The organism is Cupriavidus sp. 01L45 (assembly GCF_056399885.1).
In genome coordinates, this window is record NZ_JBFTSG010000067.1 from 1 (window position 1) to 46601 (window position 46601).

At 64.5% G+C, this 46601-nt stretch carries 45 protein-coding genes and 3 pseudogenes; 32 read left to right on the forward strand and 16 right to left on the reverse strand.

Going from position 1 to position 46601, the window contains the following annotated elements; genetic code table 11:
- The 8 genes and pseudogenes from AC1DT6_RS34360 to AC1DT6_RS34395 all read left to right on the forward strand — a co-directional run.
- Window positions 1-110 (forward strand): annotated as a pseudogene (locus AC1DT6_RS34360) (alpha/beta fold hydrolase); the annotation flags it as partial.
- A gap of 69 nt (window positions 111-179) precedes the next feature.
- The gene (locus tag AC1DT6_RS34365; RefSeq protein WP_441632426.1) at window positions 180-905 is read left to right on the forward strand and encodes a cysteine hydrolase family protein; all 726 of its coding nucleotides are present in this window, start codon (window positions 180-182) and stop codon (window positions 903-905) included.
- 91 nt (window positions 906-996) lie between these two features.
- Window positions 997-1227: a DUF2798 domain-containing protein gene (locus AC1DT6_RS34370; protein ID WP_276290656.1), complete on the forward strand. Its 231-nt coding sequence runs from the start codon at window positions 997-999 to the stop codon at window positions 1225-1227.
- 111 nt (window positions 1228-1338) lie between these two features.
- On the forward strand, window positions 1339-1776 hold the full coding sequence (locus AC1DT6_RS34375; protein WP_441632428.1) for a GNAT family N-acetyltransferase: 438 nt from the start codon (window positions 1339-1341) through the stop codon (window positions 1774-1776).
- The gene (locus AC1DT6_RS34380; protein WP_441632430.1) at window positions 1773-2396 is read left to right on the forward strand and encodes an FMN-dependent NADH-azoreductase; all 624 of its coding nucleotides are present in this window, start codon (window positions 1773-1775) and stop codon (window positions 2394-2396) included. The genes AC1DT6_RS34375 and AC1DT6_RS34380 overlap by 4 nt, the downstream gene beginning before the upstream one ends.
- A gap of 174 nt (window positions 2397-2570) precedes the next feature.
- Window positions 2571-3323: an SDR family oxidoreductase gene (locus AC1DT6_RS34385; RefSeq protein ID WP_276290653.1), complete on the forward strand. Its 753-nt coding sequence runs from the start codon at window positions 2571-2573 to the stop codon at window positions 3321-3323.
- A gap of 73 nt (window positions 3324-3396) precedes the next feature.
- Entirely contained in the window at window positions 3397-3876 is a 480-nt protein-coding gene (locus tag AC1DT6_RS34390; RefSeq protein WP_441632433.1) for a carboxymuconolactone decarboxylase family protein, read from the forward strand.
- 4 nt (window positions 3877-3880) lie between these two features.
- A complete protein-coding gene (locus tag AC1DT6_RS34395; RefSeq protein WP_441632435.1) occupies window positions 3881-4285 on the forward strand; it encodes a cupin domain-containing protein in 405 nt (134 codons plus the stop codon).
- Window positions 4286-4537: 252 nt separating this feature from the next.
- On the opposite strand, the gene AC1DT6_RS34400 is transcribed toward AC1DT6_RS34395, so the two are convergent.
- On the reverse strand, window positions 4538-5503 hold the full coding sequence (locus tag AC1DT6_RS34400; protein WP_441632437.1) for a GlxA family transcriptional regulator: 966 nt from the start codon (window positions 5501-5503) through the stop codon (window positions 4538-4540).
- A gap of 89 nt (window positions 5504-5592) precedes the next feature.
- Here AC1DT6_RS34400 and AC1DT6_RS34405 point away from each other — a divergent pair, with 89 nt between their 5' ends.
- Complete coding sequence (locus tag AC1DT6_RS34405) at window positions 5593-6405, forward strand: MBL fold metallo-hydrolase (RefSeq protein WP_441632439.1); 813 nt, start codon at window positions 5593-5595, stop codon at window positions 6403-6405.
- A 159-nt stretch (window positions 6406-6564) separates the two neighbouring features.
- Here AC1DT6_RS34405 and AC1DT6_RS34410 read toward each other — a convergent pair whose 3' ends face one another.
- From AC1DT6_RS34410 to AC1DT6_RS34450, 9 genes are all read right to left on the reverse strand, one after another.
- The gene (locus AC1DT6_RS34410; protein WP_441632441.1) at window positions 6565-7803 is read right to left on the reverse strand and encodes an MFS transporter; all 1239 of its coding nucleotides are present in this window, start codon (window positions 7801-7803) and stop codon (window positions 6565-6567) included.
- A gap of 104 nt (window positions 7804-7907) precedes the next feature.
- Entirely contained in the window at window positions 7908-8699 is a 792-nt protein-coding gene (locus tag AC1DT6_RS34415) for a 2,3-dihydro-2,3-dihydroxybenzoate dehydrogenase (protein WP_441632443.1), read from the reverse strand.
- Window positions 8700-8754: 55 nt separating this feature from the next.
- Window positions 8755-12630, reverse strand: a complete 3876-nt coding sequence (locus AC1DT6_RS34420; protein ID WP_441632445.1) for an amino acid adenylation domain-containing protein — start codon at window positions 12628-12630, stop codon at window positions 8755-8757.
- A 54-nt stretch (window positions 12631-12684) separates the two neighbouring features.
- Entirely contained in the window at window positions 12685-12969 is a 285-nt protein-coding gene (locus AC1DT6_RS34425) for a DUF2218 domain-containing protein (protein WP_441632447.1), read from the reverse strand.
- A 53-nt stretch (window positions 12970-13022) separates the two neighbouring features.
- Complete coding sequence (locus AC1DT6_RS34430) at window positions 13023-13964, reverse strand: isochorismatase (protein WP_441632449.1); 942 nt, start codon at window positions 13962-13964, stop codon at window positions 13023-13025.
- Between the two features lie 6 nt (window positions 13965-13970).
- Entirely contained in the window at window positions 13971-15602 is a 1632-nt protein-coding gene (locus tag AC1DT6_RS34435) for a (2,3-dihydroxybenzoyl)adenylate synthase (RefSeq protein ID WP_441632451.1), read from the reverse strand.
- Window positions 15599-16864 carry an isochorismate synthase gene (locus AC1DT6_RS34440; protein WP_441632453.1) on the reverse strand — a complete coding sequence of 422 codons (1266 nt, stop codon included), beginning with the start codon at window positions 16862-16864 and terminating at the stop codon, window positions 15599-15601. The genes AC1DT6_RS34435 and AC1DT6_RS34440 overlap by 4 nt, the downstream gene beginning before the upstream one ends.
- Before the next feature lie 137 nt (window positions 16865-17001).
- Window positions 17002-19110, reverse strand: coding sequence for a TonB-dependent receptor domain-containing protein (locus AC1DT6_RS34445; RefSeq protein ID WP_441632455.1), 2109 nt, complete (start codon window positions 19108-19110; stop codon window positions 17002-17004).
- A gap of 100 nt (window positions 19111-19210) precedes the next feature.
- Window positions 19211-20137: a helix-turn-helix transcriptional regulator gene (locus AC1DT6_RS34450; protein ID WP_477111956.1), complete on the reverse strand. Its 927-nt coding sequence runs from the start codon at window positions 20135-20137 to the stop codon at window positions 19211-19213.
- Here AC1DT6_RS34450 and AC1DT6_RS34455 point away from each other — a divergent pair, their 5' ends adjacent.
- From AC1DT6_RS34455 to AC1DT6_RS34485, 7 genes are all read left to right on the forward strand, one after another.
- A complete protein-coding gene (locus AC1DT6_RS34455) occupies window positions 20138-20530 on the forward strand; it encodes a hypothetical protein (protein WP_441632458.1) in 393 nt (130 codons plus the stop codon). It begins immediately after the preceding gene.
- A gap of 82 nt (window positions 20531-20612) precedes the next feature.
- Window positions 20613-21476: an alpha/beta hydrolase gene (locus tag AC1DT6_RS34460; protein ID WP_477115336.1), complete on the forward strand. Its 864-nt coding sequence runs from the start codon at window positions 20613-20615 to the stop codon at window positions 21474-21476.
- A 244-nt stretch (window positions 21477-21720) separates the two neighbouring features.
- On the forward strand, window positions 21721-22380 hold the full coding sequence (locus tag AC1DT6_RS34465; protein WP_441632462.1) for a 4'-phosphopantetheinyl transferase family protein: 660 nt from the start codon (window positions 21721-21723) through the stop codon (window positions 22378-22380).
- A 213-nt stretch (window positions 22381-22593) separates the two neighbouring features.
- Window positions 22594-23637, forward strand: a complete 1044-nt coding sequence (locus tag AC1DT6_RS34470; RefSeq protein WP_441632464.1) for a sigma-54 interaction domain-containing protein — start codon at window positions 22594-22596, stop codon at window positions 23635-23637.
- Between the two features lie 173 nt (window positions 23638-23810).
- Entirely contained in the window at window positions 23811-25172 is a 1362-nt protein-coding gene (locus AC1DT6_RS34475; RefSeq protein WP_441632466.1) for an acyclic terpene utilization AtuA family protein, read from the forward strand.
- Between the two features lie 14 nt (window positions 25173-25186).
- Complete coding sequence (locus tag AC1DT6_RS34480; RefSeq protein ID WP_441632468.1) at window positions 25187-25525, forward strand: DUF4387 domain-containing protein; 339 nt, start codon at window positions 25187-25189, stop codon at window positions 25523-25525.
- A 152-nt stretch (window positions 25526-25677) separates the two neighbouring features.
- The gene (locus tag AC1DT6_RS34485; RefSeq protein ID WP_441632470.1) at window positions 25678-26592 is read left to right on the forward strand and encodes a tripartite tricarboxylate transporter substrate binding protein; all 915 of its coding nucleotides are present in this window, start codon (window positions 25678-25680) and stop codon (window positions 26590-26592) included.
- 16 nt (window positions 26593-26608) lie between these two features.
- Here AC1DT6_RS34485 and AC1DT6_RS34490 read toward each other — a convergent pair whose 3' ends face one another.
- Complete coding sequence (locus AC1DT6_RS34490; RefSeq protein WP_477104206.1) at window positions 26609-27010, reverse strand: hypothetical protein; 402 nt, start codon at window positions 27008-27010, stop codon at window positions 26609-26611.
- Window positions 27011-27184: 174 nt separating this feature from the next.
- On the opposite strand from AC1DT6_RS34490, the gene AC1DT6_RS34495 reads away from it, so the two are divergent.
- Window positions 27185-28099, forward strand: a complete 915-nt coding sequence (locus tag AC1DT6_RS34495; RefSeq protein WP_441632474.1) for a sensor histidine kinase — start codon at window positions 27185-27187, stop codon at window positions 28097-28099.
- 13 nt (window positions 28100-28112) lie between these two features.
- Complete coding sequence (locus AC1DT6_RS34500) at window positions 28113-28874, forward strand: LytR/AlgR family response regulator transcription factor (RefSeq protein ID WP_441632476.1); 762 nt, start codon at window positions 28113-28115, stop codon at window positions 28872-28874.
- A gap of 27 nt (window positions 28875-28901) precedes the next feature.
- Here AC1DT6_RS34500 and AC1DT6_RS34505 read toward each other — a convergent pair whose 3' ends face one another.
- On the reverse strand, window positions 28902-29240 hold the full coding sequence (locus AC1DT6_RS34505; protein ID WP_441632478.1) for a 2TM domain-containing protein: 339 nt from the start codon (window positions 29238-29240) through the stop codon (window positions 28902-28904).
- Between the two features lie 336 nt (window positions 29241-29576).
- On the opposite strand from AC1DT6_RS34505, the gene AC1DT6_RS34510 reads away from it, so the two are divergent.
- Window positions 29577-30083 (forward strand): DUF1993 domain-containing protein, encoded by a 507-nt coding sequence (locus tag AC1DT6_RS34510; RefSeq protein WP_441632480.1) that lies wholly within the window; start codon window positions 29577-29579, stop codon window positions 30081-30083.
- 102 nt (window positions 30084-30185) lie between these two features.
- On the opposite strand, the gene AC1DT6_RS34515 is transcribed toward AC1DT6_RS34510, so the two are convergent.
- Entirely contained in the window at window positions 30186-31388 is a 1203-nt protein-coding gene (locus AC1DT6_RS34515) for an MFS transporter (protein WP_441632482.1), read from the reverse strand.
- A 106-nt stretch (window positions 31389-31494) separates the two neighbouring features.
- On the opposite strand from AC1DT6_RS34515, the gene AC1DT6_RS34520 reads away from it, so the two are divergent.
- From AC1DT6_RS34520 to AC1DT6_RS34545, 6 genes are all read left to right on the forward strand, one after another.
- A complete protein-coding gene (locus tag AC1DT6_RS34520; protein WP_441632484.1) occupies window positions 31495-32400 on the forward strand; it encodes a LysR substrate-binding domain-containing protein in 906 nt (301 codons plus the stop codon).
- Window positions 32401-32723: 323 nt separating this feature from the next.
- On the forward strand, window positions 32724-33371 hold the full coding sequence (gene queE / locus AC1DT6_RS34525) for a 7-carboxy-7-deazaguanine synthase (RefSeq protein WP_276290641.1): 648 nt from the start codon (window positions 32724-32726) through the stop codon (window positions 33369-33371).
- A gap of 46 nt (window positions 33372-33417) precedes the next feature.
- A complete protein-coding gene (gene queD, locus AC1DT6_RS34530; RefSeq protein WP_045238451.1) occupies window positions 33418-33894 on the forward strand; it encodes a 6-carboxytetrahydropterin synthase QueD in 477 nt (158 codons plus the stop codon).
- 29 nt (window positions 33895-33923) lie between these two features.
- Window positions 33924-34592: a tRNA adenosine(34) deaminase TadA gene (gene tadA / locus AC1DT6_RS34535; protein ID WP_441632499.1), complete on the forward strand. Its 669-nt coding sequence runs from the start codon at window positions 33924-33926 to the stop codon at window positions 34590-34592.
- Window positions 34589-35563 (forward strand): muramoyltetrapeptide carboxypeptidase, encoded by a 975-nt coding sequence (gene ldcA / locus AC1DT6_RS34540; protein ID WP_477104212.1) that lies wholly within the window; start codon window positions 34589-34591, stop codon window positions 35561-35563. Before tadA ends, ldcA begins: the two co-directional genes overlap by 4 nt.
- 218 nt (window positions 35564-35781) lie before the next feature.
- Window positions 35782-37392, forward strand: coding sequence for an ABC-F family ATPase (locus AC1DT6_RS34545; protein ID WP_441632488.1), 1611 nt, complete (start codon window positions 35782-35784; stop codon window positions 37390-37392).
- A 108-nt stretch (window positions 37393-37500) separates the two neighbouring features.
- Here AC1DT6_RS34545 and AC1DT6_RS34550 read toward each other — a convergent pair whose 3' ends face one another.
- The gene (locus AC1DT6_RS34550) at window positions 37501-38133 is read right to left on the reverse strand and encodes a hypothetical protein (RefSeq protein WP_441632490.1); all 633 of its coding nucleotides are present in this window, start codon (window positions 38131-38133) and stop codon (window positions 37501-37503) included.
- Window positions 38134-38331: 198 nt separating this feature from the next.
- Between AC1DT6_RS34550 and AC1DT6_RS34555 the strand changes: the two genes are divergently transcribed.
- The 4 genes and pseudogenes from AC1DT6_RS34555 to AC1DT6_RS34570 all read left to right on the forward strand — a co-directional run bounded on the left by AC1DT6_RS34555 (window position 38332) and on the right by AC1DT6_RS34570 (window position 44120).
- Window positions 38332-39765 (forward strand): aldehyde dehydrogenase family protein, encoded by a 1434-nt coding sequence (locus tag AC1DT6_RS34555; protein WP_441632491.1) that lies wholly within the window; start codon window positions 38332-38334, stop codon window positions 39763-39765.
- Between the two features lie 247 nt (window positions 39766-40012).
- The gene (locus tag AC1DT6_RS34560) at window positions 40013-42478 is read left to right on the forward strand and encodes a penicillin acylase family protein (protein ID WP_441632493.1); all 2466 of its coding nucleotides are present in this window, start codon (window positions 40013-40015) and stop codon (window positions 42476-42478) included.
- A 171-nt stretch (window positions 42479-42649) separates the two neighbouring features.
- Complete coding sequence (locus AC1DT6_RS34565) at window positions 42650-43369, forward strand: glutamine amidotransferase (RefSeq protein ID WP_441632495.1); 720 nt, start codon at window positions 42650-42652, stop codon at window positions 43367-43369.
- A 44-nt stretch (window positions 43370-43413) separates the two neighbouring features.
- Window positions 43414-44120, forward strand: a pseudogene (locus AC1DT6_RS34570) (MOSC domain-containing protein).
- A gap of 36 nt (window positions 44121-44156) precedes the next feature.
- Here the strand turns inward: AC1DT6_RS34570 and AC1DT6_RS34575 are convergent.
- Complete coding sequence (locus AC1DT6_RS34575; protein ID WP_045238471.1) at window positions 44157-44342, reverse strand: DUF1289 domain-containing protein; 186 nt, start codon at window positions 44340-44342, stop codon at window positions 44157-44159.
- 286 nt (window positions 44343-44628) lie between these two features.
- Between AC1DT6_RS34575 and AC1DT6_RS34580 the strand changes: the two genes are divergently transcribed.
- The 3 genes from AC1DT6_RS34580 to AC1DT6_RS34590 all read left to right on the forward strand — a co-directional run bounded on the left by AC1DT6_RS34580 (window position 44629) and on the right by AC1DT6_RS34590 (window position 46056).
- On the forward strand, window positions 44629-45105 hold the full coding sequence (locus tag AC1DT6_RS34580; protein WP_441632501.1) for a PaaI family thioesterase: 477 nt from the start codon (window positions 44629-44631) through the stop codon (window positions 45103-45105).
- A 48-nt stretch (window positions 45106-45153) separates the two neighbouring features.
- Window positions 45154-45540, forward strand: coding sequence for a PaaI family thioesterase (locus tag AC1DT6_RS34585; protein ID WP_441632503.1), 387 nt, complete (start codon window positions 45154-45156; stop codon window positions 45538-45540).
- A 69-nt stretch (window positions 45541-45609) separates the two neighbouring features.
- Window positions 45610-46056, forward strand: coding sequence for a PaaI family thioesterase (locus AC1DT6_RS34590; protein WP_441632497.1), 447 nt, complete (start codon window positions 45610-45612; stop codon window positions 46054-46056).
- Between the two features lie 245 nt (window positions 46057-46301).
- Here AC1DT6_RS34590 and AC1DT6_RS34595 read toward each other — a convergent pair.
- Window positions 46302-46601: pseudogene (locus AC1DT6_RS34595) on the reverse strand (L-asparaginase); the annotation flags it as partial.

Sequence of the window (46601 nt, forward strand, 5' to 3'; positions counted from 1 at the left end):
AGCTCGTCAGGAACGCGAAGCTGATCGTCTACCCCGGTGCGCCGCATGGGCTCACCGACACGCACAAGGACAGGTTCAACGCCGACCTGTTGGCATTCATCCGTAGTTGAAACGACGCCGAATCTGCCGGACCCCACAATGGCGCCGGCGGACTGGGCTCACCATAAGAGGTACTTCCCATGTGCAACCACCACGCCACCTATGCAGATCCCGTTGATCCGGCTCTGCCGAAGGCCAGCATCACGCTAGACCTGCCACGCACCGCGCTCGTCGTGATTGACCCGCAGATCGACTTCATGAGCCCCGAAGGTCGTAGCTGGGGCGTCGTAGGAGAAAGCGTGACGGAGCAGAACCTCGTGCCCAACCTGGTCCGTCTGTTCGAGGCCGCAAAGCAGGCTGGCATCACGGTCGCCATCTCTCCCCACTATTACTTTCCCCATGATCACACATGGAAAGTGCAGGGTCCCGCCGAAATGTTCCAGCATGCCATCGGCATGTTCGACCGTCCTGGCGCGCTGAACCTGGACGGTTTCCGTGACTCGGGCGCGGACTTCATGCCGGAGCTCAAGCCGTATATCGAGGATGGCAAGACCATCATCTGCTCCACGCACAAGCTGTACGGCCCGCAGGCCAACGACCTTGTCCTGCAGTTGCGCAAGCAGCGCGTCGACCAGGTGATCCTTGCGGGCATGGCCGCCAATCTGTGCGTCGAATCCCATCTGCGGGATCTGCTGGAGCAAGGTTTCGAGGTTGCTGTCGTGCGCGACGCCGTAGCAGGGCCGAAGCTACCGGAAGGCGACGGGTATCACGCGGCGCTGGTCAACTTCCGTTTCATCGCAAACGCGCTGTGGGATACCAACGAAACCGTGCAGCGGCTGGCAGGGAAGGTTGGCGCAGCCGCATAGCGCCTGTCATGCGCCAGGGGCGACAGCCCTTGGCGCGGCAATGGCGGGGTGCATGAGTGTCCGGTTCAAAGAATGCATAGGGGCGACTCACATGCCTAAGATTCCTTCGCGCTACAGCTATTTCGCCTACGGCGTAATCCAGGCCGGCTTGACCTGTTCCATCGCTGCTGCCATCGCAAGCATTCCATTTGCAGACGAAGGCCTGTTTCTTCAGCACTGGCTAAGGTCCTGGAGCGTCTCCTGGCTGACCATGCTGCCGGTTGTCGTGTCGGCCACACCCCTCATTCGCCGCCTGGTCGATCGAATGACAAACCACCCATAGGTCATACAACCTCAAGCCGATGGCCTAGTTGAAAACGACAAACATGTGCCTGTTGACTGTGTCATCGCTCAACTACATTGAAGCCTACACAAACCAGCACGCATCGGCACCATGACAAACAATCTGACTCTCGGACATGCGGAGACGGAGGCTGACATCCTCGCGTGTTTCCCTGTCATGCGGCAACTGCGCCCCAAGCTGCAAATGCCGGAAGACTTTCTGGCCAACGTCACGCTGCAAAGCGGGCAAGGCTACCGGCTGCTCGCGCTCTGGGACGCTGGCAAACCTGTTGCGCTGGCCGGATATCGTCGTCTTGACAACCTGATCCACGGGCGCTTCCTGTACGTAGACGATCTGATCACCGATGCGGGAGGCCGGGGGCAGGGCCACGGCGAGTGTCTGCTGCAAGCGCTGCGCGAGCTTGGACGCACAGAAGGCTGCCAGCGACTTGTCCTGGATACCGGACTTGCCAACGCGAAGGCCCAGCGCTTCTATTTCCGTTCGGGGCTGCTCGCCGAGGGCCTGCACTTCTGCATGGTGCTGCAATGAAGTCCCTCAACCTGCTGCTGCTTGATTGCAGCCCGCGCCGTGACTATTCCACCAGCCGGCACCTGACCGGGCAATTGCTGCCCGCGCTGTCCGCGCAATTCGGGCGGGAGATTCATGTGACGCGACGCAACCTTGGCGCCGAGCCGCTGCCAGCCATCACCGCGGAGTACGCGGAGTCGCTGCTGCTGCCCGCCGCCGAGGCAAAGGAACGCTATGGCGCGGCGCTTGCCGTGTCGGATGCGCTGATCAGGGAGATCGAACAGGCCGATCTGCTCTGGATCTCCACTCCGGTGCACAACTTCACGGTGCCGGCTGTGCTTAAGAACTGGATCGATCTCGTGGTTCGACGCGATGTGACCTTTACCGCCACGCCTGAAGGGAAAATCGGATTGCTGCGCGATCGCCCAACGTTCGTGGCGGTGACATCCGGCGGCGCCATGTTCCGGGATCCACCCGTCCAGCCCGATTTCTTTCGTCCGTATCTCTCTGCGGTGCTTGGCATCATCGGACTCAAGGATGTCAGGTTCACGCATGCGACGGGCCTGGCTTTTGCGGAAGTGCCTCAAATTGTGATCGAAGCGCAGGCCGCGCAATCGCTACGCAGCGGCGCGCTGATGTAACGCAGGGTATCGCAAGCTCATATTTTCGATAAACGAAAAGCAGCAGGTAACCCGCATCAGGATTGATGCCGGACAGGAAATGCCGCGCGCTTCGAGGCGATCTGGCGTGGGGGCCAGGCGTTACCTAACATAGTTTCGTGGATCACTCCACCTTCCTTAGTACGGAGAAGCATCATGAAGATTGTCATCATTGGCGGGACCGGCCTGATCGGCTCGAAGACCGTTCCCATTCTGCGCCTGGGCGGCCACGAGGTCGTCGCCGCCTCGCCGAAGAGCGGTGTCAACAGCATCACTGGCGCGGGGCTCAAGGAGGCCCTGGCCGGCGCTCAGGTCGTGATCGACCTCGCCAATTCCCCTTCGTTTGAAGATAAAGCAGTGCTGGAGTTCTTCGAGACTTCCGGCCGCAACCTTCACGCGGCGGAGGCCGCAGCGGGCGTCCAGCACCATGTCGCGCTTTCCATCGTCGGTACCGACCGGACCCCCGACAATGGCTATTTCCGCGCCAAGGTCGCACAAGAGAAACTGGTCGAGGCGTCCGGCATCCCGTACACCATCATCCGCTCGACCCAGTTCATGGAATTCAGTGGTGGCATCGCCGATTCCAGTACGAAAGGAAACATTGTCAGCGTTTCTCCCGGCCTGTTCCAGCCCATTGCGGCGGATGACGTTGCAGCCATCGTTGCCGACGTCGCGCTCGCGCCACCGCGAAACGGCATCGTCGAGATCGCGGGCCCGGAACGCGCACCGTTCAACGAAATCATCGCCCGCTATTTGAAGGCGGTTGGTGACCCGCGTGAAGTCGTGCGCGACCCCGAGGCACGCTACTTCGGCGGCCTGGTCGAGGAATACTCGCTCGTGCCGTTGGGCGAGGCACGCCTCGGGCGCATCGGCTTCGAGGAATGGATGCGTCAATCGCAACAAAAATAGTCCGAAGGGCACATGTCCAAGTAGGCAGCGCAGGTTCGTGAGTAAGAACTTGATCAAATCACCAGGAGTCAACATGTCCCAACGCACGAATTACTTCCAGCAATCGCCGGAACTGTCCAAGAAGCTCATGGAGCTCAGCGCGCTGTTCCAGAACACCACGATCGAACAACCCATTCGCGAGCTCGTCGAGATTCGCGCATCGCAGCTCAACGGCTGCGCGTTCTGTGTCGACATGCATATCAAGATGGCGAAGATCCATGGCGAACGCGAATTGCGCCTGCATCACGTGGCGATCTGGCGCGAGTCGACGCTGTTCTCGCCGCGCGAACGCGCCGCGCTGGCCTGGACCGAGGAACTGACCAACATTCCCGCCCAGGGCGTGTCAGACGAAATCTATGAACGCGTGCGCACCCAGTACAGCGAGAAGGAACTGTCGGATCTCACGTTCCTCGTGGGGGCGATCAATACCTGGAACCGCCTGAACGTGGCGTTCCGCATGGTGCCCGGCTCATCGGACAAGGCGTTCGGGCTCGACAAAGCCAATCTGGAGTGATGCCATGAAGACGGTCGCATCCATTGCGGCAACCCTGATGGTGTCGGGCCTCATGGTTGCACAGCCGGCCGCCGCCGCGCCGGAGGCAAGTGTCACGCCCTTGCTCACGGAGGCGTTGCCCGAATATCCGGGGAAGGAGGCCACGATGATCGTGGTGGAGTATCCGCCGGGTGCCGTCGATCCCGTGCATCGCCATGACGCGCACGCGTTCGTCTATGTGCTCGAGGGCAGCATCGTCATGGGCGTCAGGGGCGGAAAGGAGGTGACGCTCAAGGCGGGCGAAACCTTCCACGAACGTCCCAACGATATTCACACTGTCGGACGCAATGCCAGCACTACGCAGCCAGCAAAGTTCGTCGTCTTCCTGATCAAGAACAAGGGGGCGCCGATCCTGACGCCAGTGAAGTAGCCGCAGACCATCCACGCACCGGCTATGCCGGTGCGGCTGGATAGGCTGGCACGATGAATTGAACGGCGACGCCGTGGGTGACTGCATGCCGCGACCCATAGGATGACAAGTTTCTCCATGTCGTGCTCAATGGCGAGGCCGAAGCCATCGTTGCGGGGATGCGGATTTGCAGGTTCCACATTCTTTCCGTGATGTCGATATCGTGAGTCCGGCAGTTTTTCCCGCACGACCGTAGCAATGCCGAATGCCTCGTCATCTCGCAAACCGTTGCCTGTATTCCAGGGGCGTCAGCGAAGTCAGCTCCTTGAACATGCGGCGCATATTGGAATCGCTACTGAATCCTAGCTCCGCGCTGAGGACGCTGACTGGCGATGTCGTATGGATAAGGCGGTCACTGACCTGGTTCAGTTTGATACAGCGGGCATACGCCGCGATGGCGACCCCGGTCTCGCTTCTCACCTTGCGCGCGAGCGTGCGTTCCGACATGCAGAGTTGCTCGGCCAATTGCTGCACCGTGATCTGTTCGGCAGGCAATTGCTCAACCAGCGTGTGCAATTGGCGCAGCAAGCGGCTGGATTGCTCGATCAGGCTCATGGCCTGGAAGGCTCGGTGAGGCTGAACGGCACGGGGAAGTACCATCAGATTGACCAGGTCACGCAATACATCGGGACTGACATGCCGCTCTATCAGCGCCTCGGCAATAGGTAGGTAGCCATTCACGCCAGAAGCGGTGGCCGTACGCGCGGTGACGACACAATTCCGCTCGCTTTGCCATTTCACCTTCCTGTAGCGCTGCGCCATTGCCTCCGCCAACCACCAGGTAACGGTCGCGGCCTGGTCATTCAGTTGCCCGCTTTCCGCCAGCAAACAGACGCCGCTGCAATAGCTCCACAGCAGCAAGTTCTTGCGACGGGCCGCCAGCAGTGATACGAGGCCAGCGTTGGCCACAATCATGTCTTCCACCTGCCGCACTGACTCCGCCCAAAAGCCTGGCACCAGGAGGGCGTCAAGACTGGCGAGATCCAGCGGCCTGGAAACATGCAGTGACAAGCCGTGGGCGCATTCGACAGTCCCGGCGCGTAGCGCAACGTAATGCGTTTCGAACAGCATGCCGTTCGCGCGGCGATTGGCAGCGTGGAGCATATCGGAAAACGCGAATAACCCTGCCGGCATACAGCCCGGAAATAGAAGCAAACCAATGCGTAGTGGTTTTGGCATGGCAGAAACCGAATCAATTATGTCCAATCTCGCCATTCTCAACGGGTTTCCGCGTCGAGACAATAAGGTTTCTTCCCGGAGGCTTCGTCATGAAAATTCACCACCTTCGCAACGCGACCATCATTGTGGAGTTCGGGCCGAATCGAATCCTGATCGACCCGATGTTTGCCCCTAAAAATGCGCTTCCGCCTTTGCGGGTATTCGGCGCAAGGCAACGTAACCCATTGGTCGATTTACCCGAATCGGCTGCGACAGCGCTTGAGTCGGTCACCCATTGCCTGATAACGCATTGCCAGAAAGGTCATTTCGATCATCTGGACCGCGCGGCAAAAAGTTGGCTGTGCGATCGGCAGCTTCCGATCATCTGCACACCGCACGATGGGCGCCATCTGGCCGAACGCGGATTGAATGTCCAGCCGTTGCCGGAAGCGCACGGGCAGCCCAACCCCTTCATGGGCGGTCGGATTCGCACGGTTCGCTGCACGCACGGCCGTGGCTTGGTCGGCAAGCTGATGGAGCATGGGGTCGGCTATCTGATCGAGGTGCCGGATGAGCCCAGCCTCTACCTGAGCGGCGATACGGTACTCACGCCAACGGTCCGGGAGTTCGTTGCGCACCATCGCCCGCAAGTCTGCGTCGTACCCGCCGGAGGTGCGCGATTCGATATGGGTAGCGACATCATCATGGGCATCGACGAGGTCGTCGAATTCACCCGCCTGGCGCCTGGCACGGTGGTTGCGAATCATCTGGAAGCGCTCAGCCACTGTCCGGTGACGCGGTCCGCGCTAGCGCTCGCCGCAAGGCAGGCAGGTGTCGAAGCGCGGTTGCGCATTCCAAGAGACGGCGAGGTGTTGCATATGGCGGCCCCGGTCGGGGCGCGAAAGCAGTGCTCTCTGCCATAGGCACGGCGCGTGCAGCTCACGGGCCGTGCAACCCGGAGCAGCCAACTGATCCCCGCGCAGGTGGAACTCAAGGCTGCGCAGGCGGCCTTCCAGCTGGTGGCTCTTCGGTACCGTGAAGGTGGCACGAGTTACCGGGAAATGAACCAGGATGCCACACCGTCATGCTGCGACATGTCCCCTTGTGCCTCGCCAGGTCGCGCCGAACAGCACCAGCAACAGGATGCTGATCAATGCAAAGGTTGCGGGCGGCAGCAGGTCATAGAGCGCCGTGCCGAGCAGCGGCGCCACCACCATGCTTAGCCCTTGCGCGGCGGACATCGCGCCGGCGCTAGCGCCTTGCTCGGAAGCGGAGACAGCATTGCTGGCAAGCGCGGCAACTGCCGGGAACGCCGCGCCCATGCCCAGGGCGGCCACGGAATAGCTCAGGCACACGGCCATCGGCTGCGTTGGTCCGACCAGCAAGACGGATGCAAAGCCCGCGGCACCTGCCAATGCACCCCATCGCAGCCATTGCCGGGGCGCGACATGCGGCAGCCTGCTAACGATCGTTTGCATCAGGATCAAGCCGAGCCCGGCGCTGCCCAGGGCATAGCCTACAACGGCGGCCGCTTGGTGGGCCGCTACGTCCAAGCGGTCGATGACATAAAAGCCTAGCGAGCTGTTGGCCATCATGACGACGCTGAACAGCGTAAAGGAACTCAGCCACGGCAGGCGGATGCGGATGTCGGTGATCTTCAGGCGTTGCGGGGCGCGCGGAGCTTGTGGTTTGCGCGTGTCATGCAGACGCCCCAGCCATGGTAGTCCGACGAGCGGCAGCAGCGCAAAGACGAGCAGCGCGACGGATAGGTCGTATTGACCAAGCCAACCCGCCACGGGCGGAGCGAATACCATGCCAATGGCGCCAGCCGCGCCAAATCGTGCCAGGGCGGCAGCCCGTGACTGGGCCTCGGTGTGGTCGGCAATCCAGGCGGTGGCCGCCACGGGCAGGCCGGCAAAGAAGCCACCCATCGCCGCGCGCGTGAGCAGTAGCGCTGCGATATTCAAGCCCATGGCAGGGACGTGATGCGTACCACCTTGCAGCGCCCACCAGACGTAGCACGCCAACAGTACGTAGGAGACGGTGAAGCCGACGATCGCCATGCGGAGCACTGGCACACGGCCCCGGGCATCCACGGCTCGCCCCCAGACGCGGGCGGTTACGATCCAAACCAGCCCGACCATTCCGATGATGGCGCCGACATGCCAGGCCTGCAGATGCATCAGGCGGGCCATCGGCCCCGCCACGGCGATAAAGGCGTAGCTGCCTCCCATGGTCGTGAGATTGGCGATCAATAGCGGCATCAGCTCGGCGACGGGTAGCGTGACTGCAGACGTTGTCTGGATGGACTTGGTGGACATGGCGGTCCTGAAGGCAGAGGTACTGGTGGGTGGGCGATAGCAAGCGAAGGCAGTCGGTACGTTTTTGATTGAGTGACCGGGGCGCTGACGAAATTCGGCTGGATTCACACGCCCAGCGTGGCGCCGCCGTCTACGCACAAGCTGTGCAGCGTGACGTGCCGAGACGCGTTCGACAGCAGGAACAGCACGGCTGATGCGATGTCTTCGGGATCTGCAATGCGGCCCAACGGGATGCCCGTGCGATATGCGGGCAACGAACCCGCAATGACGCCTTTCTTGGTTCTCCTATTCGTCCATAGTTGGCGCTGCATCCGGGTGTCGGTCGAACCGGGGGCGACGATGTTGCAGCGGATGCCGTGCTCGGCGAGCTCCAGGCCGAGGCATTTGGTGAATTGATGCGCAGCCGCCTTGGATGCCGCATAGGCCGCCATCTGCATGCGTGGCACGAACGCCGCGTTCGAGCCAACCGTGACGATGCTGCCTCCTCGGCGCGGCATCATCCGTTGCGCCACTGCACGCGACAAGTGGAACACGCCGTGCATGTTGACGGCAAAGCTGCGGTCCCAGTCTTCGTCGCGCAGGGCATCGACGCTCGCGACGCGCAAAATGCCCGCGACGTTGGCCAGCATGCCGATCGGGCCGATCTGCGTGTCGATGCGATCCACTACGGCGCGCACGGCGGCGCCATCGGCGATATCTACCGTTACAGGATGAATCCGGTACCCGGCTGCCGCACCGTCGGTCGCCAGTTGTTCCAGCCCTTCCGCCTGGATGTCGAGCGCGGCGACGGCCACGCCGCGCGCGCAGAGCGCGCGAACCACGGCCGCGCCTATGCCTTGGGCCGCGCCGCTCACCACGGCAATGGATTCCGGAAAATCGGTAATGGTGCTGTCCATGCGATAAGACTCCTGTAAAAGAAGGGGATGCGGCGGCTGTTGCCGGCCGGCCCGGCTATGCCAGTCGCGCAGCCAGCGTTGCGCCGATGACAGCAATGGGCGCTGGGTCGGACATGCTGTCGTGCGAGCAGTCGAGCATGCTGCATTGCAAGCGGCCTGGCCGCAGATGCGGCCTCCAGCTATCGAGGCCAGGTAAGTGGCCGGGCTTGCGCGAGGCCCGGAAGAGCAGCAGTTCGCCGTCATACGACGGCGTCTGGCTCGCGCGGAACAACTGCATCTGGCGCAGCGTTTGCCGCGCGAACGCGTCGAGCCCGGACCGGCCCAGCGCGGCGAACGGGCTATTCGTGCGCAACAGCCGCTGACGCAGCGCTTCGTCCGCCAGTCCGGCCGTATCGAAATCGCCGTTGACGGTCAGCAGTATCTGCAACGCGTCGCGCAGGATGGGCTGCGGGTGCGCCACCCAGGCCGAGACAGGATAGCTGTCCATTAGCGCCAGCAAGCCAATCGCGTGGCCCTGCAGCGCTAGCCTTGCGGCGACGGCATGGGCCAGCGCGCCGCCCAGAGACCATCCCAGCAGGTGGTACGGCCCGTCAGACTGCAACGCACGCACGCGCTGCACGTAGCCCTCGACTAACGCGTCGAAGTCTTGCGCCGCCAGCGTTTGCTCCACCGACATCTGCAGGCCGTGCACGGTCATATCGGGCAGATGGCGTGCCAAACGCAGATAGCTCCAGGCGAGCCCGTCGGCCGGGTGCAGGCAGAAGAGCGCCGGGGCGCCGGACGAGCCAGTCTGGATGGGAAGCAACGGCGCAAAGGCATCGTGCAAGGCCTGTGGCCGGTAGGCCAGCGGCGCCGCCAGCGCATGGGCAAGCGCCTGCACCGTGCCGTGGCGGAAGAGCATGGACACAGGCACGTCCCGGCCCAATTCCAGCGCGAGCTGACTGGCCGTCTGCATCGCCTGCAAGGATTTTCCGCCTAGATCGAAGAAGTTCGATGTCGTCGTCAACGGCACGTCGCCCAGCACCTGGCGCCAGATCCGCATCACCTGCCGCTCGAGCGCACCTGCACCGTCCACATTGAGATCCGCGGCCGCGATCCGGCTCGCGGCATGTGCCAGCAGGGCCTTGCGATCCGTCTTGCCGTTGGGGCTGCGCGGCAATTGCTCGAGCACATGCCAGGCATCCGGAACAGCGGGCGCGGGCAATGACTGAGCCAGCATCGCCCGCAGCGCCTGCACGTCCCCCGTGCCCGCCACGAACGCGGCCAACGCGCAGATGCCAGGCCCGCGCTGCACCGGAACCACGGCCGCTTCGCGCACAGCGGGTGCGCCGAGCAGCAGGTTTTCGATTTCCAGCGGATCGATGCGCAGCCCGCTGATCTTGATCTGATGATCGATGCGTCCGAGAAAGCGCAGCTGCCCGCCTTGCAGTTGTGCCAGATCGCCGGTGCGATAGGCGCGCTGGCCGGAATCGGGCAAGCGGACAAAGCGCGCGGCCGTGAGCTGTGGGTCGTGCAGATAATGCAGCGCCAGTGCGTCGCCGCTCAACACTAGCTCGCCCGCGACGCCTGCCGCGACGGGATACAGGCGATCGTCCACGATGCGCGCTTCGATGCCGGGACGAGGCAAACCGATAGGCACGGCGTCGCCGGCCTCCCATGCGGCTCTCGGACCGCACAGCCGCGCGGTGGTCGCGATGATGGTGCTTTCGGTCGGGCCGTAGGTGTTCAGCAACACCTGTCCGGGCAACAGCTCTCGCCAGCGTGCTACCCGCTCGGGGAGGGCGGCTTCGCCGCCAATGATGGTCAGGCGCAGGCGATCAAGCTTGCGTGCGGTGTCCGGATCCAGGGCATGTGCGAGCACATGCCAGTAAGCGGTGGGCAGGTCGAGCACGGTGATGCCGAGGCGCTTCACCGACGTGGCGAACACCGTCGCCGAATCGAGCATCGCATCGTCGCGCACGACGAGCGTAGCGCCGTGGCAAAGCGTGATGAAGATCTCTTCCAGACTGGTATCGAAATGCAGCGGAGCGAACTGCAACACCCGGTCCGCCGGCTCGATGCCGTACGCCGCACGAGTGCTGGCCACAAAATGCGCGAGCGCCCCACGCCCGACCAGCACGCCGTTGGGCTCGCCGGTGGAGCCCGCCGTGTACAGCAGATACGCCGGGTGTTGCGGCTGCGGCGAACAGCAACGCGCGGGGCCCTCGATCATGGCGCCGGGCTGATCCAGATCCAGCACGGGCAGCGATCCGGCCAGCCCTCGCCACGGCATGCGCGTCAGCACCAAGTCGGGAGCCGCGTCGGTCAAGATGCTCGCGGTGCGCCGCGCGGGCCCCTCGGGATCCAACGGCACGAATACCGCCCCCACCCACAGGACGGCCAGCGTCGCGACGATGGCAGCCGGCGAGCGCGATGCCAGTACCGCGATCCGGCTGTGCTCGTTCATGCCGCGCCGCGCCAACGCGGCAGCCAAGGCCTCGACCTGTTTCAGGAGGCTTTGATAGTCCAGGCGAGCGCCGTTCGACTCGATGGCGATGTGGTCGGGGTAGCGCGCCGCCATCCGCCGCAGCAACGCGATCACGTCGAGTGCCGGTTCGTCCAGCGGCTTGCTCCGGCAGATCGACAGCGACGGCATATCGCCCAGCAACGGCGCCAGGGGCGCAGCGGGCGCATGGCCGGCCAGCGCGAAGAGCCACTTGGACAGACTGCCGGCCAGCGCCGTCAGCCGCGTCACGTCATAGGCGTTGGGATTGGCTTCCAGTGTCAAGTGCCATGCGCCGTTGCGTACGGCCAGCGTCAAGTTCAAGTCCTTGACGGGCCCGCCGCTCGCGGGGCGCGTTTCGCTGGACAGATGAGCGAAAGCCACCTGCCGATCGAATGGCATCAGGTTGACGGCCTGGTTGAACAGAAACTTGTTGCTCTCCAGCAGTCCCAGGTCGCCCCGTATCCAGCCGTAGCGATAGTACAGATGGGGCTTGATCGCGCGCAGCCTGCCGACAGTTTCGGCCACCAACGCCTGCAGTGACGCATCGGCGCGCACATGCGCGCTCAGCGGCACGATGTTCATCGCCATGCATGGCACACTGAGCGCAGGCGTGCCTAGCCGGTTCAGTACCGGCAGACCGAACGTCAGCTGCCGCTGGCCTGCCTGCTTGCCGAGCCACAAGCCGATGGCCGTGAGTATCCATGCGGCCCAATCCGCCCGAGCGGCTTCGGCGGCGGCGCGCAAGACCCTGACGTGCGCCGGATCCAGCAACAACGTATGGCGGATCGCCGTGTTGCCGAAGTCTTGCTCTGGTGCCAATCGTGCGGCAGAGGGCACCTCACGCAGGTGTTCACGCCAAAATGCCCGGTCGATGTCGAACTTGCCTGTTTGCCTGTAATGGGCTTCCGCGGCCACGACGTTGTCCAGCTTCCAATCGGGCAACGGCGGCAGGGGCGCGTGCGCCACGCGGGCGTTGTAGCGGGCGGCCACGGCCTGCTGGATCAGGCTGTAGCCGAAACCGTCGAGCGCAATGTGATGCACCTGCAAATACCACCAATGACATTGCGCCGAGAGCCTGAACAGCGCCGTGCGATACAAGGCGTCCGACGTCACGTCGCAACAGATGGACAGGGAGGTCTGCATCCAGTCCTGTGCAGCCCGCACCGGATCGGCCTGCGCGCCGAAATCCACCAGCGGCACTTGCGTGCAGGCCGGCTGGCGGCGTTGCCACAGGATGTCGTCATCCCACTCGAAACGCATGTGCAGCGCATCGCAGTGGTCAAGGACCTCTTGCACGCTGGCCATGAACGCAGCCATGTCCAGGGCGCCGCCGAGTTCGATCGTTTCCGCCGTTAGATACCCAGGATCGTGGGTATCGACTTGTTGTGCTACCCAGATGCCGTATTGCGCGGAGGTAGTGTGCATGCGTTGAGTTGTTTGCGGCATGAGGTGGCGTCCCACGGGAGGAATGCATAGACGGAGAAGAGAGCGGGCAGGGGATCAAGCCCGCTGCCAGTCGATCACGAGTTCCTTGTTGCGTGCCATGAGCGCCAGATGTTCGTCCATGACGTACTGAATTTTCTCCAGCTTTTCCGCTGACTCGGCTTCGCAACGCATGCGCAGTACGTCATCCGTGCGCGTGATCTGGCATCTGCCATATGGAAAATCGATGGCTGCAGTCTCCGCGTCAAACACGACTCTCACCTTGAGGGCATAGTGCTTGCACATCTTGAACAGGATTCTGTCTGCTTGCGCCAAGGCGACTGCGGCGGTACTGACAAGCATGGCATTCTCGTTCGCTCGTGAGATCGGGCGTTGCATGCGCAGGAACGCCCCATTCATGCGCGCGTGTTGGCGGCGCCCTGCAGCAATCGCCACCATGCGGCGAGCGTCGGCTCTTGCGCCAATTGCACGAAGCTGACGTCCGCGCCGGCCTGGCGCAGTTCCTCGACCCAGGCCATGATGCGCACCGAGTCCAGTCCCCAGTCCATCAGGTTGTGGTGCGACTGCAAATCCGTTTCCACTATCTGCAGGCTGCGCGCGACCTGCGCCGTCAGCGCGGAGAGCGACCGCGGCCTGACGAAGCCGCGCGCGGCAATTCCGGCGGCCAGTTCTTCCGTGCACACGACCTTGCCGCAGCGCTGCGCCACGTAATCGAGCGCCATGCTGTGCGCCTCCCGGGAAAAATCGGCCAGTGCATCGGCCACGAAGAATGGCTGGATGTCTCTCATGAACGCCTCGCACGCTGTCATCAGGCAGCCGATGTGCGCGTAGATGCCGCAAATGGCAAGCTGGTCCCTTTGTTGCTGGCGCAGCATGGTTTCGAGTTCTGAGCGCTGAAACGCGCTGTAGCGCCATTTGTCGAGAATATGATCGCCAGGCGAGGGGGACAGGCTCGCGCAAATGGCGCCGCGCGTTGGCTGCGCCGTCAATCCGGGGCCCCACATGTCCGTCAGCAGGCCTCGTTCGGTCGCTGTCTGCCGAGGTAGTTGCGCGGTGTAATACACCGGCATGCCGGTAGCGTGCGCGATATCGATCAGGCGCCGCGTATGTGCCAGCAGATCAGGAATGGGAGCTGCCCGACGGTCATAGAAATCCAGGAAATAGTCCTGCATGTCGTGCACCAGCAAAGCCCCGCGACTGACATCGAAACACCATGCCACCCGATTGGCAGGCAAGTCCGCGGGCATGGTGTAAGAGGTGATCTTTTGGATTGCCATATCAACGATACGAATATTCAGTGGATGTGATGGATGACGCGGGGCGGGCTGTTCATTCACCGTGATTTATCCGGCGGCCGCCTCGGCGGCTGCCAGCCGATTCGCGATGTCCCTGCGCAATGCCAGCTTGTTGGTCTTGCCGACGGCCGTCTTCGGGAGTACGTCGACGAACTCGACGCGGTCAGGAATCTTGTAGGCGGCAATGCCTTGCGTGCGCAGAAAGCGCAAAAGGCCTACCGCGTGCAGCGCCGGATTGCCGCGGATCACATAGGCGCAGATTTTCTCGCCCAGATAGGCGTCGGGCATCGGCACTAGCGCCGCATCGACGACCTCGGGATGCGCCATCAGCAAGTGCTCCACTTCTTCAGCCGAGACCTTCTCGCCGCCGCGATTGATCTGATCCTTCGCACGGCCTTCCACCACCAGATTGCCCGCTTCCGTCATGCGCACACGGTCGCCGGTGCGGTAGAAGCCATCCGGCGTGAAAGCGCGCGCGTTATGCGCATCGGCCTTGTAATAGCCGCGAATGGTGTAGGGGCCGCGGGTCAGCAGATGGCCCACCTCGCCCGGCGCGACGGGCTGATCCTCGTCATCCACGATGCGGATCTCATCGTCCGGCGAGAGCGGGCGGCCTTGCGAGCGCACCACCACGTCGACAGGGTCGTCGAGCCGCGTATAGTTGACGAGTCCCTCAGCCATCCCGAACACCTGCTGCAGTTTCGCGCCCAAACCGATCTCCAGCCGCTGCGCCAGCCTGTCGCCGAACCGGGCGCCCCCGACCTGCACCACCTGCAAACTGGCCAACGCATCCCGCCGCTCCCGGGCGGCGGAAAGCCAGACCTGTACGAGCGGCGGCACCAGCGCGGTGATGGTCACCCGTTCCCGCGCAATCAACGGAAAGGCCGCATCAGGGTTGCCGCTGTCGCTCAACACGACGGTCCCGCCCGCATGCAGCGTGCCCAGCGTGCCGGGCGAACTCATTGCGTAGTTGTGCGCGACGGGCAAAACGCACAGGTAGACGCTGTCCTCGGTCAGGCCGCAGATGCGCGCGCTTTCGCGAATGCTGTAGAGATAGTCGTCATGCGTGCGGGGGATCAGCTTCGGCGTGCCGGTGCTGCCGCCGGACAACTGCAGAAGCGCGACGTCGCTGGCGGCGGGAGCCGCGGGCAATTCGGCCACGCCTGCAGGCAAGCTGTCCAGCGCGATGTGACCTCCCGCATCGCCGGCTATCAGTACATGCTTGAGCGTCGGCGCTTCCGCTTGCACGCTCTTCGCCAATTCGCGGTAGTCGAATCCGGCATGACGGTCCACCGCGATATAGGCCACCGCTTCGGCATGCCGGCAAAAATGGCCGATCTCCTGCTTGCGGTGGGCCGGCAGTGCGAAGACCGGCAGCGCACCGATTCTGAACAGCGCGAAGACAACGATGAAGAATGCGGCGCAATTCGGCAACTGCAGCACAACGCGATCGCGCGGGAGAATCCCCAGTTCGACGAAGCCGCTGGCCAGACGCTGTGCCTCATCCGCGAGCTGGCGGTATGTCCATCGCGTTTCGCCCTGCACCAACGCGATACGCCTGCCATATTGCTCGGCCAGTCGAGCCAACCACTGTGGAAAGGACTGACCCTGCCAATATCCCTTCCCGCGATAGTCGTTGGCGACCGCATCCGGCCAGGGCGTGCAATGGGCCTGTATCATGCCGCCACCTCCGGCGCCGCACCGCTCGCGGCATCATGAGCCACGCCCATTGCGTCGAGCATCGTGCGGAACTTGGCCGTCGTTTCCGCCAGCTCCCCATCCGGCTGCGAATCCCTCACCACGCCCGCTCCGGCAAACAGGCGCAAGGTATTGGCGGCGATTTCCGCGCAGCGGATGGCGACAATCCACTCGCCGTCGCCGCGCGCGTCCACCCAGCCCAGCATGCCGGTGTAAAAGCCGCGATCGAACGGTTCGGTCTGCAGAATCAGTTCCCTCGCGACACTGCGCGGATAGCCGCACACCGCGGGTGTGGGATGCAAGGCCAGTGCCAGCGTCAATGCATCGGCCCGCGTCGTGCCACTGATTTCAGTCGACAGATGCCACATCGTCTCTGTGTGCATCAGCGCGGGCCGTCTGGGCACATTCAGCATCTTGCACAGCGGAGCCAGGCTCTCTTTCACGGCATCGACAACCACGCGGTGCTCTTCCAGATCTTTTGCGGACTCCATCAGCGCTTCAGCGCGGCGACGGTCCTCAAGCGGGTTGCTGCTGCGGGGGGCCGATCCAGCCAGCGGATTGGCCCGCACTACGCCCTGGTAGCGGCTGACCAGCAATTCGGGGCTGGCTCCGAGCAGCGTGCGTCCTTCGCCCACCTCCACCGAGAAGGTGTAGCCGCGGGGATTGCGCGCCGCGAGACGGGTGAGCAGCGCGCGCGCATCTACCGGGTGCCTGCCGGCCAATTCCAGCACTCGCGCCAGCACGACCTTGTCCAGATAGCCGGCGTGAATGTTCGCTATGGCCTGCGCTACCCCGGCCGCATAATTTTCACCAGAGGGAACTGCACGCGTCGCGTAGCGTTCGGCGGCAGGCAGCGGCGGTGGCGAAACGGTCAGGGGCCCGGCACGCAGCAACGCGCGGACGACACCAAGCGCCGCGCGCTGGCCAACGTCGAACGGGATCGCGCCGGCCGCCACCGCGTTCGGATGCCCCTTGGCGCTGGCTTGGTTCAGCGCAAGCTGTACACGCTGGCCTAGCGGGTCGTCGGAATGAGGCACTTCGTCGATGACATCCTGCGCCAGCAACGTATGACTGGGGCTGGAGAGAAAGAGCCGTGAATCTGCTCGGTACAGGTCCAGGAGGAGATGTGCCGTGAGTGAAGATTCCGCACGAGGAATAGCATTCATTCTTTTTGCCCCCAACTTAGGTTGACGTGAAAGGATTCGCATACCGGTCCCACGTTTCTTCTCACCTGCAACGGTCATGCGTCATTGCTTGCTTTTCATTGCACTGGCCATGGCCGAGCAGTAACGAACGAGTCAATCGGCATGTGAACAATCCGAATGGATAGCATCACTAATAAATACATGGGACGTCGGGTCGTGAGTGCGATTGAAGATCTTTACATCTGAGCTGTCAGGCTCAGCGCGAAGCGGCGGCCTTGGTCCACCATCCAGTTGCCGCTCAAGCCGTTGGCGCGACTACGGTCGTCCACGGGCACCATCTTGTTGGTCAGGTTCAGCACGGCAAAATTGATCGCGAGATTCTTGGATATGCGATACATGCCGCCCAGATCGAACGTGGTGGTGGAGGGTCTTTCGCGTACGCCCTGGGCGCCATTCCGGAATGCTGCCCATTGCTCGCTGCCGATGTAGTTGATGTCGGTGTAGAGATTCAACTGGGGCAGGGGTGTCCAATCCACCTGCATATTGAGCTTGTGTTTTGGTGTCTTATCCAATGGGTAACCGTTCAGCGAGCTGCCATTGAATGCTCTTTCCGATTTGCCCTCGCGTCGCGATTGGGTCATCGTGTACGACCCGGAGATCTTCCATTGCGTGGCCAGATGTGTGCCGACGCCAAGTTCGAGGCCGTACAGTTTGACCTTGTCGATGTTGTTGTACGCATAGATATTGCGGCCAGGGGAGTTGGGGTCGGCGACCCCCGTGTCGTAGCTGGATACCTTGTTTTTGAGCAGGTTGTTGAATAGGGTGAGGCTGACTTGACTCTTGCCCTGGTCGTAACGCACGCCCAGTTCCTGCGTGAGGCTGGTTTCGGGCTTGAGGTTCGCGTTCCCGCACAAGGTACCGGGGACGGCGCCCGCCACGCCGCCGGTTGTCATGCAATATCCAGCGGTGCTCTGACGCAGAGTAGGGGGTTTGAAGCCGGAGGACACGCCGCCGCGCATCGTCCATGTCGGGCTGAGTTTGTATACGCCGTAAACGCGCGGGCTGACATGGCTGCCATACCGATCGTCATGGTCGAGCCGCACGCCTGTGGTCAGCGTGAATCTGCTGTTGACGAAATAGTCGTTCTCGCCGAACAGGGCCCAGGCATCGCGCTTGATGCTGTCCGAATTCGGGGCATGGCCCTTCGGCACCGCATCCTGCCTTCCCACGCCGGACAGCTGGGCCCAGATATGCTGACCACCCGCGGTCAGGATATTGCGCTCTCCCGCCCATGGCACCTCCAGTTTCCCTTCGAGCACCGTGTCGGTAATCGCCGGCTTGATCGGAGTCCGGTCCGATGCCGTCCACTGGTCCTGCGTGCCACGCTCTCCATAGAGGGACAAGGTGGAGTTGCCGAAGTCCCATCGTCCACTGTGCGTGACGCCCCAGTACTCGCGCGCATGGCGAGTCTCGACGATGGTCGTTGGCACATTGCGTGGGGTCGGGACCGCGATACTCTGTCCGGGCGTGCTGAGATAGGTCAGTTGCTCTCGTCCCGCATTCAGGCTGAAATCCTGATTGCGCGCCGGCTTGACCGCCAGCTTGACGTCAAAGCTGAGGTCGCGTTGACCGTTTGCGCCGCTGGTGCCATTGAGCGGGTAATAGATATTGTCTTCGCCGCGATGCAACGCCTTGCCCGACACCTGCAAGCCGACCACATCTTTCTTGATCGGGCCGCCGACCCAGAAATCGACGCTTTGGGTGTCGCCCTGGTTTTTCTCCTGCTGCAGCACGCCGCCGACGGTGACCGTGCCGCCCCATTTCTCGGGAACCTTGCGCGTGATGACGTTGATCACGCCGCCCATCGCATCCGCGCCGTACAACGACGACATCGGGCCCCGCACCACCTCGATGCGCTCGATCGCGCTCAACGGAGGTAGCAGATTGGCTTGAACGCCAGCCGTGCTTCGATTCATCGTCTCCCTGGTGTTCTGACGTTTGCCGTCCACCAGCATCAGCGTGTATTCGCCCGGCATTCCGCGGATCGAGATGTCTTGGTCGTTAGGGCCGGCGCCGACCACGCTGACACCTTCCACGGAACGCATGATGTCGGCCAGCGAGTTGTATGGTCTGGCCTCGATATCCTTGCGAGTGATCACGGAAATGCTGGCCGGGGCCTCCTTGATGGCCTGCTCGCGCTGACTGGCAGTCACAACCACGGTCCCCAGCGTTGCCTCGCCATCTGGTGGCTGCCCCGGTTGTATCTGCGCCAAGGCACCGGATGCCCCCAGGACACCGGCAGCCACTGCGGACTTGAGGGCAAAACAGGGTAAGGAATGTGACATGATTTCAACTTAGTTAATGAGAGGCATTCGCGTTTCATTATCTAGGTTGAAAGCATGCGAAGTGTTTGCGCAAGAAACGAACTTGTTTGCGCGACTGTCTTCAGCGCTGGCCGCTGCGTCGGGCAAGCTTCGGTGTCACCCCGAAACGCCGTTTGTAGGCAGTTGCGAAATTTGCAGGGCTGGTATAGCCGGCTAGTGCCGCCGCTTGCTTGATGCTGAGGGCATCGTGCTCCAGCGCCAGCCGGGCTCGCTGAAGCGAGCTCTCGCGCAAAAAATCGAATATGGTCGTGCCGTAGGCGCTCCGGAATTGCCGCTGCATGGTGTTGGCGTTCATGCCCATTTGGCGCGCCATATCCTCGAGCGAAAGCTGGTTGGCTGCCGCACCGCTAAGGAATGCCCGCAGCTCCGCCATGCGGCAATACCCTCTTGCGCTAAGGCCCGTCGCACTTGGCTGCGCGAAATTGTGGATGATGCTCTGGCTGCCCCGGGGTGGCGCCAATGCCTCCGCCAGCAGGTCCAGCATGCGGCTTTCCAGGTAAATGGCCTGCAAGATCGGTTCATAGGCAGGCGGTCGGACGATCTGCTCGGCCAGGGCTATCGCGCGTGGCGTAGGCTGCCAGGGCTGCGTTAGCAGGTGAGAGGACAGCAGAGAACGCAAGCGCGCCGGCATCTCCGCGCAACTGGCCTCCTGGAGGTGCTGCAGCCATTGGTCGGAGATGACGAAGCTAAGTCGTCGCGCATAGTTTCCTTTGCTGATTCGACGGCTGAAGGCTTCGGGCTCGATGGCATTCATCAGGAATGACTGAGCGCAGCCCGGTCGCCCATGGGAAAGCTCGCGTGCGCTGCGTGGGCAGGCAGTCGTCAGTACCACGCGCCGGTTGCCATACGACAGGTCCAGCTTTCCCTCGAGCAGCAGCACCAGGTGCAGGCCGGGGGCGCAGCGTCCGAAGACGGTGCCATTGAATTCGTCCGTCGCGTCATCGGCGTGCACTTGCAGGCCCGGTCGCACTTCACGGATCTTGGCCATGTGTTCAGCCAATCCTGGCTTGCTGGGATCAAGAAGACGGTCTTCGAGCGCATCCATGCTGCCTGCCCCTCTGAGCTTGGCGGTGCCGACCGCTTATCCGGCGGGGCGGCGCAAACCATTTCGTTGCTTCGCCAAACAAACGGCGCTACAACGCACATCCCTTTCAGGATAAAATTAAATGAGAATCATTATCATCACCGGATCGACGTGAGAAAGACAAGTAAATTTTTGTTGCGGCTCTGCGCGCAGGTGCTGTGTTGCACGGTGAGCGCAGCGCAGGCACAGGAGACCGTTATCGAGCTGGCGGGCTGCAGCGCCCGCATTCCCGCCAACACCGCGCGCATCCAGCCGGTCGCGCTGCAGGGCGAATGCTGGACGAGCCTCGGGCCTTGACATGCCGGTATCCGCATCCATCACACGCCGCACGCTGTTGTTGGCGAGCCTGGGGGGCGCGCTCTCCGGCTGCGTCACGTCCATGAGATCCGGCTTGCCGAGCCTTGCCGCTTCGGCGCCCGTTCAGGTCCCTGCGAGCCGGCAGATCGACGTGACGATCGCCGGGCAACGCCGGCGCATTTTCGTCGCATTGCCGCCCGAGCCCGCGCCGCAGCAGGGATATCCCGTCTTGTACGCGCTGGACGGTAACGCGTTGTTTCCCCTGATCGCGCAGTTGGCGCGCAACCGCGCGGCGCGCCCCGATGGAGCGCGGGCCAGTACGCCGGTAGTGGTCGGGCTGGGATATGCCACGGATGCCCCTTACGACATGCAGAGGCGCACCGACGACTACACTTTGGCCGCGATACCGGGCTCAACACCCGAAGCGAGCCGCAACGGTGCAGATCGCTTCCTGGCCTTTCTCGAGCATGACGTGCAGCCGTGGCTGGCGCGGCAGCTACCCATCGATCCACAGCGGCAGATCCTGTTCGGCCATTCCTATGGCGGATTGCTGACCTTGTACGCCTTGTTCACCCGCAGCCGCATGTTTCAGAACTACATCGCGGCCAGCCCCTCGATCTGGTGGGGCGATCGCGCCATCCTGCGATTCCGGGACCAGTTCGTGCGGCAGGCGTCGCTGCTTCAGCCGCCCATCGGCTTGCTGATCACGGCAGGCAGCCTTGAAGAAGGCGTGCCGAACGCGGATCCGGAACGCGCGCGCCGCCAGCAGGCGCGCAAGCAGGTCGGCTCTGCCCGCGCTCTCACGCAGAGCCTGCAGGGCGTGCAGGGATTGCGGGCCGAGTTCCGTCTGCTGGAGGGCGAGGACCACGGCAGCCTGGTTCTCCCCAGCGCTGCCTTGGCCGTCAGCATAGCCTGCGCCCCGCCGTCAACCGGAGCTCCGGCATGAGCACCTCAAACTGCAGCAAGGCTTTCACACGCTGTTCGGCAACAGTGTCCAGGCTATTCGAACGTCAACCATTTCAGCGCCGCCTTTCGCAAGGAGTTCGGCGTACTTCCCAGCGAATTCCGACGACGTGTCAATAAGCCCGGTGCCGCTCGTTTACCGCCTGAGGCTGCTCGGGGTCCTTGTGGAATGCGCCTGCTGGTCGGGCTTGCATGATGACGCGGCGCGCGATGCCGAGGATTGGCTCTTGCTGGACAGCGACGAACGTATGCGCTGGGTGGCGTTTCCCCGTGAGAGAGAGCGGCGGCGCTTTCTGCGCAGCCACGCAGGCTTGCGGCGGCGGCTTGGCTTGTGGCTTGGGGCGGCGCCGCAGTCGCTGCACTTCGAGATTGCGGCTGGCGGCAAGCCCTGGCTACCGGCTTGGCCGGACGTTGACTTCAGCCTGAGCCATAGCGCCGAGTGGTCGGCCTTGGCACTCGTCCGGTCGAGCACGGTACGCGTGGGCAATGACATCGAGGCCGTTCGGCAACTTGACGCCCCCCCGGCATTGGTGCGCCACGCCCTGCGCCGCGAATCAACGGCACTGGCCGCACTGCCGCCCGCCTGCCAGGCCCAAGGCGTGCTGCGGGCTTGGACGGGCAAGGAGGCGGTGCTCAAGGCCCTCGGCACTGGGCTCGCGGGGCCAATGGACGCCTTCTGCTTGAAACTGGACGCGTGCGGGCGGCCTCTCGGCCTCGATTGGGATCCGTCTTGCGAGCATTCGGGCGAACCGTTCGTGAGGCAGCGCGCTTTGCCGCAGGATGCCGCCCGCCATGGAGGTGCGGGGAATCGGATCACCGTGCGGGGGCTACCGGAACCCCCAGGGCTGGCCGCATGGAGTGTCGCGGCCGTCTCCGGTAGGTGGTGAACCCGGACAACGTCCAGGTCCCATGGCAACGCCCACGCCATCATTCCCGGCTGGACCAGCGCTTGCCGCCGCGGTGTTTGTCCCCGTGGCGCATGCACCCATCCGCTCGATCCCCGTCACCGCGCCGGAATAGGTTAATCTTCCGCGCAGATGACCGACCTCAACTTGCCGGCGCCGGGACGTCCTCCGCCCCGGCGCCGGCTCTCGTATCCCATGATGAACGAACCTTCTCGCCCGCAGCTCGTTGGGGACCATCCCTCCATCGTCGCTCTGCGTGAACTGGTCGCCCGCGTTGGGCGCAGCCAGGCTAGCACCGTGCTGATCTATGGCGAGACCGGGACGGGGAAGAGCCTGGTGGCGCGCATGCTCCACGCGCAGTCCAATCGGGCTGGGCGCGAGTTCATCGATATCAATTGCGCTGCGATTCCCGCCCAGTTGCTCGAATCCGAGTTGTTTGGCCATGAGCGCGGTTCGTTTACCGGCGCGGTCAGCAGGAAGGAGGGACTGATCGAGGCGGCGAATGGCGGCACGGTCTTCCTGGACGAAGTCCGCGAGCTGGATCCTGTCATGCAGTCCAAGATCCTGACCCTGCTGGACACGCGGCGATTCCGGCGGGTCGGCGCGGTGCGTCCCATCAGCGTGGATGCCCGCTTTATCGCAGCGACCAACAAGATCCTGTTGAGCGAGGTCAAGGCCGGCAAGTTTCGCGAGGATCTGTATTACCGGCTGCAGGTGATCGCCATCAATATCCCGCCGCTGCGCGAGCGTGGCGACGACATTTTCCTGCTCGCGAGCAACGCGCTGGCGAAGTACAACGCGCAGTACGGCAGCCACTTCCGGCGGCTGGATCCGGAGGTGGAGCGCATTTTCCGCGCGTACCAGTGGCCGGGGAACGTGCGTGAACTTGAAAACCTGCTGGAACGCATCTGCGTGCTGGAGGAAGGCGATTGCATCCGGCCGTATCACTTGCCGGCGCGCATCCTGCGGGACGTGGCGCGCCCCGCGGGCGCAATGGACGATGCCGTGGCGCAGCCGGCTGCAATGGACGGGCATGCTGCGTCCGAGCGGGGGCAGGACTATTACGAGGCCACGGCACGCTTCCAACGCGCGCTGATTGAGCAGACGTTGGTGTCGTGCCACCAGGGCCTCAGTGCGGCGGCCGAGAACCTGGGGTTGAGCCGGCACGCTTTGCGGCACCAGATGATGAAGCTGGGCCTGCTGGCCCCGACTGCCGGAAGTGACGAAGAGGGGGCGTGAATTTCACGCAACTGCGCGCCTTCTTTCGCGTGAAAATCACGCGAAAGGCTGGATGTCTAATGCTAAGTTACTGAAATATAAAGATATCTACATGATTCGCCCTGTGGCATGCAATCTGCTCTAGATGAATCGTCAAGCCCGGCTTGGGGAAGACACCATCTGGAGAACACTGCATGCAGTCCCTGAAGATCATTTGCCCTAATGGCCATCTCGGCTTCGCGCCGTTGCGCACCGAGAGCTTTGGGTTGGGGGTGGAGGCGGGCCCTGACTACATCGCGGCCGATTCGGGAAGCGATGACGTGGGCCCGGTGCCGCTGGGGTCGGACACTTCGACGAGTCCCGAAGCGTGGCAACGGCACGATCTGGAGCAAATGTTGCTGGCGTCGCGCCGTCTCGGCGTGCCGATGATCATCGGCTCGGCCGGCGATACGGGATCGAACAGCCGCGTGGACCTGTACGTGCGGATCATCGGCGAACTGGCCGCCAAGCATGGCCTGAGGAAGTTCCGGGTCGGCTACTTCTATTCCGAGGTGGACAAGGCCTTTCTTCGCGAGTCAATGCGCGCCGGAAGGGCGGTGAGCGGGCTCGACGGCTTTGCAGACCTGACCGAAAGCGAGCTCGATGCGACCGACCGTATTGTCGCCATGGCCGGTGTTCATCCCTATGTAGAGCTGCTGCGCCAGGGCGCCGACGTGATCATCGGCGGGCGCAGCTCGGATGCCGCGGTCTTTGCCGCGCCGGCGCTACACCACGGCTTTTCCGCCGATCATTCCTATTACCTGGGCAAGGTGCTCGAGTGCGCGTCGTTCTGTGCCGAGCCCTATGGCGGCAAGGAGACCGTGATGGGCGTCATCTCGCACGACGACGTCCAGGTCACGGCGATGCACCCCGAGCAGCGCTGCACCGTCGCCTCGGTATCCGGCCATGCGATGTACGAGCGCTCCAATCCGTACGAGGAGTTCGTCGCCGGGGGCAAGCTGGACATGACGCATTGTCGCTACGAGCAGATGGGCAATCGCACCACGCGCATCACGGGCTCGCGCTTTATCGAGGCGGAAACGGTCCGGGTCAAGCTGGAAGGAGCGGGGAAGGTGGGCGAGCGCTTCGTCGGCCTGTGCGGCATCCGCGATCCCTACACCATTGCCAACGTGGACCGGGTGATTGCGTGGGCGCGCGAGCAGGTGCGCGTGCGTTTTGGCGACAGCGGCTATCAACTGCACTACAACGTGTACGGCCGCGATGGCGTGATGGGCGAGCTGGAGCCGCTGCGCGACCGCCCGGGGCACGAGCTCTGCGTGCTGGTGCAAGGGGTCGCCCCGACCCGCGAGATGGCCGAGGAGGTGACGATGATCGGCTTGCGCCAGATGTTCTATGCGCGGCTGCCTGACGTCAAAGGCACGGCCGGTTCGGTGTCATTCCCGCTGGATGAAGTCCTGCACGCCAGCGCGGCCTACCGTTGGACACTGAACCACACGGTGGAGGTGCAAGACCCCATGGCGCTGTTCCCCACCCACCTCATTGAAGTTGGCGTCTGAGCCTGGAGCCGCATATGACAACGACGACTACGAAGACAACGCAAAAACTGCATCAACTCGCCAAGATCATCCGCAGCAAGAACGCGGGGGTCAACAAGATCACTTTCGACATCATCTTTCGCGAGGCGCACGAGTACGAACACGTCAAGCGCTCGCGCGTGCTGAGCCGGGAAAGCATGGCCGCGCTATACGCGATTCCGGTCGAACGGATCTCGGATTTCGTCGAATACGATCCCGCGTACGCGATCAAGTTCACGATCTATCGCGCCCGGCCCAGCGGCAGCGCCGGCGATGGCGACATCTTTGGCGCCCAGCAGTACGCGCCGCTGCTGGACCTTGATATCCCTGCCTAGGCAGGACATCGCCGGATTCCACGGGACCCGGGTGGACACCCGGGTCCCGGTTCCTGACATCCATGCTGCTCTACCCACTGAGATAGGAGCGCCGAATGCGAAAGACGTTAGCCCACATTGCCCTGTTGCTTGCCGCGATGTCCGCGGTAACCATGGTGGCGGCCCAGACCGATGCCAAGGTGCCGCCTTTGATGAGAATTGTCGTGCCGTTTTCGGCGGGCGCGAGCAACGACGTGATCGCGCGTGCGATCGCGCCGGGGCTGGCAAAGCGCCTGGGGACCACGGTCATCGTGGAAAACAAGCCTGGTGCGGCAGGCGTCGTTGGTGCCGATTCGGTTGCCAAGGCGCCACGGGACGGGTCCGTGCTGCTACTGACGTCATCGACCTTCCTGACCGCTGCCGCCACCCAGCCTCGCTCGCCCTACGATCCGCTTGCCGCGTTCGCGCCGGTGTCCATGGTCGCCGAGGGGCCGTTGTTGCTGGCGGTCTCGTCCTCGACCCAGATCACGTCGCCGGCCGAGCTGATTGCGGCAGCGCGCGCCAAGCCAGGCGCGCTGACCTACGGCTCGGCGGGGATCGGTTCGCTGGCGCAGCTGGCGACGGAGTTGTTGTGCGACATCTCGAAAGTCCAGATGATGCACGTCCCGTACAAAGGGGCTTCCAACGCGATGATCGACCTGGCCGCGGGGCAGATCGACGTCATGATGTCCAATTACAGCTCGCTCGTGACGCAGCTGAAGTCCGGCAAGGTGCGGGCGCTGGCAGTGACCTCGCAGCGGCCGAACCCGGCGTTTCCCGAATTGCCATCACTGGCGACATCGGTGCCAGGCTATGGGATCGAGATCTGGGTCGGTGTCCTCGCACCTGCCGGCACGCCCGCGCCGCTGGTCCAGAGGCTGAACCGCGAGATCAATGAGATTGCTGCGTCGCAGGATGTGCGTGTCGTGCTTGAACCGGACGGCTCGGCGCCCAAGGCAATGAGTCCGTCCGAATTCGGCGCGCGCATGAGGCAGGATCTTGCGCAGTGGAAGCACATCGCCGGTGACCGGAAGATCGTGGCGGAATGAAAGGTGGGGAGAAGCCTTAGGCGCCGTCCAGCAAGTCGTGCGCGTTCAGGATCGCGTACGCTATATCCGGGTTTGTCTCAAGGCAACGCCGTATCGCCGCGGGAATGGCTTGCTTGGTCTTGCGGCACAACCCGGTTTGCTCCTCCACCTGGATGCTGATGCCGCGCACCGTGCGCACTTCGTGGATGCTGGGCGTGATCGTCAGCACGATGCCCAGTTGCGCGTACATGCGCCGCTCCATGTCCTTCAGGTCGGCAAGGCTCGACAGGCTTTCAAGGCGGGTGATCAGCCTTTTTTCTTCTTCCCTGGTCAGCCTCAGGATCCGGATGTCTGCCTGCGGGTCGCCCAGCAGGGTTTCGCGGCCGCACGTGCAGGCGCCTGGCGGACACTCCTTGCGAATCGGAAATGGGACGTTCATATCGTCGTCGGGGCGATGCGCATCATCCAGAGAGGGTAGCTGACTATCATAAATCAGGAGCCCACTGATCATCCGTCACTGGCGCCGCATTTCCGTCGGTCCGGCGCAAAGCGCCGCGGAACGCATATCTGCGGTGGTAAGCTCAAACTCTGTGCGAGCCCGATTCCTACACCTTTGCAGCCGACCTCAACCCAGTTGTGGCGTACCGTCGCCGACCAGCGCGCCTATGACGATGCCAAGCGGCGCGTCCGGTCGTTGCGTGGTTTCTATGCCCACGCCATCCTCTATGTGGCGATCAATACGATCCTGGTTGTCATCAATCTGATGACGGTTCCGCATCGGCTGTGGGTTTTGGGTCCCTTGTTTGGCTGGGGCACTGGCGTGGCCGTGCACGGCCTGTTGGTCTGGACCCGTGTCGGCCTGCTGGGCCGCCAGTGGGAGGAACGCAAGATCGCCGAACTGCTGGCGCGCGACCGGGTCCGTGTGCTGTCGACCGAGAAACAGCTGGTCGAGGCGCAGATGCGATTGCTGCAGGCCCAGATCGAGCCGCATTTCCTCTTCAATACGCTGGCGAACGTGGTGAGCCTGATCGAATCGTCTCCGCCCCGTGCCACGCTGATGCTCGAGCATTTCATCGCCTACCTGCGGGCATCGCTGACGGCGAGCCGTTCGACGCAGGGAACCGTGGCCCAGGAGGCTGCGCTGCTTCACGATTACCTGGAGGTGATCAAGATCCGCATGGGTGAGCGCCTGAACTACACCATCGACATCGACCCCGGACTGGCCAAGGCGCCGCTGGCGCCGATGCTGTTGCAGCCGGTGGTCGAGAACGCCATCAAGCATGGCCTGGAGCCCAAGATCGAGGGCGGCCGGCTGGTGGTGCGGCTGCAGCGCCGCAACGATCGCATGCAGGCTTGCGTCGAAGACAACGGCTTGGGCTTCAAACCGTCCGATGGCTCGGGGGTTGGGTTGTCCAACCTGCGCGAGCGGCTGGCCGTCCTGTACGACGGCGATGCGCACGTGCGGATCGAAGAGCGCTCCCCGGGCACGGCCGTCCTGATCGACCTGCCCCTGCCTCCCATGACCTGAACGGAGATTCGTCATGACCCCGACCGCCGTGATCGCCGACGACGAAGAGCACCTGCGCGCGCACCTGCGTGCCAAGCTGGCCCGCCTGTGGCCCGAAATGCAGGTGCTGGCGGAAGTCTCCAATGGCTTGCAGGCGGCGGAAGCCATTTCCCGGCTGTCGCCCAGCGTCGCTTTCCTGGACATCAAGATGCCCGGCCTGTCCGGGCTGGATGTGGCGCAGGGGCTGGAAACCGACACCAGGGTGGTGTTCGTCACGGCTTACGATGAGTATGCGCTGGAGGCCTTCGAGCGGGAGGCGGTCGACTACCTGGTCAAACCGGTGACCGACGAGCGCCTTGCCCGCTCCGTCGAGCGTTTGCGCAAGGCCTTCAACGAGGCCGCGCCTGCGCCCGAGCTGGCCCGGCTGCTGAGCCAGCTGACGCGCCGGCTCGGCGGCGCCGAGGCGAGCGAGCCGCTGCGCTGGGTGCGTGCGAGCCGGGGGGATACGACCAGCCACGTACCGGTCCAGGAGGTGCTGTACTTCCAGAGCGACGATAAGTACACGGTGGTCAATACGCGCGACGGCGAGCACCTGATCCGCACCCCGCTGGCGGAGTTGGCCTGCAGCCTCGATCCCGAGTGGTTCTGGCAGATCCATCGGTCGACCATCGTCAACATGAACCATGTGGCGGGCACGCGGCGGGACGGCACCGGCCGCTTGTTTGTCCGGCTCCATGGCAGCCAGGCGGAATTGCCGGTGTCCCGGGCCTACATGCACCGGTTCAGGCAGATGTAGGCCGGGGCAGGGTGGATGGCCGCCGCTTCAGTCCCGGCCCATGAACTCGCGGATCTTGCGCTCCTCCCAGTCACGCCCGCGGCCGCTGATCCGGATCCAGACCACCAGGCCGTGCAGGCCCAGCGCCAGGCCCCAGGCCAGCGTCGTCCCCATCGGCCACGGCCAACTGTCCAGGTGATGGCGAGTCCAGTTCGGCGCAGGCAGGAAGAGGTACCGCAGCCACAAGAATGCATTGACGGCCAGGTACACCATCAGATGGATGTACCACCCGCGTAGCATCCTGACCAGGCGGGAAGCGCGCCTATAGGCCAGCGCTTCGGGGCCGGGAGGATCGCCGGAGGGGAATGGGTTCGGATCGGTTCTCATCGTTTGCGGTCTCACTGGAGCCTGGTATGGCCGTAGTGTTGTGCATCGGGCGGCAGCCGGGCCACCGCGGCGCGCCGGATCAACACGAAAACGTCGCCAGTGGTGGAAGGCGTTCGCCAGCCGCTGGACGCTTTTTGGGTTGTTCACGAGCCTGAATGGCAGACGGCTGACGCGTAACGCCGAGTTCCTCGGTCAGCAGTAGCATGCCACGCGCCAGCAGCCGGCCGGCGAAAAACTGCCGGAGGGTTTATCCTCGCCGTGTCGCTCACCCGGGCAGGGGCGCAATTCGCGCACCGGCAGGATGGCGCGTTCGGCAATCCCACCAAGGACTCCCCCATGTCACTTTCGATGTATGACGTATCGATCCCCGCCTTTATGCGGGCATTCGGCAGCCTGTCGGCCATCCTGGACAAGGGCGCCGCCTTTGCGCAGGCGCAGGGTATGGATCCTGCCGATTTGATCCAGACCCGGTTGGTGGCGGATATGGACCCGCTGTCGGCGCAGGTGCAGCGCGCCAGCGATAGCGCAAAGGGTTGCGCGGCGCGGCTGGCGGGAATCGAAATGCCGTCCTTCGCCGACACCGAGACCACTTTCCCGGAACTGCAGGAGCGCATTGCCAGGACGGTGGCGTTCCTGAAGACCATCGAGCCCGCCCAGCTTGAAGGCAGCGAGACGCGCACCATCGAACTCAAGCTGCGGCCCAATCCGGTGACGTTCGACGGCAAAACCTATTTGCTGGGCTTTGTGCTGCCAAACTTCTATTTCCACGTGACCACCGCTTACGACATCCTGCGCCATAAGGGCGTGCCGATTGGCAAGCGCGATTATCTCGGTCTGTCCTGACCGAAGGGCGCCCGTCCTGGCGCCATGCCGAGGGGAAAGGCGGCGAGGCCGCCTTGGCATCATGCCATGGGCGGCCTCGTCCGCAGGGGTGGCGCGCCGGGCTCAGGCCCCGCTGGCCGCCAGTTCGCGTTCGGCGGCGGGCTGCTGGTCAAGCCGGTCCAGGCGGCCGCTCCAGGCGGTCAGGCCCAGTGCCACCAGCACCACCAGCGCGCCAATCCACGGCGTATGCATCAGTCCCATGTGGGTCACGATCAGTCCGCCGGCCCACGCCGCGCCGGCAATGCCCAGGTTGAATGCGGCGATATTCAGGCCCGATGCCACATCCACCGCATCCGGCGCATAGCGCTCCGCCTGCTTGACCACATAGACCTGCAGGCCCGGCACATTGCCGAAGGCAACTGCGCCCCATGCCAGCACGGTAGCTACCACCAGCCAGCGGTGCGCTGCGGTGAAAGTCAGGGCGAACAGTACGAGCGCCAGCAGCAGGAACACGATCTTGAGCGCGGGAATGGGACCGTGGCGGTCTGCCAGGCGTCCGCCCCAGATATTGCCCGCGGCGACCGACACGCCGTAGACCAGCATGACCAGCCCGACCGCGCCGGCGCTGAAGCCCGACACATCCTGCAAGATGGGGGCGAGGAAGGTGAAGGGGATGAACGAACCGCCATAGCCGACCGCGGTCTTGGCGTAGACCAGCAGCAGGCGGGGCTCCGCCAGCACCTTGGCCTGTTGCAGCAGGGAGGCCGGGGCGCTGTGGCGGATATTGGCCGGCACGAACATCAGGCTGCCGACAAAGGCCACCAGGCCGAGCGCCGACACCGCGAGGAAGGTCTCGCGCCAGCCGAAATGCTGGCCGATAAAGGTGCCCAGCGGCACGCCTGTGACGAGGGCAACCGTCAGCCCGGTGAACATGATGGCGATCGCGCTCGCGGCCTTTTCCTTCGGCACCAGGCTGGTAGCGATGGTGGAACCGATCGAGAAGAAGACGCCGTGGGCCAGGCCGGTCAGTATCCGCGCCAGGATTAGCGATTCGTAGCCGGGTGCCTTCCATGCCAGCAGGTTGCCCAGCGTGAACAGCGCCATCAGCGACAGCAGCAGCGCCTTGCGCGGCAGGCGGCCGGTGAGGGCGGTCAGCACGGGGGCGCCAATGGCCACGCCGAGCGCATAGAGGCTGACCAGCAGCCCGGCCGAGGGCAGCGTGATCCTGAGGTCGGCGGCGATGGTGGGAATCAGGCCGACGATGACGAATTCGGTGGTACCGATGGCAAACGCGCTGATGGTCAGCGCGAACAGGGCAATGGGCATGGTTAGCTCCAGGAGCGTCCGGGAATTGGGATGGGCGCAGTTTGCCGCTGTCTTTGTTGCGGAATAAGTGGGTGATCTGGATAAGATATTTGATTAGTATTCAAGAATGAAGATCACTCTCGAAGAACTGCAGGCCTTTGCCACTGTGGTGGATAGCGGCTCCATTACGGCCGCGGCCGAGCAACTGGGGCAGACCGTGTCGGGGATCAGCCGCGCGCTGAGCCGCCTGGAGGAGAAGGTGGGCACGACGTTGCTGCACCGGACCACCCGGCGGCTGGCCTTGAGCGAGGAGGGCGAGGCGCTGCTGGCGCATGGCCGCGCCATCCTTGCCTCGGTCGAACTGGCGGAGGAGCAGATGGCCGTGCGCCGCCAGCAGCCGGTGGGGCGGCTGCGGGTCAATGCGGCATCGCCCTTCATGCTGCATGTGGTCGTGCCGCTGGTCGGGGAATTCCGCCGCGCCTATCCCGGGATCGAGCTGGAACTCAATACCAACGACCAGATCATCGACCTGCTGGAGCACCGCACCGACGTGGCGATCCGTATTGGCCCGCTGCGCGATTCCACGCTGCATGCCCGGTCCCTGGCCAGCAGCCGGGTGCGCGTGCTGGCCAGTCCGGCCTATCTGAAGGCAAGGGGTCGCCCGGAAACGGTGGCGGACCTTGCCGGCCACAGCCTGCTGGGCTTCAACCAGCCGGATTCGCTCAACCGCTGGCCCCTGCGCGGCGCCATGGGCGAGGAGGTGCAGATTGCGCCGCATCTGGCGGCGTCCAGCGGCGAGACCCTGCGCCAGCTGGCGCTGGCCGGCGAGGGGCTGGTCTGTTTGTCCGATTTCATGACCGAGGCCGACCGGCGCCGCGGCGATCTGGTCCAGGTGCTGATGGGGAGCACCATCGACGAACGGCAGTCCATCAATGCGGTCTACTACCTCAACACCCAGCTTTCGGCGCGCATTGCCAGTTTCCTGGACTTTGTCGGCGAGCGGTTGCGTACGGCCGGCTGGGCGAAAGTCTAGGCGGGTATGTGGCCCGGAGCAGACTTGTCTCCGGAGCAGGGGAAGGAGGTAGAAGAGGGGGCGGCTGGAGCCGATCCCGTACCTGTGCGAAAATAGCGAGTTAGCCGCAGCTTGCCCGCCATTCGCCGCGCGTCGCTCCCCTGGAACACTCCTCCCGGCCTCCGCCATGCGCGACCCGGGACTTGCCTGCGCCATGCGCAGTTTGCCGGCCCCCGGCCTGAGCGCTCCGCCGACGTGTTTCGCCGACGCGCCTCGCCGTCGGGCCGCATCGTGACTGCATCACCCACAATTACCTACAGCTACCTAAAGCTTTACCAGCCAGCATGACTTACGCCGTCAAGGAAATCTTCTACACACTGCAGGGCGAAGGCGCCAACGCGGGCCGTGCCGCAGTGTTCTGCCGCTTCTCCGGATGCAATCTCTGGAGCGGCCGGGAGGAAGACCGTGCCAGCGCGGTCTGCCAGTTCTGCGATACCGACTTCGTCGGCACCGACGGCACCGAGGGCGGCAAGTACCGCACCGCCGATGCGCTCGCCGACATGGTCGCGGCCCAGTGGCCGCAGTCCGTGGAGAGCAGCGCCGCCGGACGGCCGCTGGTGGTCTGCACCGGCGGCGAGCCGCTGCTGCAGCTTGACGCGCCCCTGATCGACGCCCTGCATGCGCGCGGCTTCGAGATCGCCATCGAGACCAATGGCACGCTGCCGGTGCCGGACGGCGTCGACTGGGTTTGCGTGAGCCCCAAGATGGGCGCCGAACTGGTGGTCAAGCGCGGCGACGAGCTCAAGGTGGTGATTCCCCAGGATGGCCAGGATTTCGCCGCATACGAGCGCCTTGATTTCCGCTATTTCCTGGTGCAGGCCATGGACGGCCCGCTGGCACGGCAGAATACCGCCCTCGCGGTGGACTTCTGCCAGCGCCGCCCGCTCTGGCGCCTCTCGCTGCAAACCCACAAGCTGTTAGGCATCCGGTAAATCGCACCGGCACGCTTCGGCATCCCCTCGGCACCCATCGGCCCTCATGAACAAGCAAGTTTCCATTACCCGCCGGCTGGAGTTCGACTCCGGCCACCGTATCCCCAACCATGGCGGCCAGTGCCGCAACATCCATGGCCATCGCTATCGCCTTGACCTGACGCTGTCGGGCGAGGTGCTGCATCGCGCCGGTGCCTCGGACGAGGGCATGATCCTGGATTTCAGCGATATCAAGGCGCTGGCCACGGAGCACCTGGTCTCCAAGTGGGACCACGCCTTCCTGATCTATCGCGGCGACACGGCGCTGCTGAATTTCCTGCAGACCATGGACGGGCACAAGACGGTCGTGCTCGATGCGATTCCCACCGTGGAGAACCTGGCCCAGATCGCCTTCGACATGCTCGCGCCGGTGTTCAAGGATTGCTTTGGCCACCAGTTGCAGCTCACGCGCCTGGTGCTGTTCGAGACCCCGAACTGCTGGGCCGAGGTCAGCGCCGCCTTCACCCTGCCCGCGCAGGACTGAGGCGGCCGACCCAGCGCATGCCAGCCGAGATGAACGCGCCGATCCTTCCGCCGCAGGCGGCCGACGCCAGTGCCGATCCCGCCCTGGAGCGCGACCGCCGCTACATGCAGGCCGCGCTCGACGAGGCACGCCTGGCCGAAGCCGCCGGCGAAGTGCCGGTGGGCGCGGTGGTGGTGTGGAACGACACCATCATCGCCCGCGGCCATAACCTGCCGATCCGCTCGGTCGATCCCTCCGCCCACGCGGAAATGCAGGCACTGCGCGCCGCCGCGCAGGTGATCGGCAACTACCGCATGCCGGAGTGCGAGTTGTACGTGACGCTGGAACCGTGCGTGATGTGCAGCGGCGCCATCCTGCATGCGCGGATCCGCCACGTGGTGTTTGGCGCCACCGATCCCAAGACGGGCGCCGCCGGCAGCGTGCTCAACCTGTTCGAGCAGGCCCAGCTCAATCACCAGACCACGATCGCCGGCGGTGTGCTGGCCGACGACTGCTCGCGCATGCTGAAGGATTTCTTCGGCGGCAGGCGCCGGGCGCAGAAGGCTGCCCAGAAAGCGGCGTTGGCAGCGGCGCAGGCAGCGGCTGGCGACGCTTCCGGGAGCGATGCCCGGCCCGTCGCGCCGGGTTGCGCGCATTGCAGCCGCGAAGTCACCACTCGTTCCACTGAAACCGACCCAAGCCAAAACCCCGAAGCATGAGCCAGCCCACGACCACGCCCACGCCACCCACTGAAGTCCGCCTGATCGCTTCGTCGGGCTATCCGCACGATGTCGCCATCGCCGCGCGCGGCTGCGCCTGGCTCAAGGGACATGGCTTCCATGTCGGCAATCCGGACGTGCTGGCGCGCCGCTACCTGCGCTTCGGCGGCAGCGATGCCGAGCGCCTGGCGGACCTGCATGCCATCGGCACCGGCATGGCGCACGAGCTGACGCTGGCGGTGCGGGGCGGCTACGGCATTGCGCGGTTGCTGGAGCGCGTGGACTTCGCCCGCATCGCCGAACAGGCGCGCGCCAGCCAGACGCCAATCGTCGGGCATAGCGATTTCACGGCCTTCCAGCTGGCTTACCTGGCGGCCACGGGCGGGGTCACTTTCGCCGGCCCCATGCTGCTGGCGGATTTCGGTGTGGACGTGGTCGATCCGTTCATGTGGGAGCATTTCGACGGCGTGCTGCGCAATCCGGCGTATGCCGTCGACGTGGCCGCGCCGCAGGCCGGCGGCCAGCCCTTTACCGGCACGTTGTCGGGCACGCTGTGGGGCGGCAACATGGCGATGCTGTGCAGCTTGCTGGGCACGCCCTTCATGCCGGCCGTGGAGGGCGGCATCCTGTTCCTCGAGGACGTCAACGAGCCGCCATACCGGATCGAGCGCATGCTGCTGCAGCTGGACCAGGCCGGCGTGCTTGGCGCGCAGCGCGCGATCGTGCTGGGCGACTTCTCCAACTACCGCGTGACCGATTACGACAATGGCTACGACCTGCCCGCGGTGGTGGCTTACCTGCAGGAGCGGCTGGACGTGCCGGTGCTCACCGGCCTGCCGTTCGGCCACTGCCCGCGCAAGCTGACCCTGCCGGTGGGCGGGCAGGCGCAGTTGAGCGCACGTGCGGACGGCTTTTCGCTGTCGCTGTCGGGGTATCCGGTGTTGAAAGCAGCGGTATCCACCCACATCTGAGGCCTATCGCTTCGTTCCTTTGCCCGCGAGTGGTAAAATCGCGGGTTGTTTCCCGATTTCCCCGCCAGGGCCCCCGCGCCAACGCACCGCCAGGTCGCCACGCCGGGCCTTTAGCCGCCCACGCTGCCAAGCGATCAGCATTTTGCCCGGTCCTTGGCAAGCGGCAGCCCGAGGCAAGCGCGAGTCCCGCGCCTCATCATCCATACAAGGTTCCAGACGTGCTTTCTACCGCAAACATCACCATGCAGTTCGGCCCCAAGCCGTTGTTCGAGAATATCTCGGTCAAGTTCGGCGAGGGCAACCGCTACGGCTTGATCGGCGCGAACGGCTGCGGCAAGTCGACCTTCATGAAGATCCTCGGCGGGGATCTCGAACAGTCCGCCGGCACCGTCATGCTGGAGCCGGGCGTGCGCCTGGGCAAGCTGCGCCAGGACCAGTTCGCCTATGAAGACATGCGTGTGCTGGACGTGGTCATGATGGGCCACACCGAGATGTGGGCCGCCGCCGCCGAGCGCGACGCCATCTACGCGAACCCCGAAGCGACCGACGAAGACTACATGAAGGCCGCCGAGCTGGAAGCCAAGTATGCCGAGTACGACGGCTACACGGCCGAGGCGCGTGCCGGCGAACTGCTGCTGGGCGTGGGCATCCCCACCGACCAGCACCAGGGCACCATGAGCAACGTGGCGCCGGGCTGGAAACTGCGTGTGCTGCTGGCGCAGGCACTGTTCTCGAACCCGGACGTGCTGCTGCTCGACGAGCCGACCAACAACCTGGACATCAATACGATCCGCTGGCTGGAACAAGTGCTCAACGAGCGCAATTCCACCATGATCATCATYTCCCACGATCGCCACTTCCTGAACTCTGTGTGCACGCACATGGCCGACATGGACTACGGCACGCTCAAGGTCTACCCGGGCAACTACGACGACTACATGGAAGCCTCCATGCAGGCGCGCGAACGCCAGCTGGCGGCCAACACCCGTGCCAAGGAGCGTATCGGCGAACTGCAGGACTTCGTGCGCCGCTTCTCGGCCAACAAGTCCAAGGCACGCCAGGCCACCTCGCGCCTGAAGCAGATCGACAAGATCAAGGTCGAGGACATCAAGCCGTCATCGCGCCAGAACCCGTTCATCCGCTTCGAGTTCGAGAAGAAGCTGCACAACCTGGCGGTGGAAGCGGAAGGCATCACCAAGACCTACGACCGCAAGGTCATCAACAACCTGTCGATGGCGATCCAGGCCGGCGAGCGCGTGGCCATCATCGGCGAGAACGGCGCCGGCAAGACCACCTTGCTGCGCAGCCTGCTGGGCAGCACCATCAAGGGCGGCGTGGAAGTCGATCGCGGCACCATCAAGTGGGCCGAGAACGCCAATGTCGGCTATATGCCGCAGGACACCTTCGAGGAATTCCCGGTCGACCGCGACCTGATCGACTGGATGAGCCAGTGGACCCAGGCCGGCGACGACGACCAGTCGCTGCGCGGCACCATGGGCCGCCTGCTGTTCTCCGCCGACGACATCAAGAAATCCGTCAAGGTGCTGTCCGGCGGCGAGAAGGGCCGCATGATCTGGGGCAAGCTGATGCTGGGTCGCCACAATGTGCTGGCGCTCGACGAGCCGACCAATCACATGGACATGGAATCGATCGAGTCACTGCAGATCGCGCTGGACAAGTTCACCGGCACGCTGGTCTTCGTCTCGCACGACCGCGTGTTCGTCAGCGGCCTGGCCACGCGCGTGATCGAAGTGCGCAACGATGGCACGCTGACCGATTACCTGGGTACGTATGACGAGTACCTGGAGTCGCAGGGTATCGACGGCTAAGCCAGCCGGAAGGGCGCCGGGCAACCGGACTGCCCCGCAGGAAACGAGAAGGGCCGCCATGTGCGGCCCTTCTCGTTTTTCCCCCTTCATGCAATCCAGGACGGCGGCTCAGGCAGCCGCATGCCCGTCGTCGCGCACCATCCTGTCGAGCTGGTCGATGATGGCGCCGGCCGTGATTTCGCCTTTGGCCTTGTGCAGGGCCGTGTAAAGCGGGTCGCGCAGTGCTGCAAGTTCGGCGAATCCGGCGGCCTTTTCCACCTTGACCTGCAGCAGGTAGCCGCGCAGGCCGAGATGATGGCCGATGACATCCGTATAGAAGTGATAGAGCTGCTGGTAAGTGCCGCCAGCCTGTTGGTCGGCGGATTGGGACGCGTGCTGAGTCGCATCGGCTTCGTCCGGTGGCTGCATGCTGGCGCTCCGCATGGCGTACATGGAAAAGACGCTGTCGGCCTTGCGGTCCGGATCGTCAGCGCTGGCCGCCGCCGCGACCGGGTTTGCTGGGGTAGTGCCGGATACGGCAAGCTGCGGGGCGGGTTCCGCGTGGATCAGCCCGGCATCCAGCAACGCTTCGATGGCCTCTGGTCCCACCCCCATGCCACCGGTCTGGGCCAGCAGCTCGCTGCGCCGGCGCTCGCCGTTGACGATCAGCAGCAAGGCGCGCAATTTATGGTCCAGCTTGCGCGAGCGTGTGCGTATTTCGTCCTGGCCTTGCTCGGTTTTACGGAAAACCGGATCAGTCATGTCTCCCTCCCTTTGTTCTTGGCTGTGCAGTTTGCTGCACTACGCACCAGGCGGCTCGCCGGCCGATTATCGCCACGTTGTTAGAGGAGCACTGGCGCGCTGCAAAAAAAAAGAGTCGCCAAACCGCACTACAATGTGGTGCACCAGAAAAGTAACAAAATTTGCACCCGCCTATTCACCCAACTGAAAACTGTGGCCATGCAACAACGAGACAAACTCTTTATCAACGGTAAGTGGGTTGCCCCGCACGGTACCGGCCTGATCAACGTTATCCATTCCACGACCGAGGCCGTCATGGGCCGTATTCCGGAAGGCCATGCGCGCGACGCCGAGGACGCCATCCAGGCGGCGCGGGCCGCCTTCGACAGCTGGTCGGCCACGCCGCCCGGCGTGCGCGCCGGCTATATCCGCAAGATCGCGGAGGGCCTGAAGGAGCGCAGCGAGGAACTGGCCCAACTGATTGCGGGCGAAGTCGGCATGCCGATCAAGCTGGCGCGCGCCATCCAGGTGGGCGGCCCGGTCTACAACTGGGCGCAGGCCGCCAAGCTCCTCGACACCTTCGCCTTCGAGGAAGAGGTCGGCAACTCGCTGGTGGTGCGCGAGCCGGTGGGCGTGGTGGCGGCCATTACGCCGTGGAACTACCCGCTCAACCAGATCACGCTGAAGGTGGCGCCGGCGCTAGCCGCGGGCTGTACCGTGGTGCTCAAGCCGTCTGAAGTGGCGCCGCTCAACGCCTTCGTGCTGGCCGAGGTGATCGAGGCCGCCGGGCTGCCGCCGGGCGTGTTCAACCTGGTCACCGGCTATGGCCCGGTGGTGGGCGAGGTCCTGGCCAGCCACCCCGAAGTGGATATGGTGTCGTTCACGGGTTCCACGCGGGCCGGCAAGCGCGTGTCGGAGCTGGGCGCGCAGAGCGTCAAGCGCGTGGCGCTGGAGCTGGGCGGCAAGTCCGCTTCGGTGATCCTGGACGACGCGGACCTGCCTGCCGCGGTCAAGGGCACCATCGGCGCCTGTTTCCTCAATTCCGGCCAGACCTGCTCGGCGCACACCCGCATGCTGGTGCCGCGCGCACGGTACGACGAGGTCAAGGCCATCGCCAGGAAGGTGGTCGAGGGCTATACGGTGGGCGACCCGCTGCAGGAAACCAGCCGGCTTGGCCCGCTGATCTCCGCCGCGCAGAAGGATCGCGTGACCGGCTATATCCAGCGCGGCATCAACGAGGGCGCCGAACTGGTGGCGGGCGGTCCCGAGGCGCCGGAAGGCCTGGACAAGGGCTTCTTCGTCAAGCCGACGGTGCTGGGCAATGTCGATCCCAAGGCGACGGTAGCGCAGGAAGAGATCTTCGGCCCGGTGCTTTCGATCATCTGCTATGACACCGAGGAAGATGCCGTGCGCATCGCCAATGACAGCATTTACGGGCTGGGTGGCGGCGTGTGGTCGGGCGACGAGGCCCGCGCCATCCGCGTGGCGCGCCGCATCCGCACCGGCCAGGTCGATATCAACGGCGGCCCGTTCAATATGCAGGCGCCGTTTGGCGGCTACAAGCAGTCCGGCAACGGGCGCGAGGCGGGCAAGTACGGCCTGGAAGAGTTCCTCGAGTACAAATCCCTGCAACTGAAGAAGCCGGCCGCCTGAGACCGGCAGCCGGCGGGGCGGGTGCGCTGAACCATGCGCACTCGCCCCGCAGCAGGAACGATGCCCGGCTGGTCCGGGCATTTTTTTGGCCGCCAAGCCCGCTCGCCCCAGCGCTGCGGCTTCGGCGATAATGCCGGAGTTCCGCCTGCCTGCCATGCGCCTGCGAGCGTGCCGGCGGGCCAAGGGACACGGGAAAAGAACATAAATAACGACGCGGGTGCGGCGTGCCACGCGGGGAGAGGGAGCGATGCGTTGGTTGAAACGGCTGGCCTGGCTGGTATTGATGCCGGCGGTGCTGGTAGTGGTGGGCACGCTGGGTGCCTATGTCTGGTACCGGCAGGCATCGCAGCCGCTGACCGCCGGCACGCTGAAGCTGCCCGGCCTGCGCGAGAGCGTGTCGATCGTCAGGGACCGCCACGCCGTGCCGCACATCAAGGCGGCCAATGCGCAGGATGCCTACTTTGCGCTCGGCTTCGTCCATGCGCAGGACCGCTTGTGGCAGATGCAGATGAACAAGCGCATTGCGGCGGGCCGCCTGGCCGAGATCCTGGGGCCGCCCGCGCTCGATACCGACCGCTTCCTGCGCACCCTGGGCGTGCGGCGCAACGCCGAAGCCATCCTTGCCCAGTCCTCCGACGAGACGCGCGCCGCGTTGCAGGCCTATGCCGACGGCGTGAATGCCTATATCGATGGCCGCAAGGGGCCGTTGCCACCTGAATTCCTGATCCTGCGCACGCAGCCCGAACACTGGGAGCCGGTCGATTCGCTGGCCTGGCAGACCATGATGGCGTGGGACCTGGGCGGCAACTGGACCCAGGAGACGCTGCGCATGCGGCTGGCGCAGGTGCTGCCGGTCTCGCGCATCAGTGAACTGCTGGCGCCTTATCCCGGCGAGCGGCCGCTTCGCACCATGGACTACGGCAACCTCTACCGTCACCTGGCGCCGCTGGCTACCGCCATGGCGCGCGTCGAGCAGCAGGCGCCGCCCGGCTACGTGGAGGGGATGGGTTCGAATAACTGGGTGGTGTCGGGCGCCCATACGCGCTCGGGCAAGCCGCTGCTGGCCAATGATCCGCACCTGGGGCTGCAGGCGCCGGCGCTTTGGTACTTCGCGCACTTGCAGGCGCCCGGGCTGGACGTCACGGGCGCCACGCTGCCGGGCACGCCGGTGGTGGCGCTTGGGCATAACCAGCGCATCGCCTGGGGCTTCACCAATACCGCCCCCGATGTGCAGGACCTGTTCATCGAGCGCCTGCAGCCGGGCAGCACTCAGCGCTACCAGATCCCGGACGGCTGGGCGGATTTCATCACGCGCACCGAGACGATCCACGTCAGGGGCGCGCCGGACGTGACCCTGAGCGTGCGCGAGACGCGCCATGGCCCCGTGATTTCCGACGTGGCCGAGCCCGTGGCGACCGCCGCGGCGCCGCTTGGGGCGCAGTACGTCGTGGCCTTCCAGTGGACCGCGCTGCGCGCCGACGACCGGACCTTGCAGGCCGGGCTGGCGTTGAACCGCGCTACCGACTGGGCCAGCTTCCTGAAGTCGCTGCGCGATTTTCATTCGCCCCAGCAAAATATCGTCTACGCCGATGTGGACGGCAACATCGGCTTTATCGCGCCCGGCCGCGTGCCGCTGCGTCGCGCCGACAACGACCTGAAGGGTTTGGCGCCGGCCCCTGGCTGGGATGCGCGCTACGACTGGACCGGGTTTATTCCATTCGACCAGTTGCCGCGCAGCTTCAATCCGCCCGAGGGCGTGATCGCCACCGCCAACCAGAAGATCGTCGAGGACGATTACCCGTATTTCCTGACCAGCGAATGGACCGTGCCATATCGCTACCAGCGCATCCGCACGCTGATCGATGCCACCCAGCGGCATACCATGGACAGCTTTGCCGCGATCCAGAAAGACACGCTCTCGCTGGCCGTGCGCGATGCCTTGCCGCTGCTGCTATCGGCCTCATTCGCCAGCAATCCGGCGCTGCCGCCTCGCGAGCGCGCGCTGATCGAGTCGCTGCGCAAATGGGACGGCGATATGCAGGCCGGCCTTGCCGAGCCGCTGGTGGCCACGGCCTGGCTGCGCGAGCTGTCGCGCGGGTTGTTCGAGGACAAGGTGGGCGATACGCTGTTCAGCCGGCTGTGGGAGCAGCGCAACGTACAGCAGCCCATGCTCAACGTGTTGCGCAATCCCAGGGGGCTGGGAGCGTTCTGGTGCGACGATGGCAAGACACCCGGCCAGGAGGACTGCGACGATGCCATTGGCACGGCCTGGCGCCATGCCATCGCCGACCTGGACCAGCGCTATGGCGACAAACCTGAGCGCTGGCGCTGGGGCAAGGCCCACACGGCTCGCTCCGAGCACAAGCCATTCGGCAAGCAGCCTTACCTGGCGGGTTTGTTCAACGTCAAGGTGCCGACTGGCGGTGACACTTACACCGTCAACGTGGGGCGCCACAACCTGCGCGACGAGGCGGCGCCGTTCGAGAGCGTGCATGCGGCAAGCTTGCGCGCCATCTATGACTTGTCCGACCTGTCCGAATCCCGCTTCATGGACTCGACCGGACAGTCGGGCAACATCATGTCCACGCACTACCGCGACTGGACCGACAAGTGGGCAGCCGTGCAATACATCACCATGGCGGCAGGCCGCCGCGCGCCGGGCAACGAAGCCTTCGATACCCTGGTGCTGCAACCTGCGGGCGCAGGGCGCTGAGACTGGCTTGCCTCCGGTGCCGGGGCACGGGTGCCGGACGGAAGCATCATGCCGTGATGCTTTGCGCGGAAACCGGATCCACGCGGGGCGTGCTGCACATGGCGCATGCAGCGCCGGTCGTATGCCGCTAATATCGGTGCTTTGCGTCGATCCAACGGGATGCCCGCCGCCATGTCCACTACCACCAGAGCCCTGACCACCCATGTGATCCAGCACGTTGCGTTCGAAGACGCCGGCGTGCTGGGCGACGCCTTGCGCGAGCGCGGGCATACCCTGCGCGTGCTGCGCGCGGGCATCGACGACCTGAGCGTCATCAGGGAGCAGCCAGCCGATCTGCTGGTGGTGCTGGGCGGCCCCATCGGCGTGTACGAGAACGAGGCCTATCCCTGGCTGGACGGGCAGATCGACATCATCCGGGCCCGGCTGGATGCCGGCGCGCCGATGATCGGCGTCTGCCTGGGCGCGCAGTTGATTGCGCGCGCGGCCGGTGCGCGCGTCTATCCGGGCACGCGCGAGATCGGCTGGGCGCCGGTCCAGCCCACGCCGGCGGGCCGGGATTCGCCACTGGCCGAGCTGGAGGCCGCCGACTGGCATGTGCTGCACTGGCACGGCGATACTTTTGACCTGCCCGCGGGCGCCCGGTTGCTGGCCTCGACTCCGGCGGTAGTGCACCAGGCCTATGCCATCGGCCAGCATGTGCTGGCCCTGCAGTTCCATCCCGAGGTGAGGCCCGGCGAGCTGGAAGGCTGGCTGGTTGGGCACACCGTGGAACTCGGCAAGGCCGGCATCGATCCGCGCGTGATCCGGGCGCGCACGGCAGAGATCGGCGACCGGGTGGCTGCGGCGGGCCGGCGCATGTTTGACCGGTGGCTGGATGAGGCGGGCTTGTGACGCCCGTCTCGGACCAGCAGGGCAATGCGCAAGCGGCGGCCAGCATGCCCCTGCTGACAACGCGAGTCGACTGCGTACTGCTGGGCGCGGTGCGCCCCTTCGGGCCGAAAGGCGTGCCCAGCGGCATGGACAAGCAGCCGGTCGGGTCTGCTGTGCGCGTCACGGCACTGGGCCTGGCCGGGGACGAGCAGGGCGACCCCAGGCACCATGGCGGTCCGGAAAAGGCCGTTCACCATTACGCCTTCGACCACTACCCGGCCTGGCGCCAGGAACTGGCCGCGCATTCCACGCAGGCCGCCGAGGTGCTGGCGCGGCCCGGCGCGTTTGGCGAGAACGTGAGTAGTGCCGGACTGACCGAAGCCGATGTCTGCATTGGCGATCGTTTCCGCCTTGGACGGGCGCTGGTCGAAGTCTCCCAGGCTCGCCAGCCCTGCTGGAAGCTGAATCACCGTTTCGGGCATGCGGGCATGGCGCGCGCGGTCCAGCAAAGCCTGCGCACCGGCTGGTACTACAGGGTGCTGGAAGAGGGTGAGTTGATCCCTGGCGACAACCTTGTGCTGGTGGAACGGCCTTGTCCCGACTGGAGCCTGCGCAGATTGCTGCATGTGCTGTATGTGGATCGGCTGGATACCGGCGCACTGGCCGCGATGGCGGCATTGCCGGCACTGGCCGAGAGCTGGCGCAAGCTCGCGCGCCAGCGCCTGGAGCGCGCGAAGTGGAAGATATGGAGGGTCGCCTGGCGGGCGGTTGAATGCGGGCCGGCGCCGTGCCGGCCGAGTGCGGGAGATCAGCCCTGGCGGAAGCGCTTTGCCGTTGCTTCGCGCGTGATGCGTTCCCACACCGCCTGTTTTTCCGTGTCGTCCAGGAAGACCCAGTTGCTGACCTCCATGGCGGTGCGGCCGCAGCCCTGGCAGATCTCATCGAACAAGGTCGAGCAGATGCCGATGCAAGGGCTGTCCGGCCGGTCGAACAGTCCTTCGTCGCCGCGCGGGGAACTGGACTGTGACTCCGGCTGCCCACTGGATTGCGGGGCGAGCTGGCTGGCGTCTTGCGGGTTTGAAGGCATGCGGCGGAAAGGCGGGCGGGATGGGCGGACATTATAAACGGCTGGCCGCGCCGGCACCGGCGAAGGGATGGTTCGCAGGGCGCGGCGCCGTTGCGGCCGCTTGCCCATTGCCGATTACCGTCAAGGTAATTGAGCGTCGCCGCCGCCGCGCCTAGGCTGTACGTGTCCCGACCCGCTTCAGCAGGAGCCCATGATGCTGTCCCTGATTCCCGCCTTGTCCAGCGCAGCAAGCGCCGCCGCCACGCCTTGCGTCGATCCGCGCATCCGCCACTACGTCGAGCAGGTGCTGATGGGCTCGCCGGTGGCGCGTGCCGTTGGCATCGTGCTGGATGTGTTGACATCCGACCACGTTGAATTGCTCTTGCCCTTCAAGGCCGGCAACGTGACGGTGGGCGAGATCGTGCATGGCGGCGTGATCGCGACCCTGATCGATGTGGCGGGTGCCGCCGCGGCAGCTTCCGGTGTCGATGCCGACAGCATGCGCGGCGGCGCGACCAGTTCGCTGAATATCCAGTATCTCGAAGCGGCCGGCGGGGCTGACCTGCGCGCCGTCGCGACCGTGGTGAGGCGAGGGCGCCGCCAGGTGGTGACCGAGGTCGCTGTCTACGCGGAAAGGGCGGACCAGGCCGAACTGGTAGCCAAGGCCCTGATGAGCAGCGCCTTGTTCTGATCTGAACGGCTGCGCAGGCTGGCAGCGATCAGCCAGCTTGCCCGCTGCCTGCATCCCGCGGCTCCGCATCTAGTTGCCGCGCCAGTTCTTCCGCGGCCCGCCGGATCGGCTGGCCGCTGCGCGCCACCTTGGCGAGAATCAGCGCGCCCTGCCAGCCGCAGAGCCAACGCGCGGGGCTTTGCCCACGGCGGGCTGATCACTGCCCTGGCCGACAACGCCATGGGCCTGTCGTGCGGGATGCAGTTCGCCGAGCCGCGCAGTCTTGTCACCGTGAATCTTTCGATCGATTTCCTCAGCGTGGCCAGGATCGGGCAGTGGCTGCTGTTCGAGACATCCTTTACCAAGGTTGGCGGCACCCTGTGCTTTGCGCAAGCCTTCGTCACGGCCGATGGCGTGGCTTGTGCCCGGGCCAACGCGACCTTCCGCGCGATGTAGCAGTCGTTGCCGGCGCCGCCGGCATTTTTCACCGCGTTCCCACCCACGCAAACCAGGCAGGCAAATGCAATGACAAGCAACGTGTATTCGCTGGAAGTACTCAAGAAGGTCAATTTGACCGCCGCATTCAACCGTTGGCTCGGCTTCGAGGTCATTCGCGCGGAGGGTGGGGAGGCGGAACTGCGCATGCCCTGGCAGGACGAGGCCACGCAGTACGCTGGTTTCCTGCACGCGGGCGTGATCGGGGCATTGATCGATACCGCCTGCGGCTACGCTGCCACCACGGTGGCGGGGCCGGTCCTGGCATCGCATTACTCGGTGAACTGCATGGCGCCTGCCGTGGGGCAGGCCTTCGTGGCGCGCGCTACCGTGGCCAGGGCGGGCAAGCGGCAGGTGTTCGCGCGGGCGGATGTGTTCGCGGAGCAGGACGGAGAGCTTCGCCTGGTGGCTTCGGGCGAGGTGATCCTGGTGCCTGTGGATTCGCCTGCCGCCAAGGTGCCATCACAAGCGGTTTAGCCCATTAGTGCAATTAACGGCCAAATTTTTGCCACCCACGAAAAACCGGCGCCGTCCCGCAGGCGTGTGATAGTTCAAGCGTGAAGGACTTCGGCGCAGCCAACCGCCTGCAAGGCAGGGGGCAAGGCCAGAATGGAAGAATGGAAAATGGCAGTCCGGTCGCTGCGCGACCGGACTGCCATTCAGGAGGCGCGGTCATGCCGCGCGGGACCTTCAGCAAGCCGTGGAAGCCGTGCTCAATACGCTCAATACTTCCACAAGATCTTCTGCAGTTCCTTGCTGTCGTTGGTCTTTGTCAGCGCCAGCGCCATCAGGATGCGCGCCTTTTGCGGCAATTGGTCGTCGGTCACCAGCCAGTCGTACTTGTCGTCCGGCTGCTCGGCGTTGCGGATCACCGCGCCGCTGCCGGTGCGCGAGGCGCGCACGATCTGCACGCCCTTGGCGCGKGCCGCCTTGAGCGGYTCSACCATGTAGTCGCCCACGCTGCCGTTGCCGGTGGCGGCATAGACGATGGCCTTGGCGCCATCCTTCACGGCGGCATCCAC

Excerpts from the sequence above, each read along its gene's own strand:
- AC1DT6_RS34515 (WP_441632482.1), bottom strand. The coding sequence starts at position 31,388 with ATGCCCATTGCCCTGTTCGCGCTGACCATCAGCGCGTTTGCCATCGGT.
- AC1DT6_RS34490 (WP_477104206.1), bottom strand. The coding sequence starts at position 27,010 with ATGAACGTCCCATTTCCGATTCGCAAGGAGTGTCCGCCAGGCGCCTGC.
- AC1DT6_RS34475 (WP_441632466.1), top strand. The coding sequence starts at position 23,811 with ATGCAGTCCCTGAAGATCATTTGCCCTAATGGCCATCTCGGCTTCGCG.
- AC1DT6_RS34435 (WP_441632451.1), bottom strand. The coding sequence starts at position 15,602 with ATGATACAGGCCCATTGCACGCCCTGGCCGGATGCGGTCGCCAACGAC.
- AC1DT6_RS34425 (WP_441632447.1), bottom strand. The coding sequence starts at position 12,969 with ATGCTTGTCAGTACCGCCGCAGTCGCCTTGGCGCAAGCAGACAGAATC.
- AC1DT6_RS34445 (WP_441632455.1), bottom strand. The coding sequence starts at position 19,110 with ATGTCACATTCCTTACCCTGTTTTGCCCTCAAGTCCGCAGTGGCTGCC.
- AC1DT6_RS34405 (WP_441632439.1), top strand. The coding sequence starts at position 5,593 with ATGAAAATTCACCACCTTCGCAACGCGACCATCATTGTGGAGTTCGGG.
- AC1DT6_RS34375 (WP_441632428.1), top strand. The coding sequence starts at position 1,339 with ATGACAAACAATCTGACTCTCGGACATGCGGAGACGGAGGCTGACATC.
- AC1DT6_RS34395 (WP_441632435.1), top strand. The coding sequence starts at position 3,881 with ATGAAGACGGTCGCATCCATTGCGGCAACCCTGATGGTGTCGGGCCTC.
- queE (WP_276290641.1), top strand. The coding sequence starts at position 32,724 with ATGACTTACGCCGTCAAGGAAATCTTCTACACACTGCAGGGCGAAGGC.
- AC1DT6_RS34380 (WP_441632430.1), top strand. The coding sequence starts at position 1,773 with ATGAAGTCCCTCAACCTGCTGCTGCTTGATTGCAGCCCGCGCCGTGAC.
- AC1DT6_RS34510 (WP_441632480.1), top strand. The coding sequence starts at position 29,577 with ATGTCACTTTCGATGTATGACGTATCGATCCCCGCCTTTATGCGGGCA.
- ldcA (WP_477104212.1), top strand. The coding sequence starts at position 34,589 with ATGAGCCAGCCCACGACCACGCCCACGCCACCCACTGAAGTCCGCCTG.
- AC1DT6_RS34400 (WP_441632437.1), bottom strand. The coding sequence starts at position 5,503 with ATGCCAAAACCACTACGCATTGGTTTGCTTCTATTTCCGGGCTGTATG.
- AC1DT6_RS34385 (WP_276290653.1), top strand. The coding sequence starts at position 2,571 with ATGAAGATTGTCATCATTGGCGGGACCGGCCTGATCGGCTCGAAGACC.
- AC1DT6_RS34590 (WP_441632497.1), top strand. The coding sequence starts at position 45,610 with ATGACAAGCAACGTGTATTCGCTGGAAGTACTCAAGAAGGTCAATTTG.
- AC1DT6_RS34420 (WP_441632445.1), bottom strand. The coding sequence starts at position 12,630 with ATGCCGCAAACAACTCAACGCATGCACACTACCTCCGCGCAATACGGC.
- AC1DT6_RS34460 (WP_477115336.1), top strand. The coding sequence starts at position 20,613 with ATGAGATCCGGCTTGCCGAGCCTTGCCGCTTCGGCGCCCGTTCAGGTC.
- AC1DT6_RS34500 (WP_441632476.1), top strand. The coding sequence starts at position 28,113 with ATGACCCCGACCGCCGTGATCGCCGACGACGAAGAGCACCTGCGCGCG.
- AC1DT6_RS34560 (WP_441632493.1), top strand. The coding sequence starts at position 40,013 with ATGCGTTGGTTGAAACGGCTGGCCTGGCTGGTATTGATGCCGGCGGTG.
- AC1DT6_RS34580 (WP_441632501.1), top strand. The coding sequence starts at position 44,629 with ATGCTGTCCCTGATTCCCGCCTTGTCCAGCGCAGCAAGCGCCGCCGCC.
- AC1DT6_RS34505 (WP_441632478.1), bottom strand. The coding sequence starts at position 29,240 with ATGAGAACCGATCCGAACCCATTCCCCTCCGGCGATCCTCCCGGCCCC.
- AC1DT6_RS34470 (WP_441632464.1), top strand. The coding sequence starts at position 22,594 with ATGATGAACGAACCTTCTCGCCCGCAGCTCGTTGGGGACCATCCCTCC.
- AC1DT6_RS34365 (WP_441632426.1), top strand. The coding sequence starts at position 180 with ATGTGCAACCACCACGCCACCTATGCAGATCCCGTTGATCCGGCTCTG.
- AC1DT6_RS34550 (WP_441632490.1), bottom strand. The coding sequence starts at position 38,133 with ATGACTGATCCGGTTTTCCGTAAAACCGAGCAAGGCCAGGACGAAATA.
- AC1DT6_RS34450 (WP_477111956.1), bottom strand. The coding sequence starts at position 20,137 with ATGGCCAAGATCCGTGAAGTGCGACCGGGCCTGCAAGTGCACGCCGAT.
- AC1DT6_RS34415 (WP_441632443.1), bottom strand. The coding sequence starts at position 8,699 with ATGGACAGCACCATTACCGATTTTCCGGAATCCATTGCCGTGGTGAGC.
- AC1DT6_RS34480 (WP_441632468.1), top strand. The coding sequence starts at position 25,187 with ATGACAACGACGACTACGAAGACAACGCAAAAACTGCATCAACTCGCC.
- AC1DT6_RS34370 (WP_276290656.1), top strand. The coding sequence starts at position 997 with ATGCCTAAGATTCCTTCGCGCTACAGCTATTTCGCCTACGGCGTAATC.
- AC1DT6_RS34485 (WP_441632470.1), top strand. The coding sequence starts at position 25,678 with ATGGTGGCGGCCCAGACCGATGCCAAGGTGCCGCCTTTGATGAGAATT.
- AC1DT6_RS34555 (WP_441632491.1), top strand. The coding sequence starts at position 38,332 with ATGCAACAACGAGACAAACTCTTTATCAACGGTAAGTGGGTTGCCCCG.
- AC1DT6_RS34440 (WP_441632453.1), bottom strand. The coding sequence starts at position 16,864 with ATGACCGTTGCAGGTGAGAAGAAACGTGGGACCGGTATGCGAATCCTT.
- queD (WP_045238451.1), top strand. The coding sequence starts at position 33,418 with ATGAACAAGCAAGTTTCCATTACCCGCCGGCTGGAGTTCGACTCCGGC.
- AC1DT6_RS34390 (WP_441632433.1), top strand. The coding sequence starts at position 3,397 with ATGTCCCAACGCACGAATTACTTCCAGCAATCGCCGGAACTGTCCAAG.
- AC1DT6_RS34565 (WP_441632495.1), top strand. The coding sequence starts at position 42,650 with ATGTCCACTACCACCAGAGCCCTGACCACCCATGTGATCCAGCACGTT.
- tadA (WP_441632499.1), top strand. The coding sequence starts at position 33,924 with ATGAACGCGCCGATCCTTCCGCCGCAGGCGGCCGACGCCAGTGCCGAT.
- AC1DT6_RS34410 (WP_441632441.1), bottom strand. The coding sequence starts at position 7,803 with ATGTCCACCAAGTCCATCCAGACAACGTCTGCAGTCACGCTACCCGTC.
- AC1DT6_RS34520 (WP_441632484.1), top strand. The coding sequence starts at position 31,495 with ATGAAGATCACTCTCGAAGAACTGCAGGCCTTTGCCACTGTGGTGGAT.